The following is a 55,453-nucleotide window of genomic DNA, read 5'->3' as shown; positions in this document are numbered from 1 at the left end:
TCAACGCCGCCTACGCGCTGGGCGCGAGTTTCACGCAGGTCGTGCGGCACGTGATCCTGCCGGCGGCGCTGCCGGAAATCCTGACCGGCTTGCGCATCGCCATCGGTTTCGGCTGGACCACGCTGGTGGCCGCAGAGATGGTGGCCGCCACGGTCGGCCTCGGGCAGATGGTGCTCAATGCATCGAGCTTTCTGCGCACCGATCTGGTGGTGATGGGCATCGTGCTGATCGGCGCGATTGCCTGGGCGTTCGATTTGGCCATGCGCGCCATCGAAGCCCGCGCGGTGCCCTGGAAGGGGCGTGCCTGACGTCTTGCTTGCACGTCGTTTCAGTACGGGCGGTGTTACCAAACCTTAATTGAGTCGCACCCGGGTGGGCGCTAAGCTGCGCGGCGTTCCCTCCGGAGAAGACGAGATGACGCCCGATCGCGATGCCCTGAGTGGCGCGCAACTTGAACAACTGCTCGACCGCCTGGAAGCCGATCTGGAAGAAAGCGATTCGAGCGAAGCGGCTGATCTGCTGGCTCGGCTGCGCGCCAAGCCCTTGCGTGCCGATACGCTCGATGCGGTCGACCGCCTGCACACGCTGTGGATGCGCGCAGGCGATACGCCTGCGGCGCGCGCCGTGGTCGATGGCGATGGTGCTGCCGTACTGGCCGCCGCGCCCGCAGATGCCCAGACCGGCGTGCAGATGCAGCTTGCGTTGTATCGGCTGCAGATGGCCAGTTACCTGCGCGACGAAGCTGCCGCTCTGCAAGCGCTGGCTGAGATGCACACCATCGTCCGCGAGCGGCCCGATCTTGACGCTGATGCGTATCGCCAATTGCGCGTGTTCGATCAGCTGGAATACGCCGCATTCGCCGTCGCGTTGCCGACCATCGACCTACGTGAGGCCATCGATCAGGCCATTCCGGGCCGAGCGGCGTTCCGCGCGTGGGATACGGCCGACCATCACCGCCGCCGCGCCTGGGCGTATTCCCGCCATGAGCAGCTTGCCGAGGCACGTGCTGCGGCCGAGGCCAGCATCGCTGCGCTGCAGACCGCCGCCCCGGATCAGGATGTCGACGAAAACGATTGGCTGCGCCTGGGCGATGCGCTGATCGAGATCGTGCCGGACCACCTGGCCGCCTTCGCACAGCCGGTGACGGCGCTCACGGCCGACTGGTCACTGCCACGCCGCCGCGGGGCGGAAGTCCGCCTGGCTCGCCTGGGGGCACGCGCGAAGCGCAAGCAGGGCGATCTGGCCGGCGCGCTACAGGCTTGTGCCGCCGCACGCTACAGCCTGTCGTCCGACGGCAGCGACGACTTTATCGAATACGAACTCGAATGGCTGATCGAGGCCGGCCGCTTTGACGAGGCCGGACAGCGTGCCTTTTTCCACATCTACCAAGTGGAAACCGGCATGTGGGAAGGTTTGCCGCCCATCGTGAGCGCGCGCCTGGCTGATCCGGCAGACACCTCGGTCTGGTGGGCGCTGTGTGCCCTGCGTGCCTGTCATCTGGACGAGACCTTCGAGCGCTTCGTGCAACTGGCGCAGGGCCACGGGCCGTCGCTGCACGAGCGCTCCGACGTGCACCGCGTGCTGTTTGCCGCGCTGGACGGCAAAGATGCGGAAGAGGCGTTGCCCGAGGTTGTGGTTGCGGCCCATGCGCTGGCCGAGGCCCGCGCCCCCAAGCACCCGTGGACCACGCGCCTCATGGCGGTGCGCAACGGTATGGCGGGGCGCATCGACCCGACCACCGAAGCGGCTCAGCTACTGGCTGCCACGCACGAAACCGAGATGGAGGACAACCGCACGGCGTACTCGCTCTTCCATGCGCGGGCCCGTTCGCTGGGGCTGCTGGAAACGCTCCGGCTGCCGGTGCCGGCGGTGCCCAGCGGCCTGTGGGGCTACGCCTTTGCTGTGACCGTCGACAACGAATATGAAGAGCAGCTCGATGATCTGCCGGCCAAGCAGCAGGACGAGGCGCAGAAGCTGTATCGCAAGCTGCTGTGCACCGTCTACGAGCAGGCGCAGGCCCGCATGGAGCGGTACTTCGCGACAGGCACTGGGCATCCGTACGACGCGTGCGCGCACCTGTATTCGATGCTCTGCAACAACCTCGCTATCCAGTACCGCTACTACGAAAGCCGCTACGACGACGCCGTCGAGTTGCACCGGCGCGGCATCGCCGCCAGCCCGTTTGCCGAGCACTACGACGGCATCCTGCGCTCACGTATCGAACAGGAAGACCACGCCGGTGTGCTGGACGCCGCCGAGGCGCTCTGGAACTTCTCGGCCGACTACGGCTACAGCCGGCACGAGCCGAACGATTACGTAGGCGATGTGGCGCATGCCCTGCTGACGCTGGGACGACCGCACGAAATGTCGATCTGGCTGGAGCGTCTGGCGCACTGGCAGCAGGAGAACGGCGAGAGCGAAGATGCCCTGACATCCGGTGCGCTGGGCGCGCGCCTGCGCGTGCTGCTTTACATGGGGCAGGCCCTGGCGGAAGAGACAACGACCTACTGGAACCGCCTGGAGCCGCAGGTGCGTTTCTGCGACGATTACTGGGCATTGGCCAAGGCCGCCCAGGTCATGGGTGCGCTGGAGCGCTTTGATGAAGCCGCGGCCCTGTGCCAGCGCTCGATGGACTGCAACCCGCGCGACAATGCATCCGCCAGCCAGGACTACGACGCCATGAAAACGCTGCTGGCGTCGTACCAGCGCGGGGGTGCCGGTGCAGCGTCCGGCAAGTCGTGGTGGCAGTTCTGGAAATGAGCCGCACCGCCCGGACAACCGGCTACGCCCCGCGCAACGCACTCAACGCTGATCGGCTGAAGGCGGGCATCATCGCGCGCAGCGAAGCGCGCGGTGATGCCGCGCCGGTACGTGCCTGGCTGCTGAATCATTTCTATCGTCACCTGGTGGCCAACTTCGAGCCGGCACGGCCGATCGCCTCGCTGGACGAAGCGCGCAAGGCGCTGGGCGCCGCCACGCTGCCCGAATGGGTGGCCGCACGCTTCACAGCCACCAAAGCTGCCCCCGGTGCTGCGGCCGCCGCGCTTGCACCAGTGGTGTGGATCGACCCCGTCGAGCCTCAACTGCTGGCGCTGGAGCAGAAGCTGCTGGAGTTCCTGACCTCGCGCCGGGGCACCGCGCTGGAGGGCAAGCTCGACCGCGTCAACTGCCCGCAGGCCCTCGCGCAATGGGAGCGCGAGCACGCCGAGATGGCCGCGCGCATCGAACGCGGCTGGCGCGAGAGCCAACCCGACGCACTGCTCACGCTGCTGACCACCCCCAACGGCAGCTTTGTCGAGTTTCGGCATGACAGCACCTTGCTGCGCGCCGAGATGGCCTTCGAGAGCTATGTCATGCGCCATTGCCTCGGCCAGTTCGCCGATCGCCGCACGCTGTCCGGCGGCTACGGCGAGCGCTATGCCGAAGCCATCGAACAACAGCGCCTGCGTCTGCTGAGCTTTCGTGATGCCAGCGGGCAGCCGCACATCACCATCAGCCTGATCGTGGGGGCCGACGGCGCGCTGACGGTCGAGCAGGTCAAAGGCAAGCAGAATCGTCCGCCGATCGACCGCTATGTCGGCGATGTGCTGGCCTGCCTCAACGCGTTGGCACCCGGTGGCGACACACCGGCAGACTGCATCGCCATCGGCCTGGTGCGCACGCCTGTTGGCTGGCAGCGGATTGAGGATGTGACCGATGCGGCCACGCAGACGCAACTGGTGGCGCACCATCCGCAGTTGTTCCCGCGCCTGCGCGCGCCGACGCCCATGGTGGAGTGGCTCATTGCGGCACGCCAACCGGCATTGCTGGCCGAGCATCCGCCGCGTGCGGCATCGGTTGCCTACGCCACGCGCCAGGCGCGCACCAAGCGGGGAGCGGGCATGCCGTCGGCCAGTCCCGACAGCCCCGACGCGGGTTTCATGACGGAAGACGTGCCGTGGCCCGACATGTCCGCACGGGAAGCGGAAGCGCTGGCCACGCAAGCCGGCGCACGCCACGGATAAGCGAGGACATCCATGCCCACCTGGCTCAAGATTCTGCTGGCGGTGGTTGTGCTGTGGCGTGTGGTCCGGTACTTCCGCCCCGCCAAGCAGGCGGCCTTCACGCCGCGCAAGCACTGGGCGCTGGCGCTGGCACAACCCATGGTGGAAGCGACTGGCCTGACGGGCTTCATGAGTCCCGCCACGACGGCGCTCAATGAAGAGACGCGCAAACTGTTTCGCACGCCGTTGTTGCACCAGATGGAACTGCGCCCCACCACATCCGACGACGAGGTGAGGGCTCATCTTTCACGGGTGTTGGAGGCGCAATGGTTTCGCGCTGATCTGCATGCGCTGCAGCCCACGGATGACCCGCGTGCGGCGCTAGCGTTTGCCTGCGTGCGCATGGCGTTCCTGGTGCGCAACGCCATGCTGATGGGGTGGGCCGACCCGATGGTGGCGTGGCGGGTGCTGCTGCTCAATGCGCAGCGTGCACAGGATTGTTTTGCCGGTTGGGAAGACTTCGGCCACGCCTTCATTGCCGGGCGGCGGCAGTGGGTGGCCGCGTTTCGCGCCGATCCGCTGGGCAGTGGCTTTGATGCATACCACGTGCGCCAATTGCTTGGCCTCGACGGCGCATGGGCGGGGTTGCCGTGGCCTGGTGAACCCGCGCTGAGTCCCAGCGCAGCACACACTGCGGCCTAGAAACTCCCCGTGAACTGATAGCGCCCACCCGGGTGCCACATGGTCGCCACCGAAGCGACCTGACCCTGCGACAGGGTCTTTCGACGCAGCATCAGGCAAGGCTCGCGCACATCCATGTGCAGCATCTCGGCGATTTCGCGCGGGGGCAGGCGGGCCTCGATGCCGTAGTCCACACCCTGCAGCGGGGCGGCACGCATCAGGTAGGCATTCGGCGTGGTCTGCGTGAAGTCTTGCTCCATGTACTCGGGGGCGAGCGCGGCATTCACCCAGCGGTCTTCCGCCTGGATCGGCAGGTCGTTCTCGAAATGCACGATCAGCGAGTGGAACAGCAGGTACCCCGTTGACACGCCAAACGCCGCTGCCAGCGCCTCGTTGGCGCGTGCGCGTTCGAGCTTGTGCAGCTCGGCCCGGTGCTGGTGGCCGCGTGCAGCAATCTCCTCGGCGATGTTGCGGATCGCCACCAGCGTCGCCTGGTACTTCTGCTGCGCGACGAACGTCCCCAGCCCCTGCACCCGCGTGAGGATCTGCTCGGCGGTCAGTTCGCGCAGTGCGCGGTTGACCGTCATGCGCGACACGCTGAAGGTCTGCGCCAGCGTGGTCTCCCCCGGAATCATTTCGCCCTCCTGCCATTCGCCGCTGCGGATGCGCGTGAGGATGTCTTCCTTGATGCGCTGGAAGGCGGGTGTGCTGGCGGACTGATCTTGTGACATGGAGTCGACTTTGGGTGCGGCTTGGCGGCCGATGTGATGTGCGGATGGCAGCCATCATCAGGGTTTGCTCTTAGCTTGTAAAGTTTTCTTGCCTAAGTTGTATATACAACATAAGATGCGCAGCACACCCAAGGAGTTCGCAGGAGACCTCACATGAATGCACCGACCAACGCTGCCCACCTGACCAACGACCCGCGTTACGACGCCTCGCGCGAGATCCGTGCCCCGCGCGGCACCGAGCTGCACTGCAAGAGCTGGCTGACCGAAGCCGCCTACCGCATGCTGCAAAACAACCTCGACCCGGACGTGGCCGAGAACCCGAAGCACCTGGTTGTCTACGGCGGTATTGGCCGTGCAGCGCGCGACTGGGCCTGCTACGACAAGATCCTCGAAACGCTGCGCGAGCTGAACGACGACGAATCGCTGCTGGTGCAGTCCGGCAAGCCGGTCGGCGTGTTCAAGACGCACCCGGATGCGCCGCGCGTGCTGATCGCCAACTCCAACCTGGTGCCCAAGTGGGCGAACTGGGAACACTTCAACGAGCTGGACCGCAAGGGCCTGTTCATGTACGGCCAGATGACGGCTGGCAGCTGGATCTACATCGGCAGCCAAGGCATCGTCCAAGGCACGTATGAGACGTTTGCCGAAGCTGGCCGCCAGCATTACGACGGCAAGCTCGCCGGCAAGTGGATCCTGACGGCAGGCCTGGGTGGCATGGGCGGCGCACAGCCGCTGGCCGCCACGCTGGCCGGCGCGGTGTCGCTGAACATCGAATGCCAGCAATCGAGCATCGACTTCCGCCTGCGTACGCGTTACCTCGACAAGCAGGCCAAGGACATCGACGACGCATTCAACCTGATCCGCCACCATTGCGAGCGCGGCGAGGCCGTATCGATCGGCCTGCTGGGCAACGCAGCGGAAATCTTGCCGGAGCTGGTCAAGCGTGCCCGCGCCGGCGGCCTGAAGCCGGATCTGGTGACCGACCAGACCTCGGCCCATGATCTGGTCAACGGCTACCTGCCGGTGGGCTGGACGGTCGAGCAATGGCGTGCTGCGCAACGCGATCCGTCGCAGCACGCCCGCCTGACCGACGAGGCCGCCAAGTCGTGCGCCGTGCACGTGCAAGCCATGCTCGACTTCCAGGCCATGGGCATCCCGACCGTCGATTACGGCAACAACATCCGCCAGGTCGCATTCGACCAGGGCGTGAAGAACGCCTTCGATTTCCCGGGCTTTGTGCCGGCCTACATCCGTCCGCTGTTCTGCGAGGGCAAGGGCCCGTTCCGCTGGGTGGCGCTGTCGGGCGATCCGGAAGACATCTACAAGACCGACGCCAAGATCAAGGAACTCTTCCCGCACAACACGCACGTGCACCGCTGGCTCGACATGGCGCGTGATCGCATCGCCTTCCAGGGCCTGCCGGCACGTATCTGCTGGCTGGGTCTGGGTGAGCGTCACCTGGCTGGCCTGGCCTTCAACGAGATGGTCAAGAACGGCGAGCTGAAGGCCCCGATCGTGATCGGCCGCGATCACCTCGACACCGGCTCCGTCGCCAGCCCCAACCGCGAAACCGAATCGATGCGCGATGGCACCGATGCGGTGTCGGATTGGCCGCTGCTCAATGCGCTGCTCAACACTGCCGGTGGCGCGACGTGGGTGTCGCTGCACCATGGTGGCGGCGTCGGCATGGGCTACTCGCAGCACTCGGGCGTGGTGATCGTTGCGGACGGCACGGAAGCTGCCGCCAAGCGCCTCGGCCGTGTGCTGGTCAACGACTCGGGTTCGGGCGTGATGCGTCATGCTGATGCCGGTTATGAGACCGCCGTCGCCTGCGCCAAGCGCAACGGTTTGAATCTGCCGATGATCGGCTGAGCCCGGACCGAATTCAGGCATCCCCGCGCGGGCGGGGATTTGATACGACTAGACGATGTGCCCCTGCAATGACCGCCTTTTCATGCAGGGGCGACAATGAAACATCCCATTGCTTTGACCATGAACACCATGACCACGCCCCCCATCCTGACGCTGCAACCCGGTGCGATGTCCTTTGACGATCTGCGCCGCGTGTGGCTCGCGCCCACGCCCGTCGCGCTGTCGGGCGATTGCGCTGCCGCCATCGAGGCATCGGCTGCCACCGTGCAGGCCATTGTCGCCAAGGGTGCCCCGGCCTATGGCATCAACACCGGGTTCGGCCTGCTGGCCAAAACGCAGATCCCCACGCACGAGTTGGAGCGCCTGCAACGCAACCTGATCCTGTCGCACGCCGTGGGTACTGGCGAAGACGTGAGCGACAGCGTTGCGCGCCTCGTGCTGCTGATGAAGGCCGCGAGCCTCGCACGCGGTTACTCGGGCGTGCGCCGTGTTGTGATCGACACGCTGCTGGCGCTGCTGAACGCAGGCATCGTGCCGTGCATTCCGTCCAAGGGTTCGGTGGGTGCTTCGGGCGACCTGGCACCGCTGGCCCACATGACGCTGGCCCTGCTGGGTGAAGGCGATGTGCGCGTGAACGGCGTGCGCACCCCGGCACGTGCAGCGCTGGCCGCCGCCGGTATCGAGCCGATCGCACTGGCCGCCAAGGAAGGCCTCGCACTCATCAACGGCACGCAAGTGTCGACCGCGCTGGCACTGAACGGCCTGTTCCTGGCCGAACGCCTGCTGAAGGCCGCCACCGTGGCCGGTGCGCTGTCGGTAGACGCCGCCAAGGGCAGCGATGCGCCGTTCGATCCGCGCGTACATGCCGTGCGCGGCCAGCAAGGCCAAATCGCTACTGCAGCCGTGTACCGCAACCTGCTGGCCGGCAGCGCGATCCGCCAGTCGCACCTCGTGGGCGACAAGCGCGTGCAGGACCCGTACAGCCTGCGCTGCCAGCCGCAAGTCATGGGCGCGTGCTTCGACCTGATCCGTCAGGCCGGCGCCACGCTGCTCACCGAAGCCAATGCGGTGACGGACAACCCGCTGGTCTACGCCGACACCAACGAAGTCATCTCGGGCGGTAACTTCCACGCCGAGCCGGTGGCGTTTGCTGCCGACATGCTGGCGCTGGCGATTGCTGAAATCGGTGCGCTGTCGGAACGCCGCATTGCGCTGCTGATCGACTCCACGCTGTCGGGCCTGCCGCCGTTCCTGGTCGAGCAACCGGGCCTGAACTCGGGCTTCATGATTGCGCACGTGACGGCCGCTGCCCTGGCGTCGGAAAACAAGACGTTCGCCCACCCGGCCAGCGTCGACAGCCTGCCGACTTCCGCCAACCAGGAAGACCACGTCAGCATGGCCACCTTCGCCGGCCGCCGTCTGCAGGACATGGCCGAGAACACCGCCACCATCGTCGGCATCGAAGCGCTGGCTGCCGCGCAGGGCATCGACTTCCACAAGCCGCTGGCCACGTCCGACACGCTGCAACACGCGCACGGCTGCATCCGCGCGCGCGTGGCGTACTACGGTGAAGACCGTCTCTTCGCGCCGGACATCGAAGCGGCCCGCCGCCTCGTGCTCGACGGCGATCTGGGCGATTCGTGCCGCACCCAACTGGCCGACCTCGCGCTCGTCTGATCATGCTGGCCCAAGCTGAACCGAACGTCTGGCAAGGCCGCGTTGATGCGGAAGAGGGCCCGCTGGGCCTGCGCTGGCACCAGACGGTCCACCGCATCGATGCAGCCACACCACTGGCCAATACGGTTGCGCTGGCAGGCTTCGCGTGCGACGCGGGTGTCGCGCGCAACCATGGGCGCACCGGCGCGCAGGCCGGCCCGAACGCTATCCGCAAGATGCTCGCCAACCTGCCGGCGCGTGCCGGCCGCATGGTTGTCGATGCGGGGGATGTGACGTGCCAGGGTGATGCGCTGGAAGCGGCGCAGAGCGAGTTGTCCGGCGTGCTGCACGACTTGCTCGACCGTGGTGCGTTCCCGATCGCGCTGGGTGGCGGACATGAGATCGCATGGGCTTCGTTCGGCGGCTTGGCGCGGCATCTGGCGGCCAAGTCGAAGGACGCGCCACGCATCGGCATCCTCAACCTCGACGCGCATTTCGATTTGCGCGCGGGCGAGCGCGGCAGCTCCGGCACACCGTTCCGTCAGATCGCAGAAGACTGTGCACGACGCGGCTGGCCGTTCCACTACGCCTGCCTGGGCGTGAGCACCTACGCCAACACCGAAGCGCTGTTCGCCCGCGCCCGCCAGCTTGGCGTGCGCTGGATGCATGACGACGAGATGGACATCATGCAGCTCGCCCATGTGTTGCAGGTGGTCGAGGTGTTCTTGAGCCAGGTCGACCACGTGTATCTGACGATGTGCCTGGATGTCCTGCCGGCCAGCGTTGCCCCCGGTGTGAGCGCACCGTCCGCACGCGGCGTGTCGATGGACGTGATCGAGCCCATCGTCGATCGCGTGGTCAGCTCGGGCAAGCTGCGGCTGGCCGATGTGGCGGAACTCAACCCGTCGCTCGATATCGACAACCACACGGCACGTGTCGCCGCCCGCCTGGTTGCACGCGTGGCCGATGGCATTGGCCTGCAAGGGACCGCACATGACTGATCAAGCCGACCTGCACTGGGATGCGCTCTGGACCAACGTCCACCTCGCCACGCTGGCGGCTGATGCCGACGGCTATGGCGAGATCCGCGATGGCGCCATCGCCGTCAAGGACGGTCGCATCGCGTGGCTGGGTGCACGTGCCGATCTACCTGCCAACGCCCGCGCCACGCGCGAGCACGATGGCGGCGGCGCATGGCTCACGCCCGGCCTGATCGACTGCCACACGCACCTCGTCTACGCCGGCAACCGCAGCAACGAATTCGAAGCGCGTCTGAACGGCGTGCCCTACGAAGAGATCGCGCGGGCGGGCGGCGGTATCCTCTCCACCGTGCGCGCCACGCGTGCGGCCAGCGAAGATGCACTCGCCGAAGCCAGCCTGCCGCGCCTGAACGCACTGCGCGCCGAAGGCGTCACCACCGTCGAGATCAAATCTGGCTACGGCCTGGACTTGGAAACCGAGTGCCGCATGCTGCGCGTCGCGCGCCGCTTCGGCCAATCGCTGCCGGTGCGTGTGCGGACGACGTTCCTGGGCGCACACGCTGTGCCCCCCGAGTTTGCCGGCCGTGCGGGTGACTACATCGACTACCTCTGCACCCAGGTGCTGCCCGCACTGGCGGAAGAGGGACTGGTCGATGCCGTCGACGCGTTCTGCGAGAGCATCGGCTTCACGCCCGCGCAGACGGCGCGCATGTTCGACGCAGCGCAACGCCTGGGCCTACCGGTCAAGCTGCATGCTGAGCAGCTTTCCGATCAGGGCGGCGCGGCGCTGGTGGCACGTTACGGCGGGCTGTCTGCCGACCACCTCGAATGCCTGACCGACGCCGGCATCGCCGCCATGGCCCAGGCCGGCACGGTGGCCGTGCTGCTGCCCGGCGCGTTCTACTGCCTGCGTGAAACGCGCCTCCCGCCAATGGCTGCCTTACGTGAAGCTGGTGTGCCGATGGCGGTGTCGACCGACTCCAACCCAGGCACCTCGCCGCTGACGTCGCTGCTGCTGGCGATGAACATGGCGTGCACGCTGTTCCGCCTGACGCCGTTGGAGGCGCTGACCGGTGCTACGCGCCATGCTGCCGCGGCGCTCGGCTTGTCCGGCACGTGCGGGGTGCTCGCCCCGGGTTGCGTGGCTGACTTCGCGCTCTGGCGCATCGATCGGCCTGCGGACCTGGCCTATGCAATGGGCCTCAACCCCTGCGCGGGCGTGGTTAAGGATGGTGTGGTGGTGGCGTAAGGAATGCGTGACGACTCGGCTCGTATAATCAGCCGGGTCACCCGCGAACCCCCGTCCCATGCCCTTTTTGCCCGAACCTCTGTTCCAGCACGGTCAGCCCGATCGCACGGCGATCCTGCTGGTCAACCTCGGTACACCCGACGGTACCTCGCCGCGCGAGGTAGGCCGCTACCTGCGGCAGTTCCTGTCCGACCCGCGTGTGGTGGAGATTCCGCGCGCCGCGTGGTGGTTCATCCTCAACGTGCTGATCCTGCCGCTGCGCTCGCGGGCGTCGGCGCACAAGTACGAAAGCATCTGGCTGCGCGAGGCCAATATGACGGGCTCGCCATTGCTCGTCTATACCGAGCGCCAAGCGCATGCGCTGCAGCAGTTGATGAACGCACAGGGCCACGACGTGGTGGTCGCCTGCGCGATGCGCTACGGCAATCCGTCGATCCCATCCGTGATGCAGGCGCTGCGGAAGCAGGGCGTCGAACGCATCCTCGTGCTGCCGATGTATCCGCAGTATTCCGGCACCACCACCGCCACGGCGTTCGACGAAGTCTTCCGTGTGCTTGGCGAGATGCGCAATCAGCCGGAGCTGCGGCTGGTCAAGCATTTCCATGACGACCCCGCCTATATCAATGCGCTGCATCAGCAGGTCGGCGCCTACTGGGCGCAGCACGGCGCGCCGGACTTTGCGCACGGCGATAAGCTGCTGCTGTCGTTCCATGGCGTTCCGCGCCGCACGCTCGAACTGGGCGATCCCTACCACTGCGAATGCCTGAAGACCGGCCGCTTGCTGGGCGAGGCGCTCGGTTTGCTGCCGGGGCAGTACCTCGTGACCTTCCAGTCGCGCTTCGGCCGCGCCGAGTGGTTGCAGCCGTACACCGCGCCCACGCTGGAAGAGCTTGGCCGCGTCGGCACCAACCGTGTCGACGTGTTTTGTCCGGGTTTCCCTGCCGACTGTTTGGAAACGCTGGAGGAGATCGCCATGGAAGGGCTGTCTACCTTCCGTGTCGCCGGTGGCAAGGACTTCCACTACATCCCGTGCTTGAACGACAACGAGGCGTGGATTGCGGGCATTGCCGACATTGCGCTGGCGCATCTGCAGGGCTGGCCGCTGACGCTCACGCATCCGCATGTACTCGAAGCCAGCCGCACGCGCGCGCAAAGCAAGGGTGCCGCTGCATGAAAGTGAGCACCGACCCAGCAGATCGCGTCCGCATCGACAAGTGGCTGTGGGCGGCGCGCTTCTTCAAGACGCGCTCGCAGGCGACCGACGCGGTGGAGCGCGGCCGTGTGCAGATCAACGACCAGCCGGTCCGCCCGGCCAAGGACGTGAAGATTGGTGACCGCGTGCGGGTACACGCGCATGAGCAGCAGTGGGAGTTGGAGGTATTGGCGTTGGCCGAGCTGCGTGGCCCTGCCTCGGTCGCGCAAACGCTCTATGCCGAGACGGATACGAGTCGCTTAAAACGCGAGGAAAACGCCGACAGGCGCCGGCTATATCAGGAACCCGCTGTGCAAATCGCCGGTCGACCGACCAAGCGGGACCGGCGTCGCATCGACAAACTCGGTGATTGAGGCAGCCGAAGTTAGCCGATGCGCGCGAGTGTGTGCTAACTTGCGAAGCTCAGGCCGCGCGACAACTGCTGCATCTGCGCCGGTTTGCTGATGTAGTGCTTGAAGATAGCCTTGCCGCTGCCGTACTCCGTATAACGTGGTGTAACGGCGCCAGACAGGCAAATGAACGTTGTCGCTGCGGTCAGGGTCAACAGCAGGAGCACGGTGAATACTGGCAGCTTGTTGTGCATGGTACGAACCCTCAAAGAAGCTCGCGCCCCCCAAATTTTTCTTGCATCATAGGCGGCCAATTGTGGTGTCGCAATCGCCGCGCCGTTGCCGTTGGATGAAACTTGTAACGCGATATTTCGTGATGCACGGCGCACAGTTGCTGTGCACCTTGCGCCCTTGAAAGGCGCGCCAAATGCCCCATATCGGGGAGTAATTGTTTGTGAAAATCCAGCGGATCCTGCGCCCGGCACGTGTTGTGCGTCGATCCCTTTATCCAGCGCTATGAAACACACTTCGGAAACCCCCTCGACCCCGGACTCGCAAGCTGCTCAGCCGACGCAATCTGCTGCCGCAGGCCAAGCTGCCAATGCTTATTCGAGCCAGGCCCAGCGCGCCAGCGCCGAAGCCCAGGCCGTTGCCGGTGACGAAGCTGCCGTGGCGGAAGCCGTGGCCGATGCGGACGTCACCGAACTGCGCCGCCAACTGGAAGCCGCCGAAGAGAAGGCTCGCCAGAACTACGAAAACTGGGCACGCGCCACGGCTGAAGGCGAGAACATCCGCCGCCGCGCACAGGATGACGTGGCCAAGGCCCACAAGTTCGCCATCGAGAGCTTTGCTGAATACCTGCTGCCCGTGATGGACAGCCTGCAAGCCGCACTGGCCGACACGTCGGGTGACGTCGCCAAGCAGCGTGAGGGCGTTGAACTCACGCTCAGGCAGCTCTACGCCGCTTTCGAGAAGGGCCGCGTGACCGAGCTGAATCCGGTAGGCGAGAAGTTCGATCCGCATCGCCACCAAGCGATTTCGATGGTGCCTGCTGACCAGGAGCCCAACACCGTGGTGGCTGTGCTCCAGCGCGGCTACACGTTGGCCGACCGCGTACTGCGTCCGGCCCTGGTGACGGTGGCTGCGCCCAAGTAAGCCAGCGCTTTCACGCTCATGCTTCAGAACACCGTTTCGTCGCGCACAACGCCTGCCGTGATCCCGGTCGATACGACCGTAGTCGCGGTGCTTGGCATGCGCGGCGTTCCGGTGTTTTCGTTCGCGCATCGTGGTACGCAGCTTGGCCGGGCGACCGGCTGGAGCGGCCACGCGCAGTTTGCCGCCACGGTTGCCAAGACGCGCAATACGTCTGCGGCCGCGCCGCTGGTCTGAGGCAGCGTCCACCATGACGTCGATGCCGCTGGCTGCGGCCCTCCTCATTGCATCTTCTTCCCGTGCCGTGCGCCCGAAGCGCGTGGTGCGTGCATTGCCGCACGCCGCTCAGGCGATGACTGCGGCCCTTGCCGCCGCCCGGCGGTTGTTCTAGTGCCCTAGCGGCACGTCGCCGCCGGGCTCCTTCCCCCACCTGCAGTTCGGTTTCACCGCCGGCCGGCGTTTCGCCCGCTGGTTTTCTTGCCATCGCCCAGGGCTGTCATGCCATCGGCGGCGGCTTTACCTAGTGTTCAAGACGAATCCGTAGGAGATCGCCATGTCCGCAGCCGTCATCTATCTGACCGAGCTCGACCTCACCCGCCTGGAAAACGCCGCCGCCCGCGCCGGTAGCAGTTCGCCGCTGGCTGAACTCGTCGATGACCTCATCGCCCGTGCCAACGTGGTACCTGGCAACAAGATTCCCGCCAACGTGGTGACGATGAACTCGGTGGTCCGTGTGGTGGATGACGCCGGCGCGGAGCAGGAGTGGACGCTGGTGTACCCGGAAGAGGCCAACGTGGCGTCGGCCAAGCTGTCGGTGCTCTCGCCCATGGGTGCAGCGCTGCTGGGCCAGCGCGAGGGCAAGTCGGTCAAGTACACCGCGCCCAACGGTGTCAAGCATGGGCTGCGCATCGAGCGCGTCGCCTTTCAACCCGAGGCCAGCGGCCAGCACACGCTGTAAGCCATCAGTCCCTTAGAACCTGCTCACAATCCGTAGCGAGCGGCCTGAGGTTAGCTTGAGAAGCGCAGCCGTACACGTGTACGGCGAGCATCGCAAAGCCAAGATCAGGTCGCGCAGTAGGATTGTGGGTAGGTGCTTAGCGTGAGAGGCTGTAGCCGACGCGCAACTGCGAGCCCAGCTTGTGGTTGTAGTCGAGCAGGCTCTCGCCGTAGCCAGTGAAGTACTGGATGAACAGGTAACCGGCGGTACCACCGAAGATGCGGCTCATCGGATAGGTGAGCTGTGCGTCTACGCTGCCGTAGCTCCTGCGCGTGCCCTTGCGCAACGTGGCGGCTAGCTCCCAGCCATTGGGCGCGCCATATGACACGCGGAAATCCCCAAAGCCGCGGTAGTTCGCGATGTCGGTGTTGCCGCTGCGCGTGAGGTAGGCGTATAGCTTCGGCTCGAACTTCCAGTGATAGTCGGTCAGATCGCCAAAGTGGAAGGTCGGGCGCACGAACACGGTGTTGATGGCGCGTGAGGCGTCACCGTCACGGCCGTTCGATTCGTGCTCAATGCCGCCGGCAAACGACAGCCGTGTCAGTGCACCCCCTTGGATGCCGGTATCGGGCCGGTAGTAGAACAGACTCGGCCGATAGTTCGTATCCCGGAACGGTGCCGATTCCTTGCCCAGATCCCACAGCGAAAACTGCGTGTAGCCAAAGTACAGGTTGTCCAGCAGTGCTGTCGACGCCGGGTTCTCCGGCTGGAATATCCGGAATTTGAAGCTCAACTGGAATTTCATGTTCAGGCCTTCGTGCGCCCCCAGGGCTGCGAACATGGGCTCGTGGAAGGTCAGGCGGGCGGTTTCCTCCGGCGGGCGGGGTGCGTCGCCGGTGCCGGCCACTGCCACGGCAGCGGGCGGGGCCGCGTTGGTGCTGCTCGCCATTGCGCTCGGGTTGGTGCCCAATGCGCCGCCCGGGCGGGTGGCGTCTGCGGCGGCGTTGCGGGCGGCGCCGGCCGGTGCCCCTTCAGCGGCGATCTGTGGGGCGTCAGCGCCACGCACCAGCGTGACCAGCACAGGCGCGGCGTCCAGCTCAGGCACGTCGATGCGCACGGCGCCGCGCAACGCCTCGGGCAACGTGCCGCTGTAGGTGATGGTGCGCACTTGGCCCGGGCGCAAGTGCAGCGTCTCCGCACCTGCATTATGTCGGCTCAGCGTCACTTCAACCGGACCCTGCAGATCGGCGGTGGCCGTCACGCGCAGTCTGGCGGGCACGGTATAGCTGCGCTGGGCCACATCGCCCGAGATGACGAGCGTGAGCGTGAACGGCTGGGTGGCGTCGACGCGGCGCGCGGGTTGGAGCAGGGCGACGGCGGCATCGGCTGGGGGTGCGGCGCAGGCGGCAAGCACGGCTGCGCCCAGAGCGAATCGGAATGGGGGCAAACGCATCGGGAGGCGAGGGGCCAGGTGAGGTACCCGGCGAGTGGCAATGCGCCCAAGGGTACCATCGCGCCCTTTTGGGCCTTGTTTGCCGCGCTTCGGACGTCGCAAACGCCTGGTTCTTGCCAAGGAGCCTATGTTTTCGGGTGCTTTCCCGAGAAAAACCGGCCAAAATGCTCAACTTTTCAAAATTCGGCCTTGAAAAGCCGGGCGGCACTCCCACATCCGATCCAAGTTTGTATTCAGTGCAGTCCTGACACCAAATTCGAGGAGTAAGACCATGGGCAAAATCATCGGTATCGACCTGGGTACCACCAACAGTTGCGTCTCCATCATGGAGGGCAACACCCCCAAGGTGATCGAGAACGCCGAAGGCGCGCGCACCACCCCGTCGATCATCGCTTACATGGAAGACGGCGAGATCCTGGTCGGTGCCCCGGCCAAGCGCCAAGCAGTGACCAACCCGCGCAACACGCTGTATGCCGTCAAGCGCCTGATCGGCCGCAAGTTTGAAGAGAAGGAAGTCCAGAAGGACATCGGCCTGATGCCGTATTCCATCGTCAAGGCCGACAACGGCGACGCCTGGGTGGAAGTGCGCGGCCAGAAGCTCGCCCCGCCGCAAATCTCGGCCGAAACCCTGCGCAAGATGAAGAAGACCGCCGAGGACTACCTGGGCGAGGAAGTGACCGAAGCCGTGATCACGGTGCCGGCCTACTTCAACGATTCGCAGCGCCAAGCCACGAAGGACGCTGGCCGCATCGCCGGTCTGGACGTCAAGCGCATCATCAACGAGCCGACCGCGGCTGCGCTGGCTTTCGGCCTGGACAAGAACGAGAAGGGCGACCGCAAGATCGCCGTGTATGACCTGGGCGGCGGTACGTTCGACATCTCGATCATCGAGATTGCCGACGTGGACGGCGAGAAGCAGTTCGAAGTGCTGTCGACCAACGGCGATACGTTCCTGGGCGGCGAAGACTTCGACCAGCGCATCATCGATTACATCATCGGTGAGTTCAAGAAAGAACAAGGCGTTGATCTGTCGAAGGACGTGCTCGCGCTGCAACGCCTGAAGGAAGCGGCGGAAAAGGCCAAGATCGAGCTGTCGAGCACGCAGCAGACCGAAATCAACCTGCCGTACATCACGGCCGATGCCTCGGGCCCGAAGCACTTGAACCTGAAGATCACGCGCGCCAAGTTGGAAGCGCTGGTCGAAGACCTGATCGCTCGTACGATCGATCCATGCCGCACCGCCATCAAGGATGCTGGCGTGAAGGTGTCGGACATCCACGACGTGATCCTGGTCGGCGGCATGACCCGTATGCCGAAGGTGCAGGAGAAGGTGAAGGAGTTCTTCGGCAAGGAAGCCCGCAAGGACGTGAACCCGGACGAGGCCGTTGCCGTGGGCGCTGCCATCCAGGGTCAGGTGCTGGGCGGTGACCGTACCGACGTGCTGCTGCTGGACGTGACGCCGCTGTCGCTGGGCATCGAAACGCTGGGTGGCGTGATGACCAAGATGATCGGCAAGAACACGACCATCCCGACCAAGTTCTCGCAGACCTTCTCGACCGCTGATGACAACCAGCCGGCCGTGACGATCAAGGTGTACCAGGGCGAGCGCGAGATGGCCTCCGGCAACAAGATGCTGGGCGAATTCAATCTGGAAGGCATTCCGCCGGCACCGCGCGGCACGCCGCAGATTGAAGTGTCGTTCGACATCGACGCCAACGGCATCCTGCACGTGGGCGCCAAGGACAAGGCGACCGGCAAGGAAAACAAGATCACGATCAAGGCAAGCTCCGGCCTGTCGGAAGCCGAGATCGAGCGCATGGTGAAGGACGCCGAGGCCAACGCCGAGGAGGACAAGAAGCTGCGCGAACTGGTCGACTCCCGTAACCAGGGTGAAGCGCTGGTGCACTCGACCAAGAAGGCCCTGGGCGAGTACGGCGACAAGCTGGAAGCTGGCGAGAAGGACAAGATCGACGCTGCGATCAAGGAGCTGGAAGAAGCCCTGAAGGGCACAGACAAGGCCGCGATCGACGCCAAGACCGAAGCGCTGGCGACTGCCTCGCAGAAGCTGGGCGAGAAGGTCTACGCCGACATGCAGGCCAAGGGCGAAGCTGGCGGTGCTGAACAAGCTGCGGGTGCCCAGGCAGGTGGCGCGCATGCAGGGCAAGGTGCTCCGCACGACGATAACGTCGTCGACGCCGAGTTCAAGGAAGTGAACGACAAGAAGTAAGCCCCAAGTCCGCCATGGCGGACGTGAGGGACCGCCGGGCAGTGGTCATCGGGTTGTGCAGAGCGCACCTGATGCCACGCTCGGCTTTTTTGCTATTCGACACGCAGTAAAAACAGGCGACGAGTTCAGCCACTATGGCAAAACGTGATTACTACGAAGTGCTCGGGGTGGGCAAAAACGCGAGCGACGACGAGATCAAGAAGGCCTATCGCAAGCTCGCGATGAAGTACCACCCGGACCGCAATCCGGACAGCAAGGAAGCGGAAGAGAAGTTCAAGGAGGCCAAAGAGGCCTACGAGATGCTCTCCGATGCGGACAAGAAGGCTGCGTACGACCAGTACGGCCACGCCGGTGTCGACCCCAACGCTGGCTTCGGCGCGGGCGGTGCCGGCTTTGGCGGTGGTTTTGCCGAAGCCTTCGGCGATATTTTTGGCGACATCTTTGGCCAGGCTCAGGGCCAGGGTGGCCGTCGTGGCGGCGGCCCGCAGATGTACCGCGGTGCTGACCTGCGCTACAGCATGGAGATCACGCTGGAGCAGGCCGCGAACGGCTACGACACACAGATCCGCGTGCCGCACTGGGACGAGTGCGACCACTGTCACGGCAAGGGCGCCGAGCCCGGCTCGAGCGTGGAGACCTGCCCGACCTGTCACGGCGCCGGCCAGGTGCGTGTGTCGCAGGGCTTCTTCACGATGCAGCAGACCTGCCCGAAGTGCCACGGCAGCGGCAAGTACATCCCCAAACCGTGTACCAAGTGCCACGGCCAGGGCAAGCTGAAGAGCCAGAAGACGCTGGAAGTGAAGATTCCGGCCGGTATCGACGAAGGCATGCGCATCCGCTCGTCGGGCAACGGCGAGCCGGGTATCAACGGCGGCCCGCCGGGCGACCTGTATGTGGAAATCCACATCAAGCAGCACCCGGTGTTCGAGCGCGACGGTGACGATCTGCACTGCCAGATGCCGATTTCGTTTGCGACGGCAGCCATCGGTGGCGACATCGAAGTGCCGACACTGGGCGGTCGCGTCGCATTCCCGGTGCCGGAAGGCACGCAGGCTGGCAAGACGTTCCGCCTGCGCGGCAAGGGCATCAAGGGCGTGCGCTCGGGCTATGCGGGCGATCTCTATGTGCACATCAACATCGAGACACCGGTCAAGCTGACGGAGCATCAGAAAGAGCTGCTCAAACAGTTCGACAAGTCCGTGCACGAAGGCGGCTCGCGGCACAGCCCGCAAGAGCAAACGTGGATGGACAAGGTGAAGAACTTCTTCTCCTCTTAAGCACAGCGTTACCGCAGTAACCGGGGGACATCGTCATGCAGTTGCCGCAAGCCGGCGCGCCGTTCGCGCTGCTGGACGATGCCACCTCGGGCGGCGTACCGTGTTCGCGCTGGTACACCGGTTATGCAGGTGAGTTTTTCCGGCCAGCCGGTGTGCTGGAGGGTCTGGACGACGATCTGCGTGCCGCATGGCGCGCGGGCTTGCATGCCCTGATCGTTGCACCCTATGAGTTCGGCAAGCCGCTGGTCGGTTTGCCGGCTTCCACTGCAAATTCCTCGTCACTTCCCGGCCACGATGGCCGCCTGCGCGTGCTGCTGTTTCGCTCGCTGCAGGTGCTGTCGCCGGCTGAGGTGGATGCGCTGTTCGACGCGTGGCCTGAAGCGAGGGGCGCGGCTGGTCTGTTCGACTGCGCTGCCAGTGTCGATCACGCCACCTACACCCACGCCATTGACCGCATCCACGACTGGATTGCGGCGGGCGACACTTACGAAGTCAACTACACCTACCGCCTGCGCATGACGGCGTTCGGCGCGCCGGCTGCGCTGTATCGACGCCTGCGCGCGCGTCAGCCGGTGCCGTATGGCACGTTCATTGGACTGCCGGAGGGTGGGGCGATCCTGTCGTGCTCGCCGGAGTTGTTCTTCTCGCATCACGCAGGCCAGCTTATCGCGCGGCCGATGAAGGGCACGGCACCCGCCACGGGCGACGCCGAAGTCGACGCGACCCGCGCCACCGCACTGGCTGCCGACGAAAAGAACCGCGCTGAAAACCTGATGATCGTCGACCTGCTGCGCAACGATTTGGGCCGCCTCGCGCGCCCTGGCTCGGTGCGTGTGCCGGCGCTGTTCGAGGTGACGCCGTTCGGCAGCGTGCTGCAGATGACGTCCACCGTGGAGGCGGAGATTCCGCCCGCCACCGGCCTCGCCGATTGTCTGCGCGCGCTGTTCCCGTGTGGCTCGATTACCGGCGCCCCCAAACGGCGGACGATGGAGATCATCGATGCACTGGAGCCCGAGCCGCGTGGTCTTTATACCGGCGCCATCGGCTGGGTCGATGCACCTGCCGATGACAGCGTGATGGGCGATGCGTGCTTCTCGGTGGCGATCCGCACGCTGGTGCTGAGTGTGCCCGGCAGCGATGGCCTGCGAAAAGGCGAACTCGGTATCGGCTCGGGCATCGTGCACGACAGCATCGCCGATGAGGAATACGCCGAGTGCCAGTTGAAGGCGCGTTTCGTGACCGCGCTCGATGCGGGCTTGTCGCTGTTCGAGACGATGCGCGCGACGCACGATGGTGTGCCGCTGCTGGAGCGACATCTGGCGCGGCTCGGGCGTTCCGCGCAGGCGTTTGGGTTTCCGTTGGATCGTGCCGCGCTGGCAGGTGAGGTGGCGCGTGAGTGTGCGTCGCTGGCACCTGAGGGCGAGTACCGCATGCGTTTGTCGCTTGCGCCCAATGGCACTGCGAGCGTGACGGCAGCACCGCTGTCACCGCTGCCTGCGACTTGGGATGCGCCGGTGCGTTTGCTGGTTGCATCGCAAACACGCGAGGCCGCACACAGTCTGCCTTCCCACAAGACCAGTCTGCGCGCCGATTACGACGCCGCCTGGCAGGCCGCCGAGCGCGAGGGCGCATTCGATACGGTGTTCTTCAACGAGGACGGCACATTGGCCGAAGGCGGTCGCACCACGGTGCTGGTCAAGCTGGATGGCGCGTGGTGGACGCCGCCGCTGTCGGCGGGTGTGCTGCCGGGCGTGATGCGTGCCGTGCTGCTGGAAGACGCAACGCCTTGGCTGGGCGCTCCGCTGCGGGAGCGTGTGTTGACGCGCGCCGACGTTGCCCGCGCCGAGGCGATCGCTGTATGCAACGCCCTACGCGGCGTGGTGCCCGCGTATTTCGAGCCGCCCCTGGCCGTCGACGCTCTCTAGTTTCCAGCGCGCAACCCCGGGCAGGTTGATGAGCTCGCGGTCGTGGCACACCATCAGCAGCGCGCGGCCTTCTGCGGCCAACTCTCCGACCAACGCGATGACCTGTTCGCGCGCAGCGCCATCCAGGTTCGACGTTGGTTCATCGAGCAGCAGCACATCCGTGCGCAGTGCGCGTGCGCGGGCCAGCGCCAGGCGCTGCGTCTCGCCGCCGGACAGGCGTTCGGGCGGCACATCCACCACGTGCTGCAGCCCAGCCCAGCGGACGGCCTCGTCGATGCGGCCGGCCAGTTCTGCGCGTGGCACGCGGTGTGCGCCGGTGGTCAGCCCATAACTGAGATTGGACCGCACCGATGTACGGAACAGGTACGGATGCTGGTGCACATACGTGAGCCGCGTGCGCAGATCGGCCGGGTAGGGCGACAGCGGTTGTGGTCCACGGCCAAGGTCGACCGTCGCGCCATGCGTCGGTGCGAGCCCCGCCAGCATGCGTAGCAGCGTCGTCTTGCCGACACCATTGGCGCCCGTGATGACAATCGCGTTGCCCGCCGACAGTGCCAAGCGTGGAATGTCGAACAGCATGCGCGTGCCGTGCTGGCAGCGCAGGTGCTCGAACACCATCATCGGTTGCGAGGGGGCGCTCATGCGGCTTCCCGTCGATAGTTGCCAGCGCCCTGCAGCCACGCCAGCACGAGGTTGACGAGCAGCGCCAGCACGATCAGCACGATGCCCAGCGCAATGCCTTGCGCGAACTCGCCCTTGCTGGTTTCCAACGCAATCGCCGTCGTCATGGTGCGCGTGATGCCCTCGATATTGCCGCCAACCATCAGCGCGGAGCCGACCTCTGCGATGACGCGGCCGAAGCCTGCCACCACGGCCGCCATCAGGCCGAAGCGAAGTTCACGAAACACCGTCAGCAGCAGGCGCACGCGTCCGGCACCGAGCACGCGCGCCGTTTCGGCCAGGCGCGGATCAGCCCGTTCGAGCGTCGTCAGCGCAAAGGCAACGATGACTGGCAGCCCGAGCACTGCTTGCCCGAGGATCATCCCACCCTGCGTGAACAGCAGCCCGAAACCCCCGAGTGGCCCTTGGCGCGAGAGCAGCAGATACAGCAGCAGCCCGATCAGCACCGTCGGAAACGACAGCGAGGCCTGCGCCAGCACCACCAGTGCGCGACGCCCGGCAAAGCGGTGCATGGCGATGGTGTAGGCGATGAGCAGCCCCGGTGGCGCCGCCAGCAACAACCCGGCAATCGCCACCTTCAACGATACCCAGACGATCGTCCACAACGCGGCATCGCCGCTGGCGAGCAGGGCGAATGCGTCGACGGTAGCCGACCAGATTTCCATCCGTGGGGCGCTCAGGCGAACGTGTGTTCGGGGCCGGGGAACGTGCCGTCCTTGACGGCGGCCACGTAGGCTGCGACCGCGCCGTCGATGGTGGTCTGCCCATCCATGAAGTTGCGCACGAACTTGGGCCGGTGGCCAGGGAACACGCCCAGCATGTCGTGCATGACGAGCACCTGGCCCGAGCACTCCAGCCCCGCGCCGATGCCGATGGTGGGAATCGCCAGCAAGCGCGTCACCTCGCCGGCCAGCGCGGCCGGAATCGCTTCCATGACGACGAGTTGTGCGCCAGCATCCTGCACGGCCAGCGCGTCGAGCTTCAACTGCTTGGCCGCTTCATCGCCACGGCCCTGCACCTTGAAGCCGCCGAAGGCATGCACCGACTGCGGCGTCAGGCCGATGTGTGCGCACACCGGAATGCTGCGTTCGACGAGGAACTGGATGGTGGGCGCGAGCCAAACGCCGCCTTCGAGCTTGACCATCTGCGCGCCGGCTTGCATCACGCGCACAGCGCTGTGGAAGGCCTGCTCGGGCGTGCCATACGTGCCGAAGGGCAGGTCCGACACGAGCAGCGCTTTGTCGATGCCGCGCGACACGCATTCGGTGTGATAGACGATGTGGTCGAGCGTGACCGGCAGCGTGGTCTTCTGGCCCTGCATCACGTTGCCGAGCGAATCGCCCACCAGCAGCACATCGGCGCCGTTGCGGTCCATCAGGGCGGCGAAGCTGGCGTCGTAGGCCGTCAGCATGGCGATGCGATCGCCGGCGGCACGCATGGCCTGCAACGAAGTCACCGTGACGGCCTTGCGGTTCGATTCCTGGAGATAGCTCATGGACTGGTATCCAGTTGGTCGTCGCGACCATCCAGACAGACCGCGCGTGGGTCTGCTACCGGGTCGCGAGCTTGATGAATTCCTTGGGGCCGCGCATCGCGTCGATGCGGGCAAGCAAGGTGCGGAAATCGTCGTCGTTGCCAACGGGGTCGAAGGCAGCGGTGTCGACGATCAGCGTCGGTGCGGCATCGTAATACAGAAACAGCTCGCCGTACGCGGCGCAGATGCGTTCGAGGTAGTCGGCATCGATGCCCGTTTCGTAAGGAACGGCGCGCTTGGCAATACGCGGCAGCAGGTCTTCGGCACGGGCCTGCAGGCAGATCACCAGATCGATGCGTTGCTGGGGCAGCGCCAGCGCTTTCGCCATCGCGTCGTACAGCGCGAGTTCGTCAGCCGGCAGCGTGAGCTGAGCGAACAGGCGGTCGCGCGGCAGGAAGCTGTCGGCAACGATGCGCTCACCCGTGAGTGTGGCCTTGTGCCACGTGGCGAGCCGCTCGGCGCGTTGCAGCAGGAAGCGTAGCTGCACCGGCAGCGCATAGCGTGCGGGTTCAGCGTAGAAGCGGGCGAGGAAGGGGTTTTCAGCCGGCGTCTCGAACAGCGTGGCCGCACGCAGGTGGTCGGCCAAGCGCTGGGCCAGCGTGGTCTTGCCCACGCCAATGGGCCCTTCAACAACGATGCGGCGCAGATGATCAAGTGCCATCAACAGGCGGTAAGGCGGAATGCAGAGTTAGGCAGCGGGCTGCTTGGCGCGCATGCATTGGCACATCGAGGTCTTCTCGATGCGCTGGTCGGCCACACCGGGCAGCAGGTCAGCCACCGCACCGATGCCCGGGATCACGAGATCGGGCGCCAGTTCATGCAGCGGCAGCAGCGTAAAGGCGCGCTGGCCTACACGCGGGTGCGGTACGGTCAGTTCGGGCGAGGTGAGGACGTGGTCGCCGTAGAGCAGCAGATCCAGGTCCAGCGTGCGCGGCGCGTTGCGAAACGGGCGCTCGCGGCCGAACTGGTCTTCAATGTGGTGACAGATGCGGAGCAGTTGGCCCGCCGTGAAATGCGTATCGAGGCGCACCACGGCGTTGATGTAGTCGTCGCCGCTGGCATCGACGGGCGCGCTGCGGTACAGGCTGGATTTGCCGGTGATGGTGATGCCAACCTGCTGCGCAAGGCAGACCACGGCATCTTTCACAGCCTGGCGAGCGTCGCCCAGGTTGGCACCGATGCCGATGTACGCCACTGTCTTCACGTTCCCTCCGAGCCTTCCGGACTGACGCGTTCGACTGTATCCGATTTTGCCGGACCGCGTCGGCGGCGACGGCGTTTGGCCGGCCCAGTGGAGCTGCCGGTTGCGCTGTCCGTTGCGCCGCCTCTCGGGGCAGGGTTTTGCTTGGCTTGGGCCATCAAAGCATCGCGGGTGTCGCCGTCGCCATTCTGGAAATCAGTCCACCAGTCGGCGAGCTCTTGCGGCAGTTCGCCCGAGGCGCAGCGCAGAACGAGGAAGTCATACCCCGCGCGGAAGCGCGGCGATTCGAGCAGGCGATATGGCATGCGGCCCGAGCGCTTTTCAAAGCGCGGCTGCATGCTCCAGATTTCCTTCATGTCGGACGTGAAGCGGCGCTGGATGGCGAGTTGCTCGGTCTGGCGGTCGAGCACTTCGTCCATGGCGGTGTGCAGCGCGGGGATCAACGGTTCGCCAGCCGAGCGACGGCGGTTCCAATGCTCGACCACGTGGTGCCACAGCAGCGAGGCAAACAGGAAGCCCGGCGAGACCGGCTTGCCGGCCTTCACGCGATCGTCCGTGTTGTCGAGCGCGAGCTGCACGAAGCGCTGGCCCATCGGCTGTTCGAGCGCCACATCCAGCAGCGGCAGCAGACCGCGGTGCAGGCCCGCCTTGCGCAGCTCCTGCAGCGACGCCCAGGCGTGGCCCGACATCAGCAGCTTGAGCATCTCGTCGAACAGGCGCGCGGCCGGCACGTTGTGGATCAATGGGCCCAGCTCGGCAATCGGCGCACGCGTATCGGGGTCGATATCGAAACCGGTCTTGGCCGCAAAGCGCACCACGCGCAGCATGCGCACCGGGTCTTCGCGGTAACGGGTGAGCGGGTCGCCGATCATGCGCAGCGTGCGCGCGCGCATGTCTTCCATGCCGTGATGGTAGTCATGCACGGTTTCGTCGGCGGGGTCGTAGTACATCGCGTTGACGGTGAAGTCGCGGCGGGTGGCGTCTTCCGCCTGGGTGCCCCAGACGTTGTCGCGCAGCACGCGGCCGCTGGCGTCCACGGCATGCGTGTGGTGGTCCAGGTCGGTGCGCTTGACGCGCTTGCCGGCCGGCACCTGCTCGCTTTCCACGGCATCCACCAGCGCGCGGAAAGTCGAGACTTCAATGATTTCCTGATCGCGCCCGCCGTAGAACGTCACGTGCACGATCTGGAAGCGCCGGCCGATGATGCGCGAGCGGCGGAATAGCGCCTGCACCTGATCAGGCGTGGCGTTGGTGGCCACGTCGAAGTCTTTCGGCTTGATGCCCAGCAGCAGATCGCGCACCGCGCCACCCACGATGAAGGCGTCGTAGCCCGCTTCCTGCAGCGTGGAGGTGACCTTGACCGCGTTGCGCGAGAGCAGCTTCGGGTCGATGCCGTGCTCTTCCACGTTCCACACACGTGCCTGGCGCGGTACGCCACCGGTGGATTTGCCGCGCGCCTTGGCCGCTTTGGGCGCCCTGGGGGCACGGGCTTTCTTGGCGGGAGGCGTTCCCGGCTCGGCGGCCGTAGCGGTCGAAGCGGGTTCTGAAGTGGTCTTGCCTAGCAGGCGATTGATGAGTTTCTTGATCACGCCGCGCTCAGCTTAGAAGAGATCCATGATGCGCCAATTGCGCGAAGCTGCGAGGTTGCGCAGCGTGTCGTCCGGGTTGGTGGCCACGGGGTCGGTCACCTCTTCCAGCAGCGGCACGTCGTTGGCGGAATCGCTGTAGAACGTGCTGTGCTCGAAGTCCTTCCAGCCGCGGCCCATGTCGGCCAGCCAGTCATGCACGCGGGCGACCTTGCCCTCGCGAAAGCTCGGCGTGCCGGCTACCTCGCCGGTGAAGGCGCTGTCGGGTGCGCCGTCAGCGGTGGCGGGCTCGGTGGCGATCAGGTGGTCGATGCCGAACGCCTGGGCGATCGGACGGGTGACGAAGCTGTTGGTGGCCGTGACCACGCAGCAGAGGTCACCGGCGTCCAGATGCTTGTAGACCAGCGCCTGGGCCTGCGGGGTGATCTTCGGGCGGATCACCTCGTGCATGAATTCCGCATGCCACTGGGCCAGCGTGTCGCGCGAGTGCGCAGCGAGCGGTGCCAGGGCAAAGCGCAGGAAGGCTTGGATATCCAGCGTGCCGGCTTTGTAGTCGGCATAGAACTGGTCGTTCTTGCGCTGGTATTCGGACGCGTCCACCACGCCGCGACGGATGAGGAAACGTCCCCACTCGTGGTCGCTGTCGGTGGGGATGAGGGTGTGATCGAGGTCGAAGAGGGCCAGATTCATGGGCGGCGATTTTACCCGAAGGTTACGTAACCAACCGCATCTGCCCCGGAATCAAGCCGGCATTCACTTCATCAGCGCGAGCATGTCGCGCACAAGCGGCAGGGTGACGGCGCGCTTGCGGGCGAGCGAATAGGTGTCGAGGGCGTCCAGCAGGGCCATCAGGCTCGGCATGTCGCGGTAGGAATGCGTCACAAGCCACTGCGGAACGTCGGCCGAGAGCTGCATGCCGCGCTCACGGGCGGCGTGGCGCAAGGCTTCCACCTTGTCGGCATCGGACAACGGGCGCAGCCAGTAGACCAGGCCCCAGCCCAGGCGAGTGCGCAGGTCTTCACGCAGCGGCATCGACATCGGGGCAGCGGCCCCAGCGATGGCGATGGCAGCATGCGGGTGCGCGCGCACTTCGTTGACGAGGTTGAACACGGCAATTTGCGCCCATTCGTCCAGGTGCTCGGCGTCGTCGATGGTCCAGACCGTGACTTTCGGGTCAAAGTCATAGGCTTCGGCCGGCGCATCGGGCTCCAGCGTGCGGACTTCGTAGCCGCCGGCCTCGGCCTGGGCGCAGATGGCCTGCAACAGGTGGCTGCGGCCGCTGCCTTCCTCGCCCCACAGGTAGACGAGGCGGTCGGTGGCGGTGCCGTCCACCACCTGCGGAACCAGGGCGCGCAGGCGCAGCAGCGCCTCTTCGTTGCCAGCGGCGACGAAGTTGTCGAAGGTCGGAGCGGGGGGCGCGCCGAGTTCGAGCGGTAGCTGTTCTGGTTGGGCCATGAGGCTAAGGTGGCTGTGTCAGGCGGCGGTAATGCAGCGGGTAAGTTATTCGCGGTAGAGCCTGCTGCTCAGGTAAAGCTGCCGAATCTGCCGCAAACCGACCAGTAGCACAGCACTGATCGGCAGGGCCAGCAGGATACCGAAAAATCCGAACAATTGGCCAAAAGCCAGCAAGGCGAGGATGACGGCCAGCGGGTGCAGGCCGATGCGCTCGCCCACCAGGCGCGGCGTCAGATAGAAGCCTTCGAGCATCTGACCGATGCCGTAGACCACTGCCACCGCCAGCAAACCGTACAGGTTGCCGAACTGCAACAGCGCAGCAAGGACGGCCAGCGTCAGGCCGATGCCGAAACCGATGTAGGGGATGAACACCGCCAGGCCCGTGAAGATGCCCACCGGCAGCGCTACATCAAAGCCCGCCAGCGCCAGGCCCGACGAGTAGTACACCGCCAGCACCAGCATCACGATGATCTGCCCGCGCAGGTATTGGGAGAGCAGGCCGTCGGTCTCGCTGGCCAGCTCGCGCGTCTTGGCCAGCCACCGGCGCGGTACGGCTGCTTCGATCCGGCGCATCAGCATGTTCCAGTCCATCAGCAGGTAGAACATCACGATCGGCACGAGAAAGGCCGTGGCCAGCACCTGCAGCGCTGCTGAGCCCGACACGCGCAGGGTGTTCAGCGCCGTGGACATCACGTCTTCCGGGCCGGAGGCGAGCTGCTCGGTCAGCAGTTTGCGCAGGCCGGGAAAGTCGAGCCGAACCGGCACGCCCATCTCCGCCAGCTTGGGCGAGACCGCCGCATTGAGCTTGGCCAGCATGCCGGGCAGCTGTTCGCGGATGGCCGGAATCTCTTTCTGCAGCACGGCCAGCACCAGCAGCGTAAGCGCCACGCCAATCACCGTCAGCAGCAGGATCATCAGGAGCACGCCCAGCGCGCGCGGCACACGGTGACGCTGCAGCCACTCCACGCCGGGATGCAGGATGTACGACAGGATGAACGCGAACAGGAACGGCGTGAGCGTCGGCGCCAGCAGCTTGAGCAGCGCAAAAAAGACGATCGCCACGGCAATCCAGGCGAGCGTGCGCTTGGTCTCCTGCGACAGCAACGGGGCGTTCATGGGCGACGACGGTTCTTGAAGAGGGTGGGCGGAGCCGAAAAGCGGCCATCGGGAGGGCCGCATCCGGTAAAATCGTGATTTTACTGGACCGGCGGGTCCGATTTTTGTGACTTCCCGCCGCCGTCCTGCCTTCCTCACCGGTTTTTTTCTATTCAGACGTCAGTATGAGCGCTTCCGAAACCCCATCCGCAGGCCTGTCTTACCGTGACGCAGGCGTCGACATTGAGGCGGGTGACGCCCTGGTTGACCGCATCAAGCCGTTTGCCAAGCGCACGATGCGCGAAGGCGTGCTGGGCGGCATCGGCGGCTTCGGCGCGCTGTTCGAGCTGTCCAAGAAGTACCAGGAGCCGGTGCTGGTGTCCGGCACCGACGGTGTGGGCACCAAGCTCAAGCTGGCGTTTGCACTGAACCGCCACGACACGGTCGGCCAGGATCTGGTGGCCATGAGCGTGAACGACATCCTGGTGCAGGGCGCCGAGCCGCTGTTCTTCCTGGATTATTTCGCCTGCGGCAAGCTCGACGTCGACACGGCTGCCACCGTGGTCAAGGGTATCGCCCAGGGTTGCGAACTGGCCGGTTGCGCGCTGATCGGCGGCGAAACCGCTGAAATGCCGAGCATGTACCCGGACGGCGAATACGACCTGGCCGGCTTTGCCGTCGGCGCGGTCGAAAAGCGCAAGATCATCGATGGCACCACCATTGCCGAGGGCGACGTGGTGCTGGGCCTGGCCTCGTCGGGTGCGCATTCGAACGGCTACTCGCTGGTGCGCAAGATCATTGAGGTGTCGCGCCCGGACCTGAATGCCGACTTCCACGGCCAGCGCCTGCAGGACGCCATCATGGCGCCGACGCGCATCTACGTGAAGCCGCTGCTGTCGCTGATCGAAAAGCTGACCGTCAAGGGTATGGCCCACATCACCGGTGGTGGCCTGACCGAAAACGTGCCGCGCGTGCTGCAAGACAACCTGACCGCCGTGCTGCACAAGAGCGCCTGGACGCTGCCGCCGCTGTTCCAGTGGCTGCAGAAGGCCGGCAATGTGGCCGACGACGAAATGCACCGCGTGTTCAACTGCGGCATCGGCATGGTCGTGATCGTGTCGGCAGCCGACGCGCCGGCCGCCATCGCCCACCTGAAGGACGCGGGCGAGACGGTCTACCAGATCGGCGAAATCCGCGCCCGCCAGGCTGGCGAAGCGCAGACGATCGTGGTCTGATGCGCCGACGCGAAGTTTGCGCCCAACAAAAAACCGCCGACAAGTTCGGCGGTTTTTTTATGCGTGGCGCTGGCGAGCGACTTACTTGAGCGGCACGTAATCGCCGTTTGCCGGGTCGTCTTTCTGCAGCGCGCCGGTGTTCTTGTCGATCAGCAGGGTGACCACGTGCGGCGCGGTGTTCGGATCGCCACCGCAAGCCGGCGTGTGGTTTTCCAGCACTTCGACGTTGTAGTGCGTGTCGTCTTCCAGCCCGGCCATGAACGACAAGCATTCGGGCGACAGGCTGGTCAGCTTGTATTTCTCAATCGCGGCGCGGGCGATGTCTGCGGCCTTGGCTTGCTCGGCTTCACTGAGCTCGGGGGTGCTGGTTGCAGGCGCGCTCGCGGGGGTTGCGACGGGAGCAGAGGCCTGAGCAGGTGCTGGCGCAGCGGACTTCTGTACGTCTTCGGAACGGCCGCAGCCCGCCAGCGCAATGGCGGCGAGCACGGCAAGAAACAGGGGTTTGATCATGGCGCGCGAGGCGTGTGTTCGAAGATAAGACCGCGACTTTACCCGGAATGCATGGATCTTTTCCACGCTGCGTACGCCTGCGGCATGCAGACTGCGCAAGGGCGATAGCCGGCGGCACGCGCATCGGCTTCGTTCAGGAAGAACACGCGGTGCCGGACATAGCCGCCGCGCGCGATGGATTGCCGTGCCGCACGGCAATCGAGCCGGCCATAGATGCGTGCCCGCCGATGCCCGCCCAGCGTGCCGGGCATGGCGCTCTCATAGGGCTGGCCGTTGGCGCCCAGCAGCGTCCAGGTGTTCACGCCACAGGCAGGGCTTCGGCATGCGCTTCGCGCTCCAGCAGCGCGCGTTTGCGCTCCACGCCCCAGCGATAGCCGGAGGTATTGCCGTCGCGCCGGATCACGCGATGGCATGGAATGGCCACGGCGATATGGTTGGCCGCGCACGCCTGCGCCACCGCGCGCACCGCCTTGGGAGAGCCAATGCGCTCCGCAATCTCCGCGTAGCTGGTCGTGCTGCCTGGTGGCACTTCGCGCAACGCCTGCCATACCCGTTCCTGGAAGGCGGTGCCGCGCACGTCCAGTGGCAGGTCCAAGCCAAGAGAGGGCACCTCAATCAGCCCGACCACTTTGGCCACCAAATCCTCAAAACCCGCGTCGCCACCAATCAACTCGGCTTTGGGGAAGGTGTCCTGCAGATCGCGCACGAGGGCATCCGGGTCATCGCCCATCAGGATCGCGCAGATGCCCCGGTCGCTCTGCGCCACCAGGATCGAGCCGAGCGAGCACTCGCCCACGGCAAAGCGGATTGTGGTCTGCGCGCCGCCCGCGCGGTAGCGGCTGGCGGTCATGCCGAGCACGTGGTCGGAGGCCTCGTAGAAGCGGCTGCTGGCGTTGAAGCCCGCGTCGTAGATGGCTTCGGTGACGGAGCTGCCGCGCCCCAGCTGCGCGCGCAGCTTGCGTGCGCGGTGGGCGTCCGCATAGGCCTTGGGGGTCAGGCCGGTCACGCTCTTGAACAGACGGTGGAAGTGATACGTGCTCAGGCCGGCGTCCTGCGCCAGCACGTCAAGCGAGGGCGGTGTATCGGCAGCTTCGATACGGCGGCAGGCAGCCGCGACCAGCGCGGCCTGCTGCGCGCGTGCGGTGGTCTGGTCCGGGCTGGCGCGGCGGCTCGGGCGGTAGCCGGCGGCCTCGGCGTCAGCGGCGGTGTCGAAGAACGCCACGTTTTCGGGGCGCGGCAGGCGCGATGGGCTGCTGGGCTGGCAATACACGCCCGTGGTCTTCACGGCATAGACGAACGTGCCATCGGCCGAGGGATCACGCGCGAGCACCTGGGCCCAGCGCGGGTCGTCTTCGACGGAGAGCGGCAGGTTGGACATGGCGTCAGGTTCCTGAGATCAATGCCTGTACTGTAGGCGCGTGCCCCGGCAGGGACACTCCGCGTCTTGCGGTCAAATTCGGTGCGGCGGGTGTGTCACTTGGTCGGCATCCGCCAGAGGTACCACGCGGCGATGGTGCGGTAGGGGCTCCATGCCCGGCCGATGTCTGCCATCTGCTTGCGCGTGGGCATGGTTTCCAAGCGTTTCAGGCGGCGGTAACCGTCGCGCACGCCAAAGTCGTCGGCGGGCAGGATGTCGGAGCGCTCCAGCGTGTAGATCAGCAGCATCTCGACCGTCCAGCGGCCGACGCCGCGCAGTGTGACGAGCCGGTCGATGAGCGTTTCGTCCGGCATGGCGAGCGCCGCATCGCGCGTGGGCACCACGCCATCGAGCGCGGCCTGCGCGATGCCGCGAATGGTGGCCAGCTTGGTCGCCGAAAAGCCGCAGCTGCGTTGCGCTGCGTCATCGGTGGCCAGTACCTGCGCGGGCGAAGGAAAGCTTACGCCGGGGTACAGCGCCAGGAAGCGTTCGAGGATGGCGTCGCCCGCCTTGGCATGCAGTTGCTGATAGGCGATGGCGCGTACGAGCGCTTCGTACGGTTCGCGCGCGGGTTTGGCAGCGTGGCGGCATGGGCCAATGGCGGCGATGTGGCGCGCCCAGTCGTCGTCGAGCGAAGCGAGGAAATCTGCGGCACGCGTGTAAGCCTCGTCGGACAGATCGGCAGCGACGGTCATGGTGTTGGCCAATGCGGTCAGCCCGCTTTGCGGAAGGTGAGGTTGATGCGCTGCGCGCCCAGCAGCGGATGCGGGTGCTCCTTGAGTGGTGCAACGCCGTGATAGCGCAGGCGGTCAGGGCCGCCCCAGACGACAACGTCACCGTGGAAGAGCGGCACGCGCTGCGTCTTGTCCGCGCGTTTGTGCCCGCCAAACAGGAAGATCGCAGGCATACCGAGCGACACCGAAACGATGGGCGCGCTGTAGTCCTGCTCATCGCGGTCCTGGTGGAGCGAGAGCCGCGTGCCGGGCACGTAGCGGTTGATGAGGCAGGCGTCGGGTGTGAAGCCGGGGAAGCCGGCTTCGGCAGCGGCATCGCGCGCGAGGCGCAGAAACACGTCGGGCAATGGGGGCCACGGCTGGTTGCTCAGCGGATCCTGCGCGGCATAGCGGTAGCCGCGACGATCGGACGTCCAGCCCAGCGAGCCGCTGTTGGTGAGCGCGACCGACATCTCAAAGCCGCCCGGCGTGACCATGTGGCGGAACGGTGCGCGTTGCGCGATGGCCTCCACGGCGGCCAGCAGCGCGGGCGCGTCCGCCAGTGCGAAGCCGCGCAGCACGAACGAGGCCGGCCCGAGCACGATGCGCGCGTCATCAACGGGTTGCTGGTCGGCAAAGAGATCGCCGGTTGTCATGCGCTCGGCCTCACAGGGCATCGTGGAAGATGATGCCCACAGTATGCCGCTGTCCGGTGTGTAGGCGGCTCACGCCGTGGCGCATGTTGACGCGATACACGCCGCGCGTGCCCTGTACGGGCCGGTGGTGCACGGCAAAGACCACTGCGTCGCCTTTGCGCAGCGGTACGACTTCGGGGCGCGACTGCATGCGCGGGCGCTGCTCGGTCATGACGAATTCGCCGCCGGTGAATTCGCCGCCGGGCTCGGACAGCAGGATCGCCACCTGCAACGGGAAGACGTGCTCGCCGTAGAGGTCTTGATGCAGGCAGTTGTAGTCGCCGGGGCCGTATTGCAGGATCAGTGGCGTGGGGCGCAATTGCCCCGCCTCGTGGCAGCGGCGCAGGAAGTCGGCATGCGCAGCGGGGTAACGTACGTCGATGCCCATGGCTTGGTTCCAGCGGTTGGCGATGGGCGCAAGTTGCGGATACAGCGCGCCGCGCAACTGCGCGATGACATCGGGTAGCGGATAAGCGAAGTACTTGTATTCGCCGCGCCCGAAGCCGTGGCGTGCCATCACCACGCGCGAGCGGTAGAGGTTATCGCGCGGGTAAAGGGCGGCCAGCGTATCGCAAGCGTCGTGCGCGAGCAGGCCGGGCAGCACGGCGCTGCCGACGTCGTTGAGCGCGTCTTCAACGGTATGCCAATCGATGAGGTCAAGCTGTGTGCGCGTCATGCGCCGAGCTCCATGGAGAGCAATGCGCGTTTGCGCGCGATGCCCCAGCGATAGCCCGCCAATCCACCATCGGCGCGCACGACGCGGTGGCACGGGATGACGATGGCCAGCAGGTTGGCGGCGCAGGCTGTGGCGACAGCGCGCACGGCTTCGGGGCGGCCGATACGCCGGGCAATCTCAGTGTAGGTGGCGGTGGTGCCCGGTGGGATGTCGCGCAGTGCTTGCCAGACCTCTTGTTGGAAGGGGGAGCCGCCGATGTCGAGCGCGCCGTCAAAGTGGCCGGACGGTGCATCGGCCAAGGCGATGGCTTGCGCCAGTTGCGATGTGAGCGCGGTGTCGTCACGCGTCAACGCTGCATTGGGAAATGCCATGGCGAGTTCGGCGCGCAGCGCATCAGGCTGATCGCCGAGCAGCAACGCGCAGATACCGCGCGCATTGGCCGCGACCAGCACATGCCCGAGCGTGCCGGCACCAATGGCGTAGCGGAGGGAGGTGGGGGTGTTCATGGTTCGCTCCATCAACGTGGTGTTTGATGCAGCGAAGGTTAGGCGCCCGGCGCGCACGCGACACTCCGGGGCTTGCGGTCAAATTCGGGCGTGTTGCGGCTTACGCGGCCAGTGCAGCAGGCATGGGGATGGCAGCCATCGTGCCGAGTGCATCGCCGGTGGCGCGGCAGATGCGCCACTCGGGCAGCACGTCGGCGCCCATGGCTTCATAGAAGGCGATCGACGGTGCGTTCCAGTCGAGCACGCTCCATTCAAAGCGGCCGCAGTCGCGTTCCTGCGCCAGGCGTGCGAGGTGAATCAGCAGTGCCTTGCCAATGCCAAGACCACGATGTTCCGGCTCGACAAACAGGTCCTCCAGATACAGGCCTGGCTTGCAGAGGAACGTCGAGAAGTTGTGGAAGAACAGCGCAAAGCCGACGGCTTGCCCTTCGACTTCCGCCATCACCGCCTCGCAATACGGGCGCGGGCCGAACAGCATGGTGGCGAGCGCCTCGGGCGTGGTCTGCACGAGGTGCGTGAGCTTTTCGTACTCGGCCAGTGCGGTGATCAGGCGAACGAGCGCCGCGCAATCATCCGGCGTGGCAGGGCGCAGCGTAAAGGTGGTAGCGGTGTCGGCGGTGGTCATTGTGGTGATGGCGATTCCAGTGAGGTTTGGACCAGGCGCGCGACCTGGTCGACGTAATCGGGGGCGAGGCAATCGACCACGTGCCGCTCCGGCGTGCTGCGCAGCCAGGTGATCTGGCGCTTGCAGAGCTGGCGCGTGGCAGCGATGCCTTGTTCGCGCAGCGCGGTCTTGTCGATCTCGCCGTCGAGGTAGGCCCACGCCTGGCGATAGCCTACGCAGCGGATGGACGGCAACGTGGGCGAAAGATCGCCACGACGGCGCAATGCTTCCACTTCGTCGAGCAGGCCGCCGGCGAGCATGGCATCAAAGCGTTGGGCGATGCGCGCATGTAGCACAAGGCGGTCCGACGGTTCCAGCGCAATCGTCAGATAGGGCGCGGCAGCGTCGTGTTGCTGGAAGGCGTTTGCGCCGACCTCGCGTGCGAGCAAGGCCGACATCGGTTGCCCCGTCAGCCGATACAGCTCCAGCGCCCGCTGAATGCGTTGCGCATCCGTCGTATGCAATCGCGCGGCCGTAATCGGATCGACCTGCGCGAGCTTGGCGTGCAGCGCGGGCCAGCCGTCGCGGGCGGCTTCGGCGTCGATCTCCGCGCGGATGGCCGGATCAGCGCCGGGCAAGTCGGACAGGCCCTGCGTGAGCGCCTTGTAGTACAGCATCGTGCCGCCGACGATGAGCGGCAGCTTGCCGCGTGCGCGGATGGTGTCGATCAGCGCGTTGGCATCGGTGGCGAACTGCGCGGCGGAATACGCATCGAGCGGATCGATGATGTCGATCAGATGATGCGGCGCGACGGCCTGTTCTTCAGCGCTGGGTTTGGCGGTGCCGATGTCCATGCCGCGATACACCAGCGCGGAATCCATGCTGATGATTTCGACGGGCCAGCGTTCAGCGAGCTTGAGCGCGGCAGCGGTCTTGCCGGATGCGGTGGGCCCGAGTAGGCAGACGGCGCGCGGTGCGTTTGCAGAAGACACGGTCATCACAAACTCACTGGCCGCGCAGGAACAGGCGGTCCAGGTCAGCCACGGTGAGCTGGATCCACGTCGGGCGGCCGTGGTTGCATTGGTCGGCGCGTTCGGTAGCTTCCATCTGGCGCAAGAGCGCGTTCATCTCGTCCAGATTCAGCCGGCGGTTGGCACGCACGGCGGAGTGACAGGCCAGCGTGGCGAGCAGTTCGTTCTGACGTTCGGCCAGCACACGCGAGCCGCCATAGGCTTGCAGATCACGCAGCACGTCACGGGCGAGGGCTTGCGCGTCGGCCTTCTGCAGCAATGTCGGAACCGATCGCACCGCCAGCGTCGTGGGCGACACGGCGGAGATATCGAAGCCCAGCAGCGTGAGCGTGTCGCGGAACTCCTCTGCGGTGCCGATCTCCACTGGGCTCGCGGCAAACGTGACCGGAATCAGCAGCGGTTGCACTTCGACGCGCTTGGCTTCCAGCGCCGTCTTGAGCTGCTCGTAGAGGATGCGCTCGTGCGCGGCGTGCATGTCGACCAGCACCATGCCGCGCGTGTTCTGCGCCAGCACGTAGATGCCGTGCAACTGGGCGACCGCGAAGCCGAGCGGGTAGGCGTCGTCGTCATCGGTTTGCGGCGCGACGACGGGCTCCGCGATGGACGTCGGTGCTTCGGCAGTCGCGGTGCCGCCGTCGAACAACGTTGCGGCGCTCGGCACGTCAGCCATCCACGCCGGGCGCGAGGCAGGCATCGGCGTGCTGTCACCACGCATCATCGACAGGTATTCCGCACGCGGTTGTGCAATGCCGAGCGAGGTCTGCCGCGCGGCCATCTGGTTGATCCAGCGCGTCGTGTTGTCGGCGGGCGAGGGCGTGGCCGCAACGCCCGGTGCATCGGCGATGTCGGTGCGCAGGCTGTCGCCCTGTTCGCCGGCGTGACGCGATAGCGCGCGCTGGATCGCGTGATAGACGAACTGGTGCACGGCACGGCTGTCACGGAAGCGGACCTCGATCTTGGACGGATGCACGTTCACGTCCACCGCTTCGGGCGGCAGTTCCAGACACAGCACGTAGGCGGGGAAGCGGTCGCCATGCAGCACGTCTTCGTAGGCGCTGCGCACGGCGTGCGTCAGCAGGCGGTCGCGCACGAAGCGGCCGTTGACGTAGAAGAACTGGTGGTCCGCCCGGCCGCGCGAGGCGGTGGGCAGGCCGGCAAAGCCGAAGAGGCGCAACTCGCCGGCTTCTTCTTCGAAGGGCAGGCGTGCGCGGGCGAAGTCTGTACCGAGCACAGCAGCGGTGCGCGAATCGGCTTGCGTGGCGTTCCAGTGCTCCAACGGCTTGCCGTTGTGATGCACGGAGATGGCCACATCGGGCCGCGCGAGCGCAGTGCGGCGGATCACTTCCATGCAATGACCCAGCTCGGTTTGCTCGGTCTTCAGGAATTTGCGGCGCGCCGGCGTGTTGAAGTACAGATGTTGCACATCGACCGTGGTGCCGACGCCGCCTGAAGCCGGCTGCGCGCGCCCCGTTTGCGCAACAATTTGCGTGGCGTGCGCGTCATGGGCGGTGCGCGAGGTGAGCGTCAACTCCGCCACCGAGGCAATCGAGGCCAGCGCTTCGCCGCGAAACCCCAGCGTCGCCACCGATTCCAGCTCTTCCAGCGAGCCGATCTTGCTGGTCGCATGCCGCATCAGCGCAACGGGCAGTTCATCGGCCGGAATACCGCCGCCGTTGTCGGTAATGGCGATGCGTCGCACGCCGCCTTCCTCCAGCTTGATCTGGAGCTGCGTGGCGCCGGCGTCCAGCGCGTTTTCCAGCAGTTCCTTGACCACGGAGGCTGGCCGTTCGACCACCTCGCCGGCCGCGATCTGGCTGATCAGCTGGTCGGGCAGCGGGCGGATGGGACGGCGGGCAGGGGTGGTGGATTCGGAGGCGGAATTCATCGGCGCATTATAAATGTCACACCCTGTGTGGCGCACCGACGCAGGCCTGCGATGCCCCCACCAAGGGCTAGGGGAAATCTAAGTCGCATCCGGTATCATTCCCCGCTCGCTTAGGGGGATGGTTTGGATATCGTGATGCAACTGGTCGACATCGTGCTGCATGTCGACAAATCGCTGGGCCTGCTGATTCAGCAGTACGGCGCGTGGGTGTATGTGCTGCTGTTCGCCATTGTGTTTGCCGAAACCGGCCTCGTGGTGCTGCCCTTCCTGCCCGGCGATACGCTGCTCTTTATTGCCGGCGCCATGTGCGCGACCGGCCAGATGGATACCTGGCTGCTGATCGTGCTGCTGGTGATTGCCGCCACGACAGGCAATACCGTCAACTACTTCGTCGGCTCGTGGATCGGCCCCAAGGTATTTGACGGTCACATCCGCTTCCTCGATCACGAAGCGCTGATGAAGACGCACGGTTTCTACGAGCGCCACGGCGGCAAGACGCTGGTGATGGCGCGCTTCATTCCGGTGGTGCGTACGTTCGCGCCGTTCGTGGCCGGTGTGTCGAAGATGACGTTTGCCAAGTTCCAGCTCTTCAACATGATCGGCGCCGTGCTGTGGGTCGGTCTGCTGGTGCTGGCGGGTGACCTGTTCGGCAACGTGCCCATCGTCCGCGAGCACCTGAACACGATCGTGCTGATCGGCCTGGGCGCGGCGATTGTGCCGCTGGCACTCGGCGGCGTATGGAAGCTGCTCAAGCGCCGTCGCGGCGCTGTGGCACAGAAATAAGCGTCAGTTCAGGTTCTTGCTCATGGCGCGCAGCGTTGGCATGCGCTCCTTGAGCTTGGCCGTATCGGCCGCGTCGGGTCGGGCGTCCACGTAGGCTTCCAGGTCTTCCAGTGCGGGCCGGAAGCATTCCAGGTTGGCGTAGGCCAGCCCCCGGTCGCGCACCTCCTCAATGGAGTCGGGCAGCAGGATCACCAGCCGCTGCTGCACTGCCAGCAGCCGCTGCCAGCGCGATTCCTGCAGATAGATCGCCTTCAGGTTGCGCAGCAGGCGCGCGATGATCTCGCGGTGCGTTGCCACCTGCAGGAACACCCCGAGCGGCACCGAGTTCGGGTCTTCGATGCCTTCCTTTTCCAGGTACGGGTCGAGCATGTCCTGCAATTCTTCCTTCGACAGCGTTTGCCCCGTCAGTGGATCGAGCACGACCTCGCCCGCCGGAATGCTCATGCGCACCAGAAAGTGGTTCGGAAAGGACACGCCTTTGAGCGGCAGGCCGATCTGCTGGCCGATCTCCATCAGCAGCACCGCCAATGAGATCGGGATGCCGCGCCGGCTTTGCAGCACAGCGTTCAGGTACGAGTTCTCGGGGTCGTAGTAATCGTTGGCATTGGGACCGAAGCCCAGCTCGCGATAGAAGAACTGATTGAGCAAGCGCAGGCGCTGGATGGCCGGCGTGCCGTCAGCCACGCGGTTCTTGATCCGCGCGACCAGCACGTCGATGGCTGCCAGCTCCGCCTGCAGGTCCAGATCCGGATACGCGTCCTGTGCGATGGACAGGGCGGTTTCGGTGAGGGGAATGCTGTCGTCGTCCGCGACCAGGGCCGAAAAATAATCGAGGACTTTGGTGGTCATCAGATCGCCTTCTTTCTGAACGTGGAGAACTTCAAACCGGTTAGCCACAGTGTACCGAAATACACCACCGCGCACAGGACCAGGCTTGCCCCCAGCAAGGCGATGCGCACGAGCGGCTTGCTGCCCAATCCCACCCAATCAAAATTGTGCGCAAGCCAGAGCAGCAGGCCGGCCAGCAGCAGCACGGCCGACGTCACCTGCGCCAGGAACAGCCCCCAGCCCGGCAGCGGGTGGTAGTAGCCGCGGCGGCGCAGCCCGAAGAACAGCAGCGCCGCATTGATGGTCGCACCAAAGCTGATGGACAGCGCCAGCCCGGCGTGGCCGAACACCGGCACAAAGACATAGTTGGAGAGCTGCGTCACCACCAGCACCACCAGCGCGATCTTCACCGGCGTGCGGATGTCCTGCCGCGCATAGAAGCCCGGCGCCAGGATCTTGATGACGATCAGGCCGACCAACCCCACGCCGTACGACGTCAGCGCCTGGCGCGTCATCTCAACGTCCATGCCCGTGAACTTGCCGTAGTGGAACAGCGTGGCCGTGAGCGGCGCCCCGAAGACGAACAACCCTACCGCCGACGGCAGCGCCAGCAGCACCGTCAGCCGCAGGCCCCAGTCGAGCAAGGAGGAATACTCTTCGCGGTGGTCTTCTGCGCTGGCCTTCGACAGGCTCGGCAGCAGGATCGTCCCCAGCGCCACGCCCAACAGTGCGGTCGGAAATTCCATCAGCCGGTCGGCATAGTTCAGCCACGACACGCTGCCCGCCGGCAGGCGCGAGGCGATGTTCGTATTGATGATGAGGCTGATCTGCGCCACCGACACCGACAGCGTGGCCGGCAGCATCTGCTTGAGCACACGCCGCACGCCCGGGTGGTGCCACGCCGCCCGCACGTTGAACGACACGCGCGGCAACATCCCCACTTTGCGCAACGACGGAACCTGGATCGCCAACTGCAGGATGCCGCCTACCATCACCGCATAGGCCTGCGCATAGATGGGCGTCTCAAGAAACGGCGCCACGAACACCGCCGCCACGATGAACGACAGGTTCAGCAGGACCGGTGTGAAGGCGGGCACGGCAAACTGCCGCCACGTATTCAGGATGCCCGAGGCCAGCGCCACCAGCGACACCAGGCCGATGTACGGAAACATCACCCGCGTCATGAAGATCGCCGAGATATAGGCCTGGCTCTCGTGTTCCTTGAAGCCCGTCGCCACGGCGGTGACGATCAACGGCGCGCCGATCACGCCCAGCGCCGAGATGATCACCAGGAACCACGTCATTACCGTCGCCACGGAGTCGACCAGCGCGCGCGTCTCGTGCTCGCCTTGGCGGTTCTTGAACTCGCCCAGAATCGGCACGAAGGCCTGCGAGAACGCGCCTTCAGCAGAAAGCCGGCGCAGCAGGTTGGGGATGCGGAAGGCGACGTTGAAGGCGTCGGTGTAGACCGAGGCGCCAAAGGCACGGGCGATCAGCGTTTCGCGGATGAGCCCGGTGATGCGAGAGAGCATCGTCAGGCCGCTGATCGTGGCGAGGGTTTTGAGGAGATTCAAGATGAATGCGTGGTTGGGCGCCGTCCGGGAGGCAAACACGGCGATGGCGGTCTGACCGGCTGCGCCATGTGGGGTTCGCACCTGGCGTGACGGAAGGGCGCAATTGCGGCCGTATTATAGGGACCGCCTCGCCATGCGCTCAAAAGTGCCGCAAAAGCCGCAATCTGCTGTCATTCGGGCGATTTCACAACACGGTTTGCATTGGATGGGGAAGTCTGCGTATAATTGCCGTCTTTCACCAATTTGCGCGCTTCGGCCTTCCGTGTCTCCCGGGGCGCTTGCTACCGTTTCTTCAGGGAATTTTCCATGGCAAACACCGCACAAGCACGCAAGCGCGCACGCCAAGCCGTCGTTCAAAACGCTCACAACTCGGCACTGCGCTCGCGTCTGCGCACCGCTATCAAGACCGTCCGCAAGGCCGTGGCTGGTGGCGACAAGGCAGCTGCAGCTGCTGCATTCAAGACCGCTCAAAGCACGATCGACAGCATCGCTGACAAGAAGATCGTCCACAAGAACAAGGCTGCGCGTGCCAAGTCGCGTCTGTCCGCTGCCATCAAGGCAATGGCTGCCGCCTAAGTTCGGGTGATGCCGGCCTAGCCGGCATGGCGTGACGGCAGTTGCGTTGCGCGCCAGCAGTACCGGTAATAAAAGAGCCTGTCTTCGGACAGGCTTTTTGCTTTGGTGCGCCAGAAAGAGCGCCCGGCACGCAGTGGTGCCGGCGATGCGTCAGACCGGCGTGCCCTCGTCAGGCAGGATGCAGGCTTCGACCAACTGCAGGTTGTTGTCGTGCGCGAAGTTCAGCACAAAGTCGAGCGCTTTGGGCTCGATCTCGCGCAGGCGCTCGTCGACGAAGACGCTCTTGATGCCGCCCGACATGACGGGGCGCACGAAAGGGGAGTAGGTCAGGCGGGGGTCCCCAGTGTCACCGGCGGGGCGGAACTGCGCCATCACGCCGCACAGCCGATCGGCCCAGTCGCTCGGGCGGAAGGTCTTTCCGTCACGGGTGACGCCCTGGATAAAGAATTGGCGAGGGTAGGCTGCCATGGACTGCGTGGGGCTTGTGGAGATTTGCAAACGACTTCGACCGCGCGGGTGCCGCAACGTTCGAACGGGGTGCACTTGTGGTGCGGATGATGCGCTTGCTCGGTTGCCGATTCATGAACCAGACGAACCGGCTTGTCGTGCCGGTTTGCGGACGATCGAGGCATCCGAGGCAGCCAGTATTATATCTTATATAAGACTTTCATCGGCCTTTCACCCGCGCCTTTATGGTACCGCGAGCGGCCCGGCGGAAACTCGCCAAACTGGCGGCGATCCCGTATGATGAGTTGAATCTTCACCAGACAAGGCGGCTAGGGCGGCGTGCCACGGGATCTTTCCGGTGCGTCATCTGCGGGCTGCCTTCGTTGTTTTATGAACCCACCAAGCTCGATCAAGCACTACCTGCAGTTCAAGGACTTTTCGCTGGAAGAGTACGAATACCTGCTGGACCGTTCCAAGATCCTCAAGGCCAAGTTCAAGAACTACGAGACGTGGCACCCGCTGCACGATCGCACGCTGGCCATGATCTTCGAGAAGAATTCCACGCGTACGCGCCTGTCGTTCGAAGCCGGCATCCACCAGCTCGGCGGCCACGCGGTCTTCCTCAACACGCGCGATTCCCAACTGGGGCGCGGTGAGCCGATCGAAGACGCGGCGCAGGTCATCTCCCGCATGACCGACATCATCATGATCCGCACCTTCGGGCAGGAGATCATCGAGCGCTTTGCCGCGCATTCGCGCGTGCCGGTCATCAACGGGCTGACCAACGAATACCACCCGTGCCAGGTGCTGGCCGACATCTTCACCTTCATCGAGCAGCGTGGCCCGATCAAGGGCAAGACCGTCACCTGGGTGGGCGACGCCAACAACATGGCCTACACGTGGATTCAGGCGGCTGAGATTCTGGGCTTCCGCTTCCATTTCTCCGCACCGAAGGGCTATCAGCTGGATCCGGCCATGGTGGCTAACTCCAGCCGCCCGTTCGTGCACGTGTTCGAGAGCCCGTTGGAAGCTTGCGACGGTGCCCACCTAGTGACCACCGATGTGTGGACCAGCATGGGTTACGAGGCCGAGAACGAAGCGCGCAAGAAGGCGTTCGGCGACTGGATGGTCACCGAGGCGATGATGCAGCGTGCCCAACCCGATGCATTGTTCATGCACTGCCTGCCCGCGCACCGCGGCGAGGAAGTCGAAGCGGCCGTCATCGATGGCAAGCAGAGCGTGGTGTGGGACGAGGCGGAAAACCGCCTGCACGTGCAGAAGGCGCTGATGGAATACCTGCTCTGCGGGCGCTACTAAGCCGCTACTGAGCTGAAGCCTGAAGCCATAGAAAAAGGCCGCTCCGATTGACGTCGAAGCGGCCTTTTCGTTTTGAGGTGACGGGCGGTTACTTCTTGCCGCCGTCCAGCTGGGGCAGTGCGTTGCTGGTGCCCAGCGACAGCAGACCCACCTTGGAGTAGATGGCCAGCTTGTCGCGCGTGTCCATCAGGTCCAGGTTGCGCATGGTCAGTTGGCCAATGCGGTCTGCCGGGCTGAACGGTGCGTCTTCCACCTTCTCCATCGACAGGCGTTCCGGCGCGTACGTCAGGTTGGCCGACTCGGTGTTCAGGATCGAGTAGTCGTTGCCGCGGCGCAGTTCCAGCGTCACGGTGCCGGTGACGGCGCGGGCCACCCAGCGCTGGGCGGTCTCGCGCAGCATGATGGCTTGCGGGTCGAACCAGCGGCCCTGGTACAGCAGACGGCCTAGGCGCAGGCCGTTGATGCGGTACTGCTCGATGGTGTCTTCGTTGTGGATGCCGGTGACCAGGCGCTCGTAGGCGATGTGCAGCAGCGCCATGCCCGGGGCTTCGTAGATGCCGCGGCTCTTGGCTTCGATGATGCGGTTTTCGATCTGATCGCTCATGCCCAGGCCGTGGCGGCCGCCGATGCGGTTCAGCTCCAGGAACATCTCGACCGGATCAGCGATTTCCTTGCCGTTGACGGCGACCGGGCGGCCTTCGTCAAACGTGACCGACACTTCCTCGGCCTTCACCTCGACTTCCGGCTTCCAGAACGCCACGCCCATGATCGGGTTGACGATGCGGATGCCGCTGTTCAGGTGCTCCAGGTCCTTGGCCTCGTGCGTGGCGCCCAGCATGTTGCTGTCGGTCGAGTAGGCCTTTTCGGCCGACATCTTGTAGCCGAAGCCTTCCTTCGTCATGAAGGCGGACATTTCAGCGCGGCCGCCCAGTTCGTCGATGAAGGTCTGGTCCAGCCACGGCTTGTAGATCTTCAGCGCCGGGTTGGTCAGCAGGCCGTAGCGGTAGAAGCGCTCGATGTCGTTGCCCTTGAAGGTCGAGCCGTCGCCCCAGATGTTGACGTCGTCTTCCTTCATGGCGGCGACCAGCATGGTGCCGGTCACGGCGCGGCCCAGCGGCGTGGTGTTGAAGTAGGTGATGCCGCCGGTGCTGATGTGGAAGGCGCCTGCCTGGATGGCGGCAATGCCTTCATTGGCCAGCTGCGGGCGGCAGTCGATCAGGCGGGCCTTCTCTGCGCCGTACTCCATCGCCTTGCGCGGGATGGCATCGTAGTCTTCTTCGTCCGGCTGGCCGAGATTGGCGGTGTAGGCATAGGGCAGCGCGCCCTTGTTCTTCATCCAGCGCAGCGCAGCGCTGGTGTCGAGACCGCCGGAGAAGGCAATGCCGACCTTCTGGCCGACGGGAACGTGTTGCAGGATGGTTTCCATACTCTTTCTCTTCAGATGATCGCTGCTCGCGCTTAGGCGTAGTGGCAGATGTAGTGGTACGCGTCGGTCACGCGGATGTCGAACTTCGAGTTGGCCGGGACGTGGAAGCTTTCACCGGCGGAGGAGGTTTTCCATTCGTCGGTGCCGTCGAGCTTGTATTCGCACGAACCGCCCACGCATTCCATGATCTCGGCCGCAGCCGTGCCGAACGTCAGCGTGGCCGGCAGCACCACGCCCACGGACTTCTTGGTGCCGTCGGGCAGGGTAAAGCTGTGGCTGACGCACTTTCCGTCAAAGTACACATTGGCCTTGGTGGTCAGGCGGACGCCGTCAAAGGTTTCGGTGGTCATGGAGTGAAAAAGGCGGAACGCAAAAGCGCTGGTCTAGGGTCGAATCCGCCATTTTAGGGCATGATCCGGCCAGCGCCACGGGGGCGCCTGAATCTGGAGGAAAAAGCATGGGAAAGCCGGACGGCAAGCACATCAACCTCGCGCTCCAGGGCGGCGGTGCGCACGGCGCGTTCACGTGGGGTGTGCTGGACGCACTGCTCGAAGATGGGCGCCTGTCGTACGAGGGCATTACCGGCACCAGCGCGGGTTCGATGAATGCGGTGGTGATGCTCGACGGCCTGCTCGAAGGAGAACCTGAGCGGGCGCGCGAGAAGCTGCATGCGTTCTGGCTGGCGGTGTCGACGGCCGGTTCGCCGCTCTCTGCGATGGGCGAGAACGCCAAGACGATGTTCTCCGGCAAGCCGCTGTTTCCCGATAGCTGGCCCGTGGCCGACTGGATGCGCATGTGGGACAGCTGGATCAGCGCCACGGCCCAGGGCACGCACTACAACCCGCTGCGCGACCTGCTTGCCACCCATGTTGATTTCGAGCGCCTGCGTGCCTGCCCCGACACCAAACTGTTTCTGGCGGCCACCGACGTCAACACGGGCAACGTGCGCGTCTTCAACACGCCCGAGATCGATACCGAGGTCGTCCTCGCCTCGGCCTGTCTGCCGTACCTGTACCCAGCCATCGAGATTCACCGCCACCACTCTGGGACGGCGGCTACATGGGCAACCCGGTACTGTTTCCGTTCTTCTACGAGACCAAGACGCAGGACATCCTGCTCGTGCACGTGAATCCGATCGTGCGCAAGGAGGTGCCCGACCAGCCGCACGAAGTGATGGAGCGCCTGAACGAAATCACCTTCAACGCATCGCTGCTGCGCGAGATGCGCGCCATCGCCTTCGTGCAGAAGCTGATTGCGGAGGATTGGCTCAAGCCCGAATACCGCGATCGTCTGAAATACATCTACCTGCACGCCATCCGCGCCGACAAGCCGCTGGGCGATCTGTCATCGTCGACCAAGCTGGTGACGGACTGGAGCTTCCTGACCATGCTCAAGGAGCGCGGCCGGCACGAGGGCAAGGCGTGGCTGCGCAAGCATTTCGACGATGTCGGCAAGCAGGGCACCGTCGACATCCAGAAGGAATACCTGCGCGGCCAGGAGATTTAAGCGATCAGATGACGACGGGTTCCGGTTCGATGCGCACGCCAAAGCGCGCATGGACCGCATCCTGGATTTCGCGCGCCAGCGTCATCAATTGCACGGCGCTGCCGCCGCCCCGGTGCACCAGCACCAGTGCCTGCTTTTCATAGACGCCCACCGCGCCGCTCTGGCGGCCCTTGAAGCCGCACTGGTCGATCAACCAGCCGGCGGCCAGCTTGTAGGTGCCGTCCGGCTGCACATAACCCACGAGGTTCGGGAAGCGCTCGGCCAGCGCATCACGCGTGGCGGCATCGACGATGGGATTCTTGAAGAAGCTGCCTGCGTTGCCGATCTCGGCCGGGTCGGGCAGCTTGCGGCGGCGGATGGCGACTACCGCGTCGAAGATGTTCTGCGCCGTGGGGTTGGCGATGTTCTGCGCGGCCAGTTCACGTGCGAGTTCTGCGTAGTGCGTGTCGGGCTGCCAGTCGACGGGCAGGGCGAACGTCACTTCGGTGATGACGTAGCGATCGGCGCCGGCGCGCTTGAACAGGCTGTCGCGGTAGCCAAAGGCGCAGTCTGCGGCGTCTAGTGTGACGAACTCGCTGGCGTGGCGGTCGTAGGCGCGCAGGGAATGGAAGCGGTCTTTGATCTCGACGCCGTATGCGCCGATGTTCTGGATCGGCGCGGCGCCCACCGTCCCTGGGATCAGCGCGAGATTTTCCAGCCCAGGCAAGCCATGGGCGACGGTGTGCGCGACCAGGCCGTGCCACGCTTCACCGCCGCCTGCGGTGACGGTGTGAACTTCGCGGCCATTGACCGTCGCCCGGCCGGTGGTGACGCCCGGAATCTCCATCAGCAGCACCAGGCCATCAAAGTCACGCGTGAGCACGACGTTGCTGCCGCCACCCAGCACCAGCACGGGCAGGCCCTGCACGCGCGGGTCGGCGAGTGCGGCGGGGATGTCCTCCGGCGTGCGCACGTGCGCGGCATAGCGGGCGGTGGCCTCAAAACGAAACGTGTTGTGCCGGCCTAGGGGATAATGCGTGTCGAGCAACGCCATGGCGCCAAATCTGCTGGGAAAGCCGAGATTATAAAAGCCATGGCGCACGCGGCACCCCGGATGGGACATGCAGGGCGCGCCGCAGCAACCCGATTCAAGTCTGCAAGGAGAACACGATGCCGTCGTTTGACGTGGTATGCGAAGCCAACATGGTGGAAGTGAAGAACGCCGTGGAACAGGCCAACAAAGAGATTTCGACGCGATTCGACTTCAAGGGCTCGGACTCGCGCGTCTAGCACAAGGAGCAGGAGCTGACGCTGTTTGCCGATGACGATTTCAAGATCGGCCAAGTCAACGACGTGCTGATGAACAAGCTCGCCAAGCGCAACGTCGACGTGCGCTTCCTGGACTACCAGGACAAGCAGAAGATCGGCGGCGACAAGATGAAGCAGGTCGTCAAGATCAAGAAGGGCGTGTCGGGCGATCTGGCCAAGAAGATCGTCAAGACGATCAAGGACAGCAAGATCAAGGTCCAGGCCAGCATCCAGGGCGATGCGGTGCGCGTGACCGGCGCCAAGCGCGATGACCTGCAAAGCGTGATCGCCATGCTGCGCAAGGACGTGAGCGACACGCCGCTGGATTTCAACAACTTCCGCGACTGATCGGCTGGTTGGCTGTTCAAGCAAAACGCCCCGCACGAGCGGGGCGTTTGCATTTGCGGTGATGAATTGATGCGGATTTACTGCGACAGCTTCGTCACCTTCAGCGCCGGGTCGGCAGCAATGGCCGCCTCCGAGAACGGCAGCCGATTCCAGCGTTTGGCCGAGAACTCACGCATCTGGTCAAACGCACGCGGCGAGGCCGGATCGCTCGATTCGCCATAGGTGAGCAGCGCATCGGCCACCGGGCCCTGGTCGTCAAACGTGACGGTCTGGATGTAGCTGGTGCCGAAATACACCTGCAGCCCCTTCGGCCCGATCGGCGTGCTTTGCAGCTTGTTCAGCACGCCTTCGTACTCCTCACCGCCGTGCAGGGCGATGTCGCCGCCCGGCGCGTGCGCTGCCTGCACGGTGCCCAGCGGGGCATCCAGCGCAAAGCCGGCGGTGCGCACCGCGCCCACAGCATCCTTCAGTGCCTTGAACACGGCCGTACGCACGGTTATGTCGCTCATGCGCAGGTTGCGCGGCGTGTGGACCGGGTCAGCCGGGTTGAAGTCGACCGCGTAGACATGCGGGATGTCCTTGGCGCGCATCCAGAACTCGCGGAACAGATGGGCGGCGTGGGCGTCGACGTTGCTGTTCAGGTTCCACTGCGCGAGGGCAGCACAGCCGTCACGCACATCAGCATCGAGGTTGCCACTACCGGCTTTGCACGCGGCCAGCAGATCGTCGCGCACGAGGTGGCCGGCGAGGTTGGCATCGCGGAAGATCATCGCCTGCAGGTTCGGCAGATTGACCTTGTTGCCGGGCAACCCATCGGTGCCATTCAAGCGGCGCTCGATCTCGATGATGCCGATACGGGTGCGCAGGCGCTGCGGCACGTCGATCGACCCCATGACTGGCGAGTAGCCCGTCATCTTCTGCGCCGGGTTGGTGAGCCACGAACTGTCGTTGCTGTTGGCAACGTAGTCGTCGCGTTCCAGCACCGGCATGCGTGCGGGCGCCACCAGGCCTGGCACGGGCGATGCCGGATCGACCTGCCAGTTGCACGTGCTGCGTGAGCCGTCGAGCAGCACCAGGCCAACGCCCTTGAACAGCTTGTCAGCCAGCGGCGACGGGGCGCAGCGCTTGAGCGATTCAGCTGACACATCCGGCGTGGTCGACACATCGGCAAACAGCGCGCGGCCGCTGCGGTCGGTGGCAATGGTGTTGACCCAGGGGATGCCGAGGTTGCCGATCGCCTGGCGGATACCCGCCACGTCCTTGGCTTGCCCAATGTGCAGCCATGTGTCGATCGAGCGTGTGTTGTTGCGGTTGGCATCCCGCAGCGTGTAGGCCTTCTGCGTGGTCCACGGCATGCCGCCGGCAGGCATCGACAAGACCGGGCCGTACACGGTGTCGTAGAAGGTGTGCGTGCGGCGCTCGATGCGGCCGTCGGGCAGCTTCACATCAAAGGCCACGGTGCGCGTGGTCATCTTGTGTGGCGTGCCGTCGATCAGGTAGGTGGTCGGGTCGCCCTCGGCCAGCTTCAACTCGAACACGGTGAAGCGGCGGCCGGTAGACACCGTGTGCGTCCACGCCACATCCTTGTTGAAGCCGATGCTGACGACGGGGAAGGCGGCAATCGATGCGCCCATCACGTCCAGCTTGCCGGGCACGGTCAGGTGGACCTGATAGAAGCGGTTGGTGGTCGTCCATGGGAAGTGCGGGTTGCCGAGCAGCACGCCGTGGCCGTTGTCGGTGGCACTCTTGCCGAAGGCCCAGCCGTTGGAGCCGATCGGCATGTCGCGCAGTTGCAGATCGCGATCGAGCGCGGCGGTGTCGATGGCGAGCGGTGGGATCGCTACGCCAGAGACAGGCGCACCGCCCGGCGGCTGCGCAGCGACAATGCTTTGCAGCATGGCGCCCGCGCTGGCCTGGATGGCCTTCTCCTCGCCCATCAGCATCATGTCCGCCAGCGTAAGCGGACGCACCCAGGCGGCGTTGCGGCACGCAGCGGGGCGGTCGGCGGCGGGCGTGTCTTTCAGATAGCGGTTGTAGCCGGCGATGTAGCCGCGCAGCAGTTCGCGTGCTTCGGGCGACATCTGTGCGTAGCCCGCGCGCAGGCCGGCCTCGTCAAAGGCGCCCTTGAAGAAGGCATCGGATTGCGTGTTCGGGATCGGCTTGAACGACACGGTGACGGTGCCTTCCGGCCCAAAGGTCTTCGAGCGCTCGCCATTGACGGTGACGACCTGGTCGGCCAGCAGGCAGACGTTGTCTTGCGCATAGGCGTAGGCCATGCCGTAGCCGAGGCTGGCGTAGTCGTTGGCGCGGATGTGCGGAATGCCGAAGGCGGTGCGGCTAATGTCGGCCGAGAGGCCGGTGTCCGAAGGTGTAGCCCAGCCGCTGTCGGTGCTTGCGCAGCCGGCCAGCGCTGCAAGCGCGGCCATGGCGAGCGTGCCGCGCAGCGCGAATCCCTGCATGAATTGCTGCATCGTGCGTTGTCTCCTGATCTTTGTTTTGTGATGGGCCGCGTCTGTGCGCAGCCACCGTCGCATCCTCAATCGGACGGGTCTGATCTGAAAGAGGTATTCCCGCCAGAGTTGGGGTTAATCCCGCCATGTAGATTGCTGCGCATGCCTATACTGCGGCATGCCCAATATCGACCTGCTGACCTTTCCTGACGCCGGCTTTTCCGCACTGGCAACGGCTGCCGACACGCTTGGCGTGGCCAACGCGCTGGCGTCCATGCAGGCTGGCAAGCGGGCCAATGCCGCCAAGACGCCGGTGTTCGGCTGGCGGCTTGTCGCGCGCGATCCGGGGCGCTGGCAGGCGGCGGCCCAGACACTCGCCTGCCGGTGCGATGCGCTGCCGGAAGACGATGCCGAGCTTGGCGACGCGCTGATCGTGCCGCCGCTGCATTTCGACCACATCGGCACGATGGAGCAGCGCCTGGCGCTGCTGGAGGTGGAGCGGGCCACGATCCGCCGCTATCTGAAAGCGGGGCGACTGGTGGCGTCGCCCTTTACCGGTGTGGCGATGTTGGCCGACGTACTGGCGCCTGGTCAGCGGCTGACCGTGACGTGGCTGATTGCCGGTTGGGTGCAGGGCAATTTCCCGCAGTTGAAGGTGGTGCCGGCCCAGGCCATCGTCAGCAGCGGCAATGTCATTACCGCGCGGGCGATGGAGCATGGCGTGGCGTTGATGCACCGCGTAGTGGCGCGGCTGGCCGACGCGCGTCTGGCGCGCACGCTGGGCAATACGGCGCTCGACCATCCCTCACGCGGCGAGGCCATCGGCATCTGGCTGCGCAGCAAGCCGGCGATCCGCGACAGCGTCGTGCTGCGTGCGCGACGCTATCTGCAGCAACATCTGCATGAGCCGTTCGATCTGGGGAAGCTTGCCGCCGCCGCCTCGACCAGCGAGCGGACGCTGCTGCGGCATTTCACGAAAACGGTGGGGACGTCACCGCTGCAATTGCTGCACCGGCTGCGCGTAGAGCGCGCGTGTCACCTGTTGGAAGTCAGCACGCTGAGCCTGACAACGATTGCCGAGCAGTGCGGCTATCAGGATATGTCCGCTTTCCGGCGGTTGATCCGGCGGCACACGGGGCGGCCGCCAGGAGAACATCGGCGCGCGCATTCGGTGCGCGCCGAGTTGCGGAACTAGGCGGCTTTCTTTTTCTCGCCGATGCGGCTTTCCTTGCCGGCGAGCAGCTTGGCGATATTGGCGCGGTGGCGTGCGATCAGCAGCACAGCCATCAGCGCAACCGCACCTGCGATCCAGTCGAAGCCGTTCATCAGCACGTAGAAGAACGGCGCGAACACTGCCGACACCAGCGCCGCCAGCGATGAGTAGCGGAAGAACACCGCGATGATGAGCCACGTGGCCAGCGTTGCCAGGCCGAGCCACACGTTGATCGCCAGCAGAATGCCCGCCGCCGTGGCCACGCCCTTGCCGCCGGCAAAGCGGTGGAACACCGGATACAGGTGACCGAGGAACACGGCGATGACCACCAGCGCGATGCCAACCTCATCCACGCCAAAGCGCGGTGCCAACAGTAGCGCGAGCAACACCGCCAGCCAGCCCTTGGCCGCATCGCCCAGCAGCGTGAGGATGGCGGCCTTCTTGTTGCCCGAGCGCAGCACGTTGGTGGCGCCCGGGTTGCCCGAGCCGTAGGTGCGCGGATCAGCCAGGCCCATCACGCGGCTGACCACCACGGCAAACGAGATCGAGCCGATCAGGTAGGCGGCTACGGCAAAAAGGACGGTTGCGACGACTGGGGACATAGCTGTTCTGTGAAATCAGGCTGCGGGATTGTAGCGCGGGGCGTAGGGTGCCCCAGCCGCTCCGTTCGTTTCAATCGGGGTTTGCACAATTGACGGGCTCTGCGTTCAGCACCGTGGTCAGCACGCCTGGCGCAATGCTTACCAGAAAACCGCGCCGCCCGCCGTTGATATAGATGCGCTCCAGCTCCAGCACGCTCGCTTCCACGTACACCGGCATCGCCTTGCGCACGCCAAACGGCGAGGTGCCGCCGACCAGGTAGCCGCTGTGCCGCTGCGCCACCTCGGGCTTGCATGGCTGCACGCTCTTGCGGCCGGTCTGGCGCGCGAGGTTCTTGGTGGAGACCGAGCAATCGCCGTGCATCAGCACGATCAGCGGCTTGGCGTGCTCGTCTTCCATGACCAGCGTCTTGATGACGGCGTGCTCGTCCACGCCCAGCTGGCGCGACGATTCGGTCGTGCCGCCCTTGTCGACATAGTCGTAGGTGTGTTCGGTAAAGGCGACGCCGTGTGCCTTGAGGAACTGCGTGGCGGGCGTTTCGGAAACGTGTTTGGACTTGCTCATGGGGAAAGGAAAACGCTATCCGCGCGGATGGTGCTGCGCATGCAGCGTGCGCAGCCGCTCGCGCGCGACGTGGGTGTAGATCTGCGTGGTGGAAATATCCGCGTGGCCGAGCAGCATCTGCACCACGCGCAAATCCGCGCCGTGGTTGAGCAGGTGCGTGGCGAACGCGTGCCGCAGCGTGTGTGGGGAGAGCGGTGCGTGAATGTCGGTGAGCAACGCGTAGCGTTTGATCAGGTACCAGAACGCCTGGCGCGTCATGCCTTCGCCGCGGGCGGTGACGAACAGTGCATCGGCGGTGCGTTCGCCCAGCAAGGCCGTGCGGCCATCACGCAGATAGCGCCGCAGCCAGTCGCCGGCCTCGGCGCCAAACGGCACCAACCGGTCCTTGCCGCCTTTGCCGCCGATCACGCGCACCACGCCTTCGTTCAGGCCCACTTCCACCGTCTTCAACGCGACGATCTCTGACACGCGCAAGCCGCTCGCATACATCAGCTCGATCATGGCGCGGTCGCGCAAGCCGAGCGGTGTATCGACATCGGGCGCATTGATGAGCGCCTCGACCTGTGCTTCGGACAGCGTTTTTGGATAGCGCGGCGGTTGCTTGGCTGTGGGCAGCAGGCGCGACGGATCGGTGCTCACGACATGTTCGCGCAATGCCCATACGAAGAACCGCTTGAACACCGTGCGGCGGCGGTTGGCCGTGGAGGCGCGGCTCTCGGCATGGCGCGCGGCAAAGTAATCGGCAAGGTCGCCGTCTTCGGTTTCGGCGATGGATTTGCTGCGCTCGGCCAGCCAGTGCGCGTAAAGCGTCAGGTCGCGCCGGTATGCATCGAGCGTGTTGCGGGCGAGGCCGTCTTCCAGCCAGAGCGCATCGCAAAAGCGCTGGATGGCGTCGGCGCTCTGCGGGGGCAGGGCCGGGGTTTCGGCGTCTTTTGGTGCAGCTTTTCTCATATCAGCATCACGCCTTCATGGCGCAGCAGCCAGTGCTTGATGTTCAGCAGGTAGCCATCCGTGTGGTGCGAGAACCCGCCGATGCCCGAGGCGCTCACTACGCGGTGACACGGGATGAGGATCGGAAACCAGTTGTCGCCGCACGCCTGGCCCACCGCGCGCGGCACGCTGCCGATCTGCTTGGCGATGGTGCCGTAGGTGATGACGCTGCCGCAGGGGACGGCGCTGATGGCGTTCCACACGCGGCGCTGGAAGTCTGTGCCGGCAGGCGCGAGCGGTACATCGAAGGCGGCGTTGGGGTTGCTGTAGTACGCGTCGAGCTGGCGGGCCAGTTTGCGGATCAACGCATGGCTGGAGTCGACCGTGGGCGTGCTTTCCGGCAGGTAGGTGAGTTCACGCAGGGTGCCGTCGGCCACACGCACGCCCAGCTTGCCGAAGGGCGCTGCGAGTACAGCATCGAAAGGGGAGGGCATGACGGCGTCCGGCGTGGAAAAGCAATCCCGCGAATCTAGCACGTCGCTAGGCGACGCAACGCGGCGCGGAATCGTCAGCTTCCGAGCAGCCCGCTTTTCAGATCCCGGTCGACCGGGTTGTTGCCGATGAAGATGCTGAGCACGGCCTGGTAGAAATCTTCGCCGGGGATGGGCTTGCCGCGCGCCACACCGTTGATGCTGACCGTGGTGCCCGCGTCGGGCGTGTAGTCGAAGTTGATGGTGTCGCCACGACGGGTGGAGCCGATCTGGCGCATGGCGTCTTCCAGCTGCGTCAGGCGATCGGACAGCCGCTGCAGTTGAATCTCGGTCTGGTTGTGGTGGATGCCGTCATTCAGTGCGCGGATGAAGGTGTCGGCCCCCACATCGCGCAGCGGGTGGATCTGCAGCCGCTTCGGCCCCTTCATGGCGAGGATCAGCGCCGCGTTCTTGGCGCGCTCGGGCAGATACAGGCCCGCCACATAGCCCTTGATGACGAACACCGAGCGCAGCCCCGTGCCGTTGAGCGGCAGCTCGCGGCCGGCCAGGCGTGCAGCGTCGTCAAAGTGCACGCCCTCGATGTCCACCGTCGCCCAGGCCGGCAGCGCGCAGGCGGCCAGCAGT

At 65.3% G+C, this 55,453-nt stretch carries 56 protein-coding genes and 2 pseudogenes (2 of these 58 cut by a window edge); 24 read left to right on the top strand and 34 right to left on the bottom strand.

Features of this window, described 5'->3' with window-relative positions; all coding sequences use genetic code 11:
- The 4 genes from F7R11_RS15425 to F7R11_RS15410 all read left to right on the top strand — a co-directional run.
- Positions 1–308 carry the 3' portion of an ABC transporter permease subunit gene (locus tag F7R11_RS15425; RefSeq protein WP_064804888.1) on the top strand. Its footprint begins 562 nt before the window's first position, so 308 of the gene's 870 nt are visible here — the last part of the coding sequence; its start codon lies off the left edge, out of view; its stop codon occupies positions 306–308.
- A gap of 106 nt (positions 309–414) precedes the next feature.
- Positions 415–2,760, top strand: a complete 2,346-nt coding sequence (locus F7R11_RS15420; RefSeq protein ID WP_064804886.1) for a hypothetical protein — start codon at positions 415–417, stop codon at positions 2,758–2,760.
- Positions 2,757–4,004: a hypothetical protein gene (locus tag F7R11_RS15415; RefSeq protein WP_197495013.1), complete on the top strand. Its 1,248-nt coding sequence runs from the start codon at positions 2,757–2,759 to the stop codon at positions 4,002–4,004. The genes F7R11_RS15420 and F7R11_RS15415 overlap by 4 nt, the downstream gene beginning before the upstream one ends.
- A gap of 12 nt (positions 4,005–4,016) precedes the next feature.
- Positions 4,017–4,685 (top strand): DUF1266 domain-containing protein, encoded by a 669-nt coding sequence (locus tag F7R11_RS15410; RefSeq protein WP_064804884.1) that lies wholly within the window; start codon positions 4,017–4,019, stop codon positions 4,683–4,685.
- On the opposite strand, the gene hutC is transcribed toward F7R11_RS15410, so the two are convergent.
- Positions 4,682–5,395, bottom strand: a complete 714-nt coding sequence (gene hutC, locus F7R11_RS15405) for a histidine utilization transcriptional repressor HutC (protein WP_064804881.1) — start codon at positions 5,393–5,395, stop codon at positions 4,682–4,684. The genes F7R11_RS15410 and hutC overlap by 4 nt on opposite strands.
- A gap of 153 nt (positions 5,396–5,548) precedes the next feature.
- Between hutC and hutU the strand changes: the two genes are divergently transcribed.
- The 6 genes from hutU (at position 5,549) to F7R11_RS15375 (ending at position 12,718) form a co-directional block, all read left to right on the top strand.
- Positions 5,549–7,267: a urocanate hydratase gene (gene hutU / locus F7R11_RS15400; RefSeq protein WP_039600058.1), complete on the top strand. Its 1,719-nt coding sequence runs from the start codon at positions 5,549–5,551 to the stop codon at positions 7,265–7,267.
- Positions 7,268–7,387: 120 nt separating this feature from the next.
- Positions 7,388–8,944, top strand: a complete 1,557-nt coding sequence (hutH, locus tag F7R11_RS15395) for a histidine ammonia-lyase (protein WP_064804879.1) — start codon at positions 7,388–7,390, stop codon at positions 8,942–8,944.
- Between the two features lie 2 nt (positions 8,945–8,946).
- Entirely contained in the window at positions 8,947–9,924 is a 978-nt protein-coding gene (gene hutG / locus F7R11_RS15390) for a formimidoylglutamase (RefSeq protein WP_064804877.1), read from the top strand.
- Complete coding sequence (gene hutI / locus F7R11_RS15385) at positions 9,917–11,152, top strand: imidazolonepropionase (RefSeq protein ID WP_064804875.1); 1,236 nt, start codon at positions 9,917–9,919, stop codon at positions 11,150–11,152. The genes hutG and hutI overlap by 8 nt, the downstream gene beginning before the upstream one ends.
- A 58-nt stretch (positions 11,153–11,210) precedes the next feature.
- Complete coding sequence (gene hemH, locus F7R11_RS15380; RefSeq protein WP_064804873.1) at positions 11,211–12,326, top strand: ferrochelatase; 1,116 nt, start codon at positions 11,211–11,213, stop codon at positions 12,324–12,326.
- Entirely contained in the window at positions 12,323–12,718 is a 396-nt protein-coding gene (locus F7R11_RS15375; RefSeq protein WP_064804871.1) for an RNA-binding S4 domain-containing protein, read from the top strand. Before hemH ends, F7R11_RS15375 begins: the two co-directional genes overlap by 4 nt.
- A 35-nt stretch (positions 12,719–12,753) precedes the next feature.
- On the opposite strand, the gene F7R11_RS15370 is transcribed toward F7R11_RS15375, so the two are convergent.
- Positions 12,754–12,948 carry a hypothetical protein gene (locus tag F7R11_RS15370; RefSeq protein WP_021195890.1) on the bottom strand — a complete coding sequence of 65 codons (195 nt, stop codon included), beginning with the start codon at positions 12,946–12,948 and terminating at the stop codon, positions 12,754–12,756.
- A gap of 262 nt (positions 12,949–13,210) precedes the next feature.
- On the opposite strand from F7R11_RS15370, the gene grpE reads away from it, so the two are divergent.
- From grpE to rnk, 4 genes are all read left to right on the top strand, one after another.
- A complete protein-coding gene (gene grpE, locus F7R11_RS15360; RefSeq protein WP_064804869.1) occupies positions 13,211–13,849 on the top strand; it encodes a nucleotide exchange factor GrpE in 639 nt (212 codons plus the stop codon).
- Positions 13,850–13,867: 18 nt separating this feature from the next.
- Complete coding sequence (locus tag F7R11_RS15355; RefSeq protein ID WP_064804867.1) at positions 13,868–14,083, top strand: hypothetical protein; 216 nt, start codon at positions 13,868–13,870, stop codon at positions 14,081–14,083.
- A gap of 13 nt (positions 14,084–14,096) precedes the next feature.
- On the top strand, positions 14,097–14,237 hold the full coding sequence (locus F7R11_RS27040; protein WP_021195887.1) for a hypothetical protein: 141 nt from the start codon (positions 14,097–14,099) through the stop codon (positions 14,235–14,237).
- Positions 14,238–14,399: 162 nt separating this feature from the next.
- On the top strand, positions 14,400–14,804 hold the full coding sequence (gene rnk / locus F7R11_RS15350; protein WP_048935030.1) for a nucleoside diphosphate kinase regulator: 405 nt from the start codon (positions 14,400–14,402) through the stop codon (positions 14,802–14,804).
- Positions 14,805–14,940: 136 nt separating this feature from the next.
- On the opposite strand, the gene F7R11_RS15345 is transcribed toward rnk, so the two are convergent.
- On the bottom strand, positions 14,941–16,236 hold the full coding sequence (locus F7R11_RS15345; protein WP_064804865.1) for a phospholipase A: 1,296 nt from the start codon (positions 16,234–16,236) through the stop codon (positions 14,941–14,943).
- Between the two features lie 271 nt (positions 16,237–16,507).
- Between F7R11_RS15345 and dnaK the strand changes: the two genes are divergently transcribed.
- The 3 genes from dnaK (at position 16,508) to F7R11_RS15330 (ending at position 21,665) form a co-directional block, all read left to right on the top strand.
- Positions 16,508–18,463 (top strand): molecular chaperone DnaK, encoded by a 1,956-nt coding sequence (gene dnaK / locus F7R11_RS15340; RefSeq protein WP_021195884.1) that lies wholly within the window; start codon positions 16,508–16,510, stop codon positions 18,461–18,463.
- Positions 18,464–18,597: 134 nt separating this feature from the next.
- On the top strand, positions 18,598–19,740 hold the full coding sequence (dnaJ, locus tag F7R11_RS15335; protein WP_021195883.1) for a molecular chaperone DnaJ: 1,143 nt from the start codon (positions 18,598–18,600) through the stop codon (positions 19,738–19,740).
- 35 nt (positions 19,741–19,775) lie between these two features.
- Positions 19,776–21,665, top strand: a complete 1,890-nt coding sequence (locus tag F7R11_RS15330) for a bifunctional chorismate-binding protein/class IV aminotransferase (protein WP_064804862.1) — start codon at positions 19,776–19,778, stop codon at positions 21,663–21,665.
- On the opposite strand, the gene F7R11_RS15325 is transcribed toward F7R11_RS15330, so the two are convergent.
- The 9 genes from F7R11_RS15325 to F7R11_RS15285 form a co-directional block, all read right to left on the bottom strand.
- A complete protein-coding gene (locus tag F7R11_RS15325) occupies positions 21,609–22,307 on the bottom strand; it encodes an ABC transporter ATP-binding protein (RefSeq protein WP_064804860.1) in 699 nt (232 codons plus the stop codon). The two genes, F7R11_RS15330 and F7R11_RS15325, sit on opposite strands and share 57 nt — an antisense overlap.
- Positions 22,304–23,011 carry an ABC transporter permease gene (locus F7R11_RS15320; protein ID WP_064804858.1) on the bottom strand — a complete coding sequence of 236 codons (708 nt, stop codon included), beginning with the start codon at positions 23,009–23,011 and terminating at the stop codon, positions 22,304–22,306. The genes F7R11_RS15325 and F7R11_RS15320 overlap by 4 nt, the downstream gene beginning before the upstream one ends.
- A gap of 11 nt (positions 23,012–23,022) precedes the next feature.
- Complete coding sequence (gene panB, locus F7R11_RS15315) at positions 23,023–23,841, bottom strand: 3-methyl-2-oxobutanoate hydroxymethyltransferase (RefSeq protein ID WP_021195879.1); 819 nt, start codon at positions 23,839–23,841, stop codon at positions 23,023–23,025.
- 55 nt (positions 23,842–23,896) lie between these two features.
- A complete protein-coding gene (locus tag F7R11_RS15310; RefSeq protein WP_021195878.1) occupies positions 23,897–24,541 on the bottom strand; it encodes a deoxynucleoside kinase in 645 nt (214 codons plus the stop codon).
- 27 nt (positions 24,542–24,568) lie between these two features.
- Positions 24,569–25,084, bottom strand: a complete 516-nt coding sequence (gene folK, locus F7R11_RS15305) for a 2-amino-4-hydroxy-6-hydroxymethyldihydropteridine diphosphokinase (protein ID WP_021195877.1) — start codon at positions 25,082–25,084, stop codon at positions 24,569–24,571.
- Complete coding sequence (pcnB, locus tag F7R11_RS15300) at positions 25,081–26,670, bottom strand: polynucleotide adenylyltransferase PcnB (protein WP_064804855.1); 1,590 nt, start codon at positions 26,668–26,670, stop codon at positions 25,081–25,083. Before pcnB ends, folK begins: the two co-directional genes overlap by 4 nt.
- Before the next feature lie 12 nt (positions 26,671–26,682).
- Positions 26,683–27,357, bottom strand: coding sequence for a histidinol-phosphatase (locus tag F7R11_RS15295; RefSeq protein WP_064804853.1), 675 nt, complete (start codon positions 27,355–27,357; stop codon positions 26,683–26,685).
- A 63-nt stretch (positions 27,358–27,420) separates the two neighbouring features.
- Positions 27,421–28,122, bottom strand: coding sequence for a DnaA regulatory inactivator Hda (hda, locus tag F7R11_RS15290; protein ID WP_021195874.1), 702 nt, complete (start codon positions 28,120–28,122; stop codon positions 27,421–27,423).
- Positions 28,123–28,167: 45 nt separating this feature from the next.
- Positions 28,168–29,238, bottom strand: a complete 1,071-nt coding sequence (locus F7R11_RS15285) for an AI-2E family transporter (protein WP_064804851.1) — start codon at positions 29,236–29,238, stop codon at positions 28,168–28,170.
- Between the two features lie 164 nt (positions 29,239–29,402).
- Between F7R11_RS15285 and purM the strand changes: the two genes are divergently transcribed.
- Positions 29,403–30,452: a phosphoribosylformylglycinamidine cyclo-ligase gene (gene purM / locus F7R11_RS15280; protein ID WP_021195872.1), complete on the top strand. Its 1,050-nt coding sequence runs from the start codon at positions 29,403–29,405 to the stop codon at positions 30,450–30,452.
- Positions 30,453–30,533: 81 nt separating this feature from the next.
- Here purM and F7R11_RS15275 read toward each other — a convergent pair whose 3' ends face one another.
- The 10 genes from F7R11_RS15275 to mutL form a co-directional block, all read right to left on the bottom strand.
- A complete protein-coding gene (locus F7R11_RS15275; protein ID WP_064804849.1) occupies positions 30,534–30,962 on the bottom strand; it encodes a hypothetical protein in 429 nt (142 codons plus the stop codon).
- Between the two features lie 38 nt (positions 30,963–31,000).
- Positions 31,001–31,213, bottom strand: coding sequence for an Ada metal-binding domain-containing protein (locus F7R11_RS15270; protein WP_064806424.1), 213 nt, complete (start codon positions 31,211–31,213; stop codon positions 31,001–31,003).
- Positions 31,214–31,260: 47 nt separating this feature from the next.
- On the bottom strand, positions 31,261–32,340 hold the full coding sequence (ada, locus tag F7R11_RS15265) for a bifunctional DNA-binding transcriptional regulator/O6-methylguanine-DNA methyltransferase Ada (protein WP_064804847.1): 1,080 nt from the start codon (positions 32,338–32,340) through the stop codon (positions 31,261–31,263).
- Positions 32,341–32,435: 95 nt separating this feature from the next.
- Positions 32,436–33,074 carry a DNA-3-methyladenine glycosylase family protein gene (locus F7R11_RS15260; RefSeq protein WP_064806423.1) on the bottom strand — a complete coding sequence of 213 codons (639 nt, stop codon included), beginning with the start codon at positions 33,072–33,074 and terminating at the stop codon, positions 32,436–32,438.
- 17 nt (positions 33,075–33,091) lie between these two features.
- Positions 33,092–33,748 (bottom strand): DNA oxidative demethylase AlkB, encoded by a 657-nt coding sequence (alkB, locus tag F7R11_RS15255; RefSeq protein ID WP_064806422.1) that lies wholly within the window; start codon positions 33,746–33,748, stop codon positions 33,092–33,094.
- Between the two features lie 10 nt (positions 33,749–33,758).
- Complete coding sequence (locus F7R11_RS15250) at positions 33,759–34,463, bottom strand: 2OG-Fe(II) oxygenase (protein WP_064804845.1); 705 nt, start codon at positions 34,461–34,463, stop codon at positions 33,759–33,761.
- Positions 34,460–34,969, bottom strand: a complete 510-nt coding sequence (locus F7R11_RS15245) for a methylated-DNA--[protein]-cysteine S-methyltransferase (protein WP_064804843.1) — start codon at positions 34,967–34,969, stop codon at positions 34,460–34,462. The genes F7R11_RS15250 and F7R11_RS15245 overlap by 4 nt, the downstream gene beginning before the upstream one ends.
- Before the next feature lie 100 nt (positions 34,970–35,069).
- A complete protein-coding gene (locus tag F7R11_RS15240) occupies positions 35,070–35,594 on the bottom strand; it encodes a GNAT family N-acetyltransferase (protein ID WP_064804841.1) in 525 nt (174 codons plus the stop codon).
- Positions 35,591–36,571: a tRNA (adenosine(37)-N6)-dimethylallyltransferase MiaA gene (gene miaA / locus F7R11_RS15235; protein WP_064804839.1), complete on the bottom strand. Its 981-nt coding sequence runs from the start codon at positions 36,569–36,571 to the stop codon at positions 35,591–35,593. The genes F7R11_RS15240 and miaA overlap by 4 nt, the downstream gene beginning before the upstream one ends.
- 7 nt (positions 36,572–36,578) lie before the next feature.
- Positions 36,579–38,489: a DNA mismatch repair endonuclease MutL gene (gene mutL, locus F7R11_RS15230; RefSeq protein WP_064804836.1), complete on the bottom strand. Its 1,911-nt coding sequence runs from the start codon at positions 38,487–38,489 to the stop codon at positions 36,579–36,581.
- 135 nt (positions 38,490–38,624) lie between these two features.
- Between mutL and F7R11_RS15225 the strand changes: the two genes are divergently transcribed.
- Complete coding sequence (locus tag F7R11_RS15225) at positions 38,625–39,272, top strand: VTT domain-containing protein (protein ID WP_021195861.1); 648 nt, start codon at positions 38,625–38,627, stop codon at positions 39,270–39,272.
- 3 nt (positions 39,273–39,275) lie between these two features.
- Here F7R11_RS15225 and F7R11_RS15220 read toward each other — a convergent pair whose 3' ends face one another.
- Both F7R11_RS15220 and murJ read right to left on the bottom strand, forming a co-directional pair.
- Positions 39,276–40,121: a SirB1 family protein gene (locus tag F7R11_RS15220; protein WP_021195860.1), complete on the bottom strand. Its 846-nt coding sequence runs from the start codon at positions 40,119–40,121 to the stop codon at positions 39,276–39,278.
- On the bottom strand, positions 40,121–41,674 hold the full coding sequence (gene murJ / locus F7R11_RS15215; protein WP_031329667.1) for a murein biosynthesis integral membrane protein MurJ: 1,554 nt from the start codon (positions 41,672–41,674) through the stop codon (positions 40,121–40,123). The genes F7R11_RS15220 and murJ overlap by 1 nt, the downstream gene beginning before the upstream one ends.
- A gap of 306 nt (positions 41,675–41,980) precedes the next feature.
- Between murJ and rpsT the strand changes: the two genes are divergently transcribed.
- Positions 41,981–42,250 (top strand): 30S ribosomal protein S20, encoded by a 270-nt coding sequence (gene rpsT / locus F7R11_RS15210; RefSeq protein ID WP_021195858.1) that lies wholly within the window; start codon positions 41,981–41,983, stop codon positions 42,248–42,250.
- A 150-nt stretch (positions 42,251–42,400) separates the two neighbouring features.
- Here rpsT and F7R11_RS15205 read toward each other — a convergent pair whose 3' ends face one another.
- Complete coding sequence (locus F7R11_RS15205) at positions 42,401–42,718, bottom strand: DUF3579 domain-containing protein (protein ID WP_021195857.1); 318 nt, start codon at positions 42,716–42,718, stop codon at positions 42,401–42,403.
- Positions 42,719–43,087: 369 nt separating this feature from the next.
- Between F7R11_RS15205 and argF the strand changes: the two genes are divergently transcribed.
- Entirely contained in the window at positions 43,088–44,014 is a 927-nt protein-coding gene (gene argF / locus F7R11_RS15200; RefSeq protein ID WP_064804834.1) for an ornithine carbamoyltransferase, read from the top strand.
- Between the two features lie 88 nt (positions 44,015–44,102).
- On the opposite strand, the gene argG is transcribed toward argF, so the two are convergent.
- The gene (gene argG, locus F7R11_RS15195) at positions 44,103–45,440 is read right to left on the bottom strand and encodes an argininosuccinate synthase (protein WP_064804832.1); all 1,338 of its coding nucleotides are present in this window, start codon (positions 45,438–45,440) and stop codon (positions 44,103–44,105) included.
- A gap of 32 nt (positions 45,441–45,472) precedes the next feature.
- The gene (gene ppnP / locus F7R11_RS15190; protein ID WP_021195854.1) at positions 45,473–45,790 is read right to left on the bottom strand and encodes a pyrimidine/purine nucleoside phosphorylase; all 318 of its coding nucleotides are present in this window, start codon (positions 45,788–45,790) and stop codon (positions 45,473–45,475) included.
- 107 nt (positions 45,791–45,897) lie between these two features.
- Between ppnP and F7R11_RS15185 the strand changes: the two are divergent.
- Positions 45,898–46,946 (top strand): annotated as a pseudogene (locus F7R11_RS15185) (patatin-like phospholipase family protein).
- Between the two features lie 4 nt (positions 46,947–46,950).
- Here the strand turns inward: F7R11_RS15185 and murB are convergent.
- Positions 46,951–47,979, bottom strand: a complete 1,029-nt coding sequence (gene murB, locus F7R11_RS15180; RefSeq protein ID WP_064804830.1) for a UDP-N-acetylmuramate dehydrogenase — start codon at positions 47,977–47,979, stop codon at positions 46,951–46,953.
- A gap of 116 nt (positions 47,980–48,095) precedes the next feature.
- Here murB and F7R11_RS15175 point away from each other — a divergent pair.
- Positions 48,096–48,581 (top strand): annotated as a pseudogene (locus tag F7R11_RS15175) (YajQ family cyclic di-GMP-binding protein).
- A 77-nt stretch (positions 48,582–48,658) separates the two neighbouring features.
- Here the strand turns inward: F7R11_RS15175 and F7R11_RS15170 are convergent.
- Positions 48,659–51,052, bottom strand: a complete 2,394-nt coding sequence (locus F7R11_RS15170) for an acylase (protein ID WP_064804828.1) — start codon at positions 51,050–51,052, stop codon at positions 48,659–48,661.
- A gap of 157 nt (positions 51,053–51,209) precedes the next feature.
- On the opposite strand from F7R11_RS15170, the gene F7R11_RS15165 reads away from it, so the two are divergent.
- Complete coding sequence (locus F7R11_RS15165) at positions 51,210–52,226, top strand: GlxA family transcriptional regulator (protein WP_064804825.1); 1,017 nt, start codon at positions 51,210–51,212, stop codon at positions 52,224–52,226.
- Here the strand turns inward: F7R11_RS15165 and plsY are convergent.
- From plsY to F7R11_RS15140, 5 genes are all read right to left on the bottom strand, one after another.
- Complete coding sequence (gene plsY / locus F7R11_RS15160) at positions 52,223–52,846, bottom strand: glycerol-3-phosphate 1-O-acyltransferase PlsY (RefSeq protein ID WP_064804823.1); 624 nt, start codon at positions 52,844–52,846, stop codon at positions 52,223–52,225. The two genes, F7R11_RS15165 and plsY, sit on opposite strands and share 4 nt — an antisense overlap.
- A gap of 70 nt (positions 52,847–52,916) precedes the next feature.
- Positions 52,917–53,408 carry a Cys-tRNA(Pro) deacylase gene (ybaK, locus tag F7R11_RS15155; RefSeq protein ID WP_064804821.1) on the bottom strand — a complete coding sequence of 164 codons (492 nt, stop codon included), beginning with the start codon at positions 53,406–53,408 and terminating at the stop codon, positions 52,917–52,919.
- Positions 53,409–53,423: 15 nt separating this feature from the next.
- The gene (xerD, locus tag F7R11_RS15150; protein ID WP_064804819.1) at positions 53,424–54,359 is read right to left on the bottom strand and encodes a site-specific tyrosine recombinase XerD; all 936 of its coding nucleotides are present in this window, start codon (positions 54,357–54,359) and stop codon (positions 53,424–53,426) included.
- Positions 54,356–54,832: a methylated-DNA--[protein]-cysteine S-methyltransferase gene (locus F7R11_RS15145; protein WP_064804817.1), complete on the bottom strand. Its 477-nt coding sequence runs from the start codon at positions 54,830–54,832 to the stop codon at positions 54,356–54,358. The genes xerD and F7R11_RS15145 overlap by 4 nt, the downstream gene beginning before the upstream one ends.
- Before the next feature lie 74 nt (positions 54,833–54,906).
- On the bottom strand, positions 54,907–55,453 hold the 3' portion of the coding sequence (locus F7R11_RS15140) for a chalcone isomerase family protein (protein ID WP_064804815.1). The gene runs 116 nt beyond the window's last position; 547 of the gene's 663 nt are visible here — the last part of the coding sequence; its start codon lies beyond the right edge, outside the window; it ends in the stop codon at positions 54,907–54,909.

Source organism: Ralstonia insidiosa (assembly GCF_008801405.1).
Classification (GTDB): Bacteria; Pseudomonadota; Gammaproteobacteria; order Burkholderiales; family Burkholderiaceae; genus Ralstonia; species Ralstonia insidiosa.
Note: the sequence above shows the minus strand (reverse complement) of the source record. Positions and strands in the feature narration are given on the sequence as shown.

Bases quoted from the DNA above. Each gene is read 5' to 3' on its own strand.
- rnk (WP_048935030.1), top strand. From the start codon at position 14,400: ATGTCCGCAGCCGTCATCTATCTGACCGAGCTCGACCTCACCCGCCTG.
- F7R11_RS15240 (WP_064804841.1), bottom strand. From the start codon at position 35,594: ATGACCACCGCCGACACCGCTACCACCTTTACGCTGCGCCCTGCCACG.
- murB (WP_064804830.1), bottom strand. From the start codon at position 47,979: ATGGCGTTGCTCGACACGCATTATCCCCTAGGCCGGCACAACACGTTT.
- F7R11_RS15325 (WP_064804860.1), bottom strand. From the start codon at position 22,307: ATGAGCGCCCCCTCGCAACCGATGATGGTGTTCGAGCACCTGCGCTGC.
- purM (WP_021195872.1), top strand. From the start codon at position 29,403: ATGAGCGCTTCCGAAACCCCATCCGCAGGCCTGTCTTACCGTGACGCA.
- hutU (WP_039600058.1), top strand. From the start codon at position 5,549: ATGAATGCACCGACCAACGCTGCCCACCTGACCAACGACCCGCGTTAC.
- ppnP (WP_021195854.1), bottom strand. From the start codon at position 45,790: ATGACCACCGAAACCTTTGACGGCGTCCGCCTGACCACCAAGGCCAAT.
- panB (WP_021195879.1), bottom strand. From the start codon at position 23,841: ATGAGCTATCTCCAGGAATCGAACCGCAAGGCCGTCACGGTGACTTCG.
- argG (WP_064804832.1), bottom strand. From the start codon at position 45,440: ATGGAAACCATCCTGCAACACGTTCCCGTCGGCCAGAAGGTCGGCATT.
- F7R11_RS15410 (WP_064804884.1), top strand. From the start codon at position 4,017: ATGCCCACCTGGCTCAAGATTCTGCTGGCGGTGGTTGTGCTGTGGCGT.
- F7R11_RS15275 (WP_064804849.1), bottom strand. From the start codon at position 30,962: ATGATCAAACCCCTGTTTCTTGCCGTGCTCGCCGCCATTGCGCTGGCG.
- hutI (WP_064804875.1), top strand. From the start codon at position 9,917: ATGACTGATCAAGCCGACCTGCACTGGGATGCGCTCTGGACCAACGTC.
- F7R11_RS15330 (WP_064804862.1), top strand. From the start codon at position 19,776: ATGCAGTTGCCGCAAGCCGGCGCGCCGTTCGCGCTGCTGGACGATGCC.
- F7R11_RS15260 (WP_064806423.1), bottom strand. From the start codon at position 33,074: ATGACCGTCGCTGCCGATCTGTCCGACGAGGCTTACACGCGTGCCGCA.
- F7R11_RS15225 (WP_021195861.1), top strand. From the start codon at position 38,625: ATGCAACTGGTCGACATCGTGCTGCATGTCGACAAATCGCTGGGCCTG.
- hutC (WP_064804881.1), bottom strand. From the start codon at position 5,395: ATGTCACAAGATCAGTCCGCCAGCACACCCGCCTTCCAGCGCATCAAG.
- ada (WP_064804847.1), bottom strand. From the start codon at position 32,340: ATGTCCAACCTGCCGCTCTCCGTCGAAGACGACCCGCGCTGGGCCCAG.
- F7R11_RS15420 (WP_064804886.1), top strand. From the start codon at position 415: ATGACGCCCGATCGCGATGCCCTGAGTGGCGCGCAACTTGAACAACTG.
- F7R11_RS15250 (WP_064804845.1), bottom strand. From the start codon at position 34,463: ATGACGCGCACACAGCTTGACCTCATCGATTGGCATACCGTTGAAGAC.
- hutH (WP_064804879.1), top strand. From the start codon at position 7,388: ATGAACACCATGACCACGCCCCCCATCCTGACGCTGCAACCCGGTGCG.
- plsY (WP_064804823.1), bottom strand. From the start codon at position 52,846: ATGTCCCCAGTCGTCGCAACCGTCCTTTTTGCCGTAGCCGCCTACCTG.
- F7R11_RS27040 (WP_021195887.1), top strand. From the start codon at position 14,097: ATGACGTCGATGCCGCTGGCTGCGGCCCTCCTCATTGCATCTTCTTCC.
- hutG (WP_064804877.1), top strand. From the start codon at position 8,947: ATGCTGGCCCAAGCTGAACCGAACGTCTGGCAAGGCCGCGTTGATGCG.
- dnaJ (WP_021195883.1), top strand. From the start codon at position 18,598: ATGGCAAAACGTGATTACTACGAAGTGCTCGGGGTGGGCAAAAACGCG.
- F7R11_RS15310 (WP_021195878.1), bottom strand. From the start codon at position 24,541: ATGGCACTTGATCATCTGCGCCGCATCGTTGTTGAAGGGCCCATTGGC.
- xerD (WP_064804819.1), bottom strand. From the start codon at position 54,359: ATGAGAAAAGCTGCACCAAAAGACGCCGAAACCCCGGCCCTGCCCCCG.
- miaA (WP_064804839.1), bottom strand. From the start codon at position 36,571: ATGACCGTGTCTTCTGCAAACGCACCGCGCGCCGTCTGCCTACTCGGG.
- F7R11_RS15345 (WP_064804865.1), bottom strand. From the start codon at position 16,236: ATGCGTTTGCCCCCATTCCGATTCGCTCTGGGCGCAGCCGTGCTTGCC.
- argF (WP_064804834.1), top strand. From the start codon at position 43,088: ATGAACCCACCAAGCTCGATCAAGCACTACCTGCAGTTCAAGGACTTT.
- F7R11_RS15205 (WP_021195857.1), bottom strand. From the start codon at position 42,718: ATGGCAGCCTACCCTCGCCAATTCTTTATCCAGGGCGTCACCCGTGAC.
- alkB (WP_064806422.1), bottom strand. From the start codon at position 33,748: ATGACAACCGGCGATCTCTTTGCCGACCAGCAACCCGTTGATGACGCG.
- hemH (WP_064804873.1), top strand. From the start codon at position 11,211: ATGCCCTTTTTGCCCGAACCTCTGTTCCAGCACGGTCAGCCCGATCGC.
- F7R11_RS15165 (WP_064804825.1), top strand. From the start codon at position 51,210: ATGCCCAATATCGACCTGCTGACCTTTCCTGACGCCGGCTTTTCCGCA.
- grpE (WP_064804869.1), top strand. From the start codon at position 13,211: ATGAAACACACTTCGGAAACCCCCTCGACCCCGGACTCGCAAGCTGCT.
- F7R11_RS15170 (WP_064804828.1), bottom strand. From the start codon at position 51,052: ATGCAGCAATTCATGCAGGGATTCGCGCTGCGCGGCACGCTCGCCATG.
- F7R11_RS15270 (WP_064806424.1), bottom strand. From the start codon at position 31,213: ATGCCCGGCACGCTGGGCGGGCATCGGCGGGCACGCATCTATGGCCGG.
- F7R11_RS15285 (WP_064804851.1), bottom strand. From the start codon at position 29,238: ATGAACGCCCCGTTGCTGTCGCAGGAGACCAAGCGCACGCTCGCCTGG.
- F7R11_RS15370 (WP_021195890.1), bottom strand. From the start codon at position 12,948: ATGCACAACAAGCTGCCAGTATTCACCGTGCTCCTGCTGTTGACCCTG.
- F7R11_RS15220 (WP_021195860.1), bottom strand. From the start codon at position 40,121: ATGACCACCAAAGTCCTCGATTATTTTTCGGCCCTGGTCGCGGACGAC.
- F7R11_RS15415 (WP_197495013.1), top strand. From the start codon at position 2,757: ATGAGCCGCACCGCCCGGACAACCGGCTACGCCCCGCGCAACGCACTC.
- ybaK (WP_064804821.1), bottom strand. From the start codon at position 53,408: ATGAGCAAGTCCAAACACGTTTCCGAAACGCCCGCCACGCAGTTCCTC.
- F7R11_RS15375 (WP_064804871.1), top strand. From the start codon at position 12,323: ATGAAAGTGAGCACCGACCCAGCAGATCGCGTCCGCATCGACAAGTGG.
- dnaK (WP_021195884.1), top strand. From the start codon at position 16,508: ATGGGCAAAATCATCGGTATCGACCTGGGTACCACCAACAGTTGCGTC.
- mutL (WP_064804836.1), bottom strand. From the start codon at position 38,489: ATGAATTCCGCCTCCGAATCCACCACCCCTGCCCGCCGTCCCATCCGC.
- rpsT (WP_021195858.1), top strand. From the start codon at position 41,981: ATGGCAAACACCGCACAAGCACGCAAGCGCGCACGCCAAGCCGTCGTT.
- hda (WP_021195874.1), bottom strand. From the start codon at position 28,122: ATGGCCCAACCAGAACAGCTACCGCTCGAACTCGGCGCGCCCCCCGCT.
- F7R11_RS15145 (WP_064804817.1), bottom strand. From the start codon at position 54,832: ATGCCCTCCCCTTTCGATGCTGTACTCGCAGCGCCCTTCGGCAAGCTG.
- F7R11_RS15295 (WP_064804853.1), bottom strand. From the start codon at position 27,357: ATGAATCTGGCCCTCTTCGACCTCGATCACACCCTCATCCCCACCGAC.
- F7R11_RS15245 (WP_064804843.1), bottom strand. From the start codon at position 34,969: ATGAACACCCCCACCTCCCTCCGCTACGCCATTGGTGCCGGCACGCTC.
- F7R11_RS15355 (WP_064804867.1), top strand. From the start codon at position 13,868: ATGCTTCAGAACACCGTTTCGTCGCGCACAACGCCTGCCGTGATCCCG.
- F7R11_RS15320 (WP_064804858.1), bottom strand. From the start codon at position 23,011: ATGGAAATCTGGTCGGCTACCGTCGACGCATTCGCCCTGCTCGCCAGC.